This window comes from Peribacillus sp. NPDC097225, assembly GCF_044761955.1.
GTDB lineage: Bacteria > Bacillota > Bacilli > Bacillales > DSM-1321 > Peribacillus.
Genome location: NZ_JBIWDJ010000004.1, coordinates 57,672 through 115,342, shown reverse-complemented (window position 1 = coordinate 115,342; position 57,671 = coordinate 57,672). Strand labels below are relative to the sequence as shown.

The 57,671-nt window shown below is 40.2% G+C and carries 51 protein-coding genes, 1 tRNA gene and 1 other RNA gene (2 of these 53 cut by a window edge); 42 read left to right on the top strand and 11 right to left on the bottom strand.

Annotated features, from left to right (window positions below; translation table 11 throughout):
• The 7 genes from ACIQXH_RS13370 to ACIQXH_RS13340 form a co-directional block, all read left to right on the top strand.
• Positions 1-331, top strand: the end of a protein-coding gene (locus ACIQXH_RS13370; RefSeq protein ID WP_402954514.1) for a tetratricopeptide repeat protein. The gene continues 1,172 nt to the left of window position 1, outside the view; the window shows 331 of its 1,503 coding nt (coding positions 1,173-1,503); its start codon lies off the left edge, out of view; the stop codon is at positions 329-331.
• A 101-nt stretch (positions 332-432) separates the two neighbouring features.
• Entirely contained in the window at positions 433-1,383 is a 951-nt protein-coding gene (trxB, locus tag ACIQXH_RS13365) for a thioredoxin-disulfide reductase (RefSeq protein ID WP_403079749.1), read from the top strand.
• Positions 1,384-1,820: 437 nt separating this feature from the next.
• Positions 1,821-2,279, top strand: coding sequence for an 8-oxo-dGTP diphosphatase (locus ACIQXH_RS13360; RefSeq protein WP_402871330.1), 459 nt, complete (start codon positions 1,821-1,823; stop codon positions 2,277-2,279).
• Between the two features lie 43 nt (positions 2,280-2,322).
• The gene (rapZ, locus tag ACIQXH_RS13355; RefSeq protein ID WP_402954511.1) at positions 2,323-3,222 is read left to right on the top strand and encodes an RNase adapter RapZ; all 900 of its coding nucleotides are present in this window, start codon (positions 2,323-2,325) and stop codon (positions 3,220-3,222) included.
• On the top strand, positions 3,212-4,192 hold the full coding sequence (locus ACIQXH_RS13350) for a gluconeogenesis factor YvcK family protein (RefSeq protein ID WP_403123941.1): 981 nt from the start codon (positions 3,212-3,214) through the stop codon (positions 4,190-4,192). The genes rapZ and ACIQXH_RS13350 overlap by 11 nt, the downstream gene beginning before the upstream one ends.
• Positions 4,193-4,258: 66 nt before the next feature.
• On the top strand, positions 4,259-5,212 hold the full coding sequence (gene whiA / locus ACIQXH_RS13345) for a DNA-binding protein WhiA (RefSeq protein ID WP_402954504.1): 954 nt from the start codon (positions 4,259-4,261) through the stop codon (positions 5,210-5,212).
• 24 nt (positions 5,213-5,236) lie between these two features.
• The gene (locus ACIQXH_RS13340) at positions 5,237-5,494 is read left to right on the top strand and encodes an HPr family phosphocarrier protein (RefSeq protein WP_402870738.1); all 258 of its coding nucleotides are present in this window, start codon (positions 5,237-5,239) and stop codon (positions 5,492-5,494) included.
• Between the two features lie 76 nt (positions 5,495-5,570).
• Here the strand turns inward: ACIQXH_RS13340 and clpP are convergent, their stop codons facing one another.
• Positions 5,571-6,176, bottom strand: coding sequence for an ATP-dependent Clp endopeptidase proteolytic subunit ClpP (clpP, locus tag ACIQXH_RS13335; RefSeq protein WP_402870740.1), 606 nt, complete (start codon positions 6,174-6,176; stop codon positions 5,571-5,573).
• A 289-nt stretch (positions 6,177-6,465) separates the two neighbouring features.
• On the opposite strand from clpP, the gene ACIQXH_RS13330 reads away from it, so the two are divergent.
• The 17 genes from ACIQXH_RS13330 to ACIQXH_RS13250 all read left to right on the top strand — a co-directional run bounded on the left by ACIQXH_RS13330 (position 6,466) and on the right by ACIQXH_RS13250 (position 26,938).
• Positions 6,466-6,537, top strand: a tRNA-Arg gene (locus ACIQXH_RS13330).
• A 258-nt stretch (positions 6,538-6,795) separates the two neighbouring features.
• Positions 6,796-8,133 (top strand): RNA polymerase factor sigma-54, encoded by a 1,338-nt coding sequence (rpoN, locus tag ACIQXH_RS13325; RefSeq protein WP_403123938.1) that lies wholly within the window; start codon positions 6,796-6,798, stop codon positions 8,131-8,133.
• A 15-nt stretch (positions 8,134-8,148) separates the two neighbouring features.
• Entirely contained in the window at positions 8,149-8,391 is a 243-nt protein-coding gene (locus tag ACIQXH_RS13320; protein ID WP_402870745.1) for a glutaredoxin family protein, read from the top strand.
• A gap of 138 nt (positions 8,392-8,529) precedes the next feature.
• A complete protein-coding gene (locus ACIQXH_RS13315) occupies positions 8,530-9,564 on the top strand; it encodes a sugar-binding transcriptional regulator (RefSeq protein WP_402870748.1) in 1,035 nt (344 codons plus the stop codon).
• Between the two features lie 35 nt (positions 9,565-9,599).
• Entirely contained in the window at positions 9,600-10,607 is a 1,008-nt protein-coding gene (gene gap / locus ACIQXH_RS13310; RefSeq protein WP_402870751.1) for a type I glyceraldehyde-3-phosphate dehydrogenase, read from the top strand.
• Positions 10,608-10,807: 200 nt separating this feature from the next.
• Positions 10,808-11,992, top strand: a complete 1,185-nt coding sequence (locus tag ACIQXH_RS13305; RefSeq protein WP_403123936.1) for a phosphoglycerate kinase — start codon at positions 10,808-10,810, stop codon at positions 11,990-11,992.
• 47 nt (positions 11,993-12,039) lie between these two features.
• Positions 12,040-12,801 carry a triose-phosphate isomerase gene (gene tpiA, locus ACIQXH_RS13300; protein WP_402954493.1) on the top strand — a complete coding sequence of 254 codons (762 nt, stop codon included), beginning with the start codon at positions 12,040-12,042 and terminating at the stop codon, positions 12,799-12,801.
• Complete coding sequence (gene gpmI, locus ACIQXH_RS13295; protein WP_402954490.1) at positions 12,794-14,329, top strand: 2,3-bisphosphoglycerate-independent phosphoglycerate mutase; 1,536 nt, start codon at positions 12,794-12,796, stop codon at positions 14,327-14,329. The genes tpiA and gpmI overlap by 8 nt, the downstream gene beginning before the upstream one ends.
• A 27-nt stretch (positions 14,330-14,356) precedes the next feature.
• Positions 14,357-15,652: a phosphopyruvate hydratase gene (gene eno, locus ACIQXH_RS13290; protein WP_402870762.1), complete on the top strand. Its 1,296-nt coding sequence runs from the start codon at positions 14,357-14,359 to the stop codon at positions 15,650-15,652.
• A 157-nt stretch (positions 15,653-15,809) separates the two neighbouring features.
• Positions 15,810-16,712 (top strand): tyrosine-type recombinase/integrase, encoded by a 903-nt coding sequence (locus ACIQXH_RS13285; RefSeq protein WP_403124272.1) that lies wholly within the window; start codon positions 15,810-15,812, stop codon positions 16,710-16,712.
• Positions 16,713-16,899: 187 nt separating this feature from the next.
• The gene (locus ACIQXH_RS13280) at positions 16,900-18,165 is read left to right on the top strand and encodes an AIPR family protein (protein WP_403123933.1); all 1,266 of its coding nucleotides are present in this window, start codon (positions 16,900-16,902) and stop codon (positions 18,163-18,165) included.
• Positions 18,166-19,260: 1,095 nt separating this feature from the next.
• Positions 19,261-20,454: a hypothetical protein gene (locus ACIQXH_RS13275; RefSeq protein ID WP_403123931.1), complete on the top strand. Its 1,194-nt coding sequence runs from the start codon at positions 19,261-19,263 to the stop codon at positions 20,452-20,454.
• 434 nt (positions 20,455-20,888) lie between these two features.
• Entirely contained in the window at positions 20,889-22,031 is a 1,143-nt protein-coding gene (locus ACIQXH_RS13270) for a GmrSD restriction endonuclease domain-containing protein (protein WP_403123929.1), read from the top strand.
• Positions 22,021-22,728, top strand: a complete 708-nt coding sequence (locus tag ACIQXH_RS13265) for an MAE_28990/MAE_18760 family HEPN-like nuclease (RefSeq protein WP_403123926.1) — start codon at positions 22,021-22,023, stop codon at positions 22,726-22,728. Before ACIQXH_RS13270 ends, ACIQXH_RS13265 begins: the two co-directional genes overlap by 11 nt.
• Before the next feature lie 177 nt (positions 22,729-22,905).
• Positions 22,906-25,035, top strand: a complete 2,130-nt coding sequence (locus ACIQXH_RS13260; RefSeq protein WP_403123923.1) for a DNA methyltransferase — start codon at positions 22,906-22,908, stop codon at positions 25,033-25,035.
• Between the two features lie 278 nt (positions 25,036-25,313).
• Positions 25,314-25,889 carry a recombinase family protein gene (locus tag ACIQXH_RS13255; protein WP_403123921.1) on the top strand — a complete coding sequence of 192 codons (576 nt, stop codon included), beginning with the start codon at positions 25,314-25,316 and terminating at the stop codon, positions 25,887-25,889.
• 14 nt (positions 25,890-25,903) lie between these two features.
• Complete coding sequence (locus ACIQXH_RS13250; RefSeq protein ID WP_403123918.1) at positions 25,904-26,938, top strand: GIY-YIG nuclease family protein; 1,035 nt, start codon at positions 25,904-25,906, stop codon at positions 26,936-26,938.
• A gap of 202 nt (positions 26,939-27,140) precedes the next feature.
• Here ACIQXH_RS13250 and ACIQXH_RS20455 read toward each other — a convergent pair whose 3' ends face one another.
• Positions 27,141-27,389, bottom strand: a complete 249-nt coding sequence (locus tag ACIQXH_RS20455) for a hypothetical protein (protein ID WP_483878331.1) — start codon at positions 27,387-27,389, stop codon at positions 27,141-27,143.
• 57 nt (positions 27,390-27,446) lie between these two features.
• On the opposite strand from ACIQXH_RS20455, the gene ACIQXH_RS13240 reads away from it, so the two are divergent.
• Positions 27,447-28,085 (top strand): hypothetical protein, encoded by a 639-nt coding sequence (locus tag ACIQXH_RS13240; RefSeq protein ID WP_403123915.1) that lies wholly within the window; start codon positions 27,447-27,449, stop codon positions 28,083-28,085.
• A gap of 167 nt (positions 28,086-28,252) precedes the next feature.
• Here the strand turns inward: ACIQXH_RS13240 and ACIQXH_RS13235 are convergent, their stop codons facing one another.
• Both ACIQXH_RS13235 and ACIQXH_RS13230 read right to left on the bottom strand, forming a co-directional pair.
• Positions 28,253-29,071 carry a M15 family metallopeptidase gene (locus tag ACIQXH_RS13235; protein WP_403123913.1) on the bottom strand — a complete coding sequence of 273 codons (819 nt, stop codon included), beginning with the start codon at positions 29,069-29,071 and terminating at the stop codon, positions 28,253-28,255.
• A 55-nt stretch (positions 29,072-29,126) separates the two neighbouring features.
• Positions 29,127-29,675, bottom strand: a complete 549-nt coding sequence (locus ACIQXH_RS13230; protein ID WP_402954481.1) for a hypothetical protein — start codon at positions 29,673-29,675, stop codon at positions 29,127-29,129.
• A gap of 177 nt (positions 29,676-29,852) precedes the next feature.
• Between ACIQXH_RS13230 and secG the strand changes: the two genes are divergently transcribed.
• The 5 genes from secG to ssrA all read left to right on the top strand — a co-directional run bounded on the left by secG (position 29,853) and on the right by ssrA (position 34,382).
• A complete protein-coding gene (gene secG / locus ACIQXH_RS13225; RefSeq protein ID WP_402870772.1) occupies positions 29,853-30,086 on the top strand; it encodes a preprotein translocase subunit SecG in 234 nt (77 codons plus the stop codon).
• Between the two features lie 133 nt (positions 30,087-30,219).
• On the top strand, positions 30,220-30,966 hold the full coding sequence (locus tag ACIQXH_RS13220) for an alpha/beta hydrolase (RefSeq protein WP_402954478.1): 747 nt from the start codon (positions 30,220-30,222) through the stop codon (positions 30,964-30,966).
• A gap of 33 nt (positions 30,967-30,999) precedes the next feature.
• Positions 31,000-33,369 carry a ribonuclease R gene (gene rnr / locus ACIQXH_RS13215; protein ID WP_403123910.1) on the top strand — a complete coding sequence of 790 codons (2,370 nt, stop codon included), beginning with the start codon at positions 31,000-31,002 and terminating at the stop codon, positions 33,367-33,369.
• A gap of 59 nt (positions 33,370-33,428) precedes the next feature.
• Complete coding sequence (gene smpB / locus ACIQXH_RS13210) at positions 33,429-33,896, top strand: SsrA-binding protein SmpB (protein WP_402870780.1); 468 nt, start codon at positions 33,429-33,431, stop codon at positions 33,894-33,896.
• 123 nt (positions 33,897-34,019) lie between these two features.
• Positions 34,020-34,382, top strand: a transfer-messenger RNA (tmRNA) gene (ssrA, locus tag ACIQXH_RS13205).
• A gap of 207 nt (positions 34,383-34,589) precedes the next feature.
• On the opposite strand, the gene ACIQXH_RS13200 is transcribed toward ssrA, so the two are convergent.
• Complete coding sequence (locus ACIQXH_RS13200) at positions 34,590-35,387, bottom strand: DUF2935 domain-containing protein (RefSeq protein ID WP_403123907.1); 798 nt, start codon at positions 35,385-35,387, stop codon at positions 34,590-34,592.
• A gap of 271 nt (positions 35,388-35,658) precedes the next feature.
• Here ACIQXH_RS13200 and ACIQXH_RS13195 point away from each other — a divergent pair, with 271 nt between their 5' ends.
• Positions 35,659-37,314, top strand: coding sequence for an FAD-binding dehydrogenase (locus tag ACIQXH_RS13195; RefSeq protein WP_403123905.1), 1,656 nt, complete (start codon positions 35,659-35,661; stop codon positions 37,312-37,314).
• Positions 37,315-37,727: 413 nt separating this feature from the next.
• Complete coding sequence (locus tag ACIQXH_RS13190) at positions 37,728-38,717, top strand: nuclease-related domain-containing protein (RefSeq protein WP_403123903.1); 990 nt, start codon at positions 37,728-37,730, stop codon at positions 38,715-38,717.
• Positions 38,718-38,732: 15 nt separating this feature from the next.
• Here the strand turns inward: ACIQXH_RS13190 and ACIQXH_RS13185 are convergent, their stop codons facing one another.
• The 3 genes from ACIQXH_RS13185 to fdhF form a co-directional block, all read right to left on the bottom strand.
• A complete protein-coding gene (locus ACIQXH_RS13185; RefSeq protein ID WP_403123900.1) occupies positions 38,733-39,782 on the bottom strand; it encodes an Mrp/NBP35 family ATP-binding protein in 1,050 nt (349 codons plus the stop codon).
• 123 nt (positions 39,783-39,905) lie between these two features.
• Positions 39,906-40,379: a helical membrane plugin domain-containing protein gene (locus tag ACIQXH_RS13180; protein ID WP_402870812.1), complete on the bottom strand. Its 474-nt coding sequence runs from the start codon at positions 40,377-40,379 to the stop codon at positions 39,906-39,908.
• A 17-nt stretch (positions 40,380-40,396) separates the two neighbouring features.
• A complete protein-coding gene (gene fdhF / locus ACIQXH_RS13175; RefSeq protein WP_402870815.1) occupies positions 40,397-43,330 on the bottom strand; it encodes a formate dehydrogenase subunit alpha in 2,934 nt (977 codons plus the stop codon).
• Positions 43,331-43,665: 335 nt separating this feature from the next.
• Between fdhF and ACIQXH_RS13170 the strand changes: the two genes are divergently transcribed.
• The 10 genes from ACIQXH_RS13170 (at position 43,666) to ACIQXH_RS13125 (ending at position 53,942) form a co-directional block, all read left to right on the top strand.
• Entirely contained in the window at positions 43,666-44,028 is a 363-nt protein-coding gene (locus ACIQXH_RS13170; protein WP_402870818.1) for a Na-translocating system protein MpsC family protein, read from the top strand.
• 61 nt (positions 44,029-44,089) lie between these two features.
• Positions 44,090-44,887 carry a formate dehydrogenase accessory sulfurtransferase FdhD gene (gene fdhD / locus ACIQXH_RS13165; RefSeq protein WP_403123897.1) on the top strand — a complete coding sequence of 266 codons (798 nt, stop codon included), beginning with the start codon at positions 44,090-44,092 and terminating at the stop codon, positions 44,885-44,887.
• A gap of 312 nt (positions 44,888-45,199) precedes the next feature.
• The gene (locus tag ACIQXH_RS13160; protein WP_403123894.1) at positions 45,200-47,269 is read left to right on the top strand and encodes a Na+/H+ antiporter; all 2,070 of its coding nucleotides are present in this window, start codon (positions 45,200-45,202) and stop codon (positions 47,267-47,269) included.
• Between the two features lie 329 nt (positions 47,270-47,598).
• Positions 47,599-48,651: a Delta(5) desaturase DesA gene (desA, locus tag ACIQXH_RS13155; RefSeq protein ID WP_402870829.1), complete on the top strand. Its 1,053-nt coding sequence runs from the start codon at positions 47,599-47,601 to the stop codon at positions 48,649-48,651.
• Positions 48,652-48,744: 93 nt separating this feature from the next.
• Complete coding sequence (locus ACIQXH_RS13150; protein ID WP_403123891.1) at positions 48,745-49,863, top strand: sensor histidine kinase; 1,119 nt, start codon at positions 48,745-48,747, stop codon at positions 49,861-49,863.
• 11 nt (positions 49,864-49,874) lie between these two features.
• Entirely contained in the window at positions 49,875-50,483 is a 609-nt protein-coding gene (locus ACIQXH_RS13145; protein ID WP_402870835.1) for a response regulator, read from the top strand.
• Positions 50,484-50,601: 118 nt separating this feature from the next.
• Positions 50,602-51,123 carry a peptide-methionine (S)-S-oxide reductase MsrA gene (msrA, locus tag ACIQXH_RS13140; RefSeq protein ID WP_402870838.1) on the top strand — a complete coding sequence of 174 codons (522 nt, stop codon included), beginning with the start codon at positions 50,602-50,604 and terminating at the stop codon, positions 51,121-51,123.
• Positions 51,124-51,278: 155 nt separating this feature from the next.
• Positions 51,279-51,974 (top strand): response regulator transcription factor, encoded by a 696-nt coding sequence (locus ACIQXH_RS13135; protein WP_402954447.1) that lies wholly within the window; start codon positions 51,279-51,281, stop codon positions 51,972-51,974.
• Positions 51,971-53,326: a sensor histidine kinase gene (locus ACIQXH_RS13130; protein ID WP_403123888.1), complete on the top strand. Its 1,356-nt coding sequence runs from the start codon at positions 51,971-51,973 to the stop codon at positions 53,324-53,326. Before ACIQXH_RS13135 ends, ACIQXH_RS13130 begins: the two co-directional genes overlap by 4 nt.
• Before the next feature lie 64 nt (positions 53,327-53,390).
• On the top strand, positions 53,391-53,942 hold the full coding sequence (locus ACIQXH_RS13125; protein ID WP_403123885.1) for a PepSY domain-containing protein: 552 nt from the start codon (positions 53,391-53,393) through the stop codon (positions 53,940-53,942).
• A gap of 91 nt (positions 53,943-54,033) precedes the next feature.
• On the opposite strand, the gene ACIQXH_RS13120 is transcribed toward ACIQXH_RS13125, so the two are convergent.
• The 3 genes from ACIQXH_RS13120 to ACIQXH_RS13110 form a co-directional block, all read right to left on the bottom strand.
• Positions 54,034-55,110 (bottom strand): tetratricopeptide repeat-containing glycosyltransferase family 2 protein, encoded by a 1,077-nt coding sequence (locus tag ACIQXH_RS13120; protein WP_403123882.1) that lies wholly within the window; start codon positions 55,108-55,110, stop codon positions 54,034-54,036.
• Between the two features lie 373 nt (positions 55,111-55,483).
• Entirely contained in the window at positions 55,484-57,379 is a 1,896-nt protein-coding gene (gene shc, locus ACIQXH_RS13115; protein WP_403123879.1) for a squalene--hopene cyclase, read from the bottom strand.
• Positions 57,380-57,501: 122 nt separating this feature from the next.
• Positions 57,502-57,671 carry the end of a M14 family metallopeptidase gene (locus ACIQXH_RS13110; protein WP_403123877.1) on the bottom strand. 1,486 nt of this gene lie beyond the right edge of the window, so the window shows 170 of its 1,656 coding nt (coding positions 1,487-1,656); its start codon lies beyond the right edge, outside the window — the gene reads right to left on this strand; its stop codon occupies positions 57,502-57,504.

Sequence of the window (57,671 nt, the reverse complement as noted above, 5' to 3'; positions counted from 1 at the left end):
TTATGCTGACATGGTGCAGGAACCTAATAAAGACCGCCAACTGACAGCGATTGGTTTTGCCGATCGGACGGCAGAATTGTTATATCAGCATTTTCACCCTATCCAATTAAATGAAGCAGGCCTTTATTTAATGTGGTTTTCTGTCTTCGTCGAGGCTACGCATGCGAATCAGAAGCTGAACAATCCTGCAGGCTGGGCGTCAGCTGTCGAATATGTATGGAATAAGCTGAAAAACGAAAAGATGAGTAAACAGGTCATCGCGGATAAATATTTCATATCGGTGTCCACTTTGTCGAAGTATGTAAAGCTTGTTCAAAACCTGTTAGGTTGAGCAAATATTTGGACGAAAAATTATTTGTTATATAGGATAATAGGTAGGGAACACTAACCGTAGTGAAAGTTCCATTTGTAATGGAATATGAAGGAGTGAGAATTATGTCTGAAAAAATTTATGACGTTGTGATTATCGGAGCGGGCCCTGCTGGGATGACTGCTGCTGTATATACATCACGTGCGAACCTTTCAACATTGATGCTAGAACGCGGAGTGCCAGGAGGCCAGATGGCCAATACGGAAGAAGTCGAAAACTACCCAGGATTCGACACCATTCTTGGACCTGAGCTATCCACAAAAATGTTTGACCATGCTAAAAAATTCGGTGCGGAATACGCTTATGGAGATGTTAAGGAAATCATTGATGGGGAAGAGTACAAAACCATCAAAGCAGGCTCCAAGGAATTCAAAGCACGTTCTATCATCGTTTCTTCAGGTGCGGAATATAAGAAAATCGGCGTCCCCGGTGAAAAAGAGTTGGGTGGTCGCGGTGTTTCTTATTGTGCTGTCTGTGATGGGGCTTTCTTTAAAGAGAAAGAACTGTTCGTCATCGGTGGAGGAGACTCTGCTGTTGAAGAGGGCGTCTACTTAACTCGCTTCGCTTCTAAGGTGACGATCGTTCATAGACGTGACGAACTTCGTGCACAGAAAATCCTTCAAGATCGTGCGTTCGCTAATGAAAAAATCGACTTCATCTGGAATCATACATTGAAGCAAATCAATGAAGAGAGCGGAAAAGTCGGTAGTGTCACACTTGTTTCAACGGCTAACGGAGAAGAAAAAGAGCTAAAGGCAGACGGAGTATTCATCTATATCGGTATGCTTCCTTTAACCAAGCCTTTTGAAAATCTGGGCATCTTGAATGCTACAGGCTATATCGAGACGAACGATGTAATGGAAACACGGGTTCCAGGCATCTTTGCAGCTGGAGACGTTCGTGAAAAAACATTGCGCCAAATCGTAACAGCTACTGGGGACGGTAGTATCGCTGCACAATCGGTTCAGCACTATGTGGAAGAACTAAAAGAAAAGTTGCAAATTAAAGCGTAACCGCTTATACAAAAATTTACACTTCGTCATTGTGTTTTAACGAGGCTGTAACATCCATGCAATAAAGATTGGGTATAGTTAGGGTAGTATTGACCCCCTTTATTATATAACGTGTTGGGCACAGAGGAATCTGTGTCTTTTTTTTTGTATGGGGGACATGGGTTATGGGTACAAAGTGATTGTGTGGCCATGAATAATCAACCAAACCAGGAAGTTTCCTTTATTGTTAGCTTATTTCAAAAATAGTATAATGATAAGATATACTACACATAGTTTAATCATAGAGGTAAGATGTAAAATACAGCTTGTTTGTACTATAAGCATTTGTAAATCGCCAGATGGATGTCTAGCGGTGATTTAAGAATTGAACGGATACTCTAAGGAAGTCAGAGGAGAAGTTTCTATAGTCGAGCATAGGCCAATTTGAGGTGAAGAACGTGCAACGTGTCACAAACTGTGTATTAGTTAAGGACAATAAGATTCTTTTATTAAAGAAACCAAGACGTGGATGGTGGGTAGCCCCAGGCGGCAAGATGGAGCCTGGTGAATCAATCCGGGATGCCTGTATTAGGGAATACCGTGAAGAGACGGGCGTTTACTTGAAAAACCCCACCATTAAAGGAATCTTCACCTTTATTATGAAGGATGGAGACAAAGTATTATCCGAATGGATGATGTTTACTTTCTTTGCTACTGATTCCGATGGCATCAATGTGGATGTGTGTGAAGAAGGCGAGCTATTTTGGCACCCTATTGAAGATGTTAAAAAACTGGACATGGCTGAAGGGGATTATCATATTCTAGATTATATGGTTCAGGGAAGCGGAGTAATCTACGGTACCTTTACCTATACACCCGAGTTTAAGTTACTTTCCTATCGACTTGATCCAGGTTAATGATTATTTATAAAAGCGATTACTACTCCAGGGGGCGAAAAGAATGAGTGATGGGCAGATGAATGATACGCAGTTGGTCGTCATAACAGGAATGTCAGGAGCAGGAAAGACGGTGGCCATTCAAAGTTTTGAAGACCTCGGTTTTTTTTGCGTCGATAATTTGCCGCCCGCTTTATTGCCAAAGTTTTTGGAGTTGATGAAAGACTCTGGAAATAAGATGAATAAAGTAGCCCTTGTCATGGATTTACGGGGGAGGGAGTTTTTCGATTCCTTGTTCCTTGCCTTGGATCAATTGACGGAAACATCATGGGTCTCTCCTAGGATCCTCTTTCTTGAGGCGGATGATGAAGCTTTGGTCCGTCGATATAAAGAAACGAGAAGGACTCATCCATTAGCTCCGATGGACCGGCCGTTAGAGGGCATTAAATTGGAACGGGACCTTTTGGATGAATTAAAAGGTCGGGCGCAGTTAATTTTCAATACGTCCCAGCTGAAGCCACGCGAATTAAGGGAAAAGATTGCATCTGAGTTTTCAAAGGATAAACAGGTTGGATTTTCTGTTAATGTCATGTCTTTCGGTTTCAAACATGGCTTGCCAATTGATGCGGACCTTGTGTTTGACGTGCGTTTTCTGCCTAACCCATACTATATCGATCAAATGAGACCAAAGACTGGCCTTGATAAGGAAGTGTCCAGTTACGTTTTAAAATGGGGCGAGACTCAAAAGTTTCTAGAAAAGCTGACGGATTTGCTTGCGTTCATGCTTCCGTATTATAAACGTGAAGGAAAAGCCCAGCTTGTTATTGCGATTGGATGTACAGGTGGTCAGCACCGTTCTGTAGCTTTGACCGAATACATTTCTAATTTTTTTCAAAAGAGCTATACGGTTCATGTGTCCCATCGTGATATCGAAAAGAGTAAGGGGAAAGTAGATGCCAGATAAAGAGAAACAGCCTAGAGTAGTGATCATTGGAGGGGGAACGGGCCTTCCAGTCCTGCTTAGGGGGTTGAAGAAATACCCAGTAGATATAACGGCAATCGTGACGGTTGCCGACGATGGTGGAAGCTCCGGACGTATCCGCGAAGATATGCACATCCCTGCTCCAGGTGATATCCGTAATGTCTTGGCTGCACTCTCGGATGTAGAGCCACTTGTCGAGCAGATGTTTCAACACCGTTTTCAAAGTAAAAATGAGTTGTCCGGTCATTCATTAGGAAATCTAATCCTTGCTGCCATGACTTCATTGACGGGGGACTTTGTCCATGCAATCCAGGAAATGAGTAAGTTCCTGAATGTCCGTGGCAAAGTCCTTCCTGCTGCTAACCAAAGTGTGGTCCTTCATGCTGAAATGGAAGATGGAACTTTTGTAACGGGAGAGTCGAAAATCCCCTTATCAGGCAAGAAGATAAAAAGAGTATTTCTATCTCCTCAACACATAAAGCCGCTCAGTGAAACGATTCAGGCAATCAAGCAGGCCGACCTGATTGTGATTGGTCCAGGTAGTTTATACACGAGCATCCTTCCTAATTTACTTGTTCCAGGTATCGGAGAAGAAATCGCCCGCTCCAAAGCTAAGAAAGTGTACATCTGCAATCTAATGACCCAAGCAGGGGAGACACTGGATTATAGCGCGAGCGACCATATAAAAGCGATATATGATCACATGGGGAATGCTTACATAGATCGCATTCTTGTCAATGCTGAAGAAATACCATCTGAAATTCAGCAACGGTATCATGCGGAGTATGCAAAACCGGTTGTGTATGATGTCGAGAGTTTAAAAAGAATGGGCCTTGAAATCATACAGGGGCACATTTTCAGCTTTGAGGGGGACGTCATTCGCCATGACACCAAAAAGGTGGCGGATTTACTATATAATATGCTGATACAGGAAAGTCATATAGCTCCTTAAATATAGGTGGAGACTGTCTTTTGACTAAAAAATTAGATGACCTATGTTCAATTGGGGGTGAAATGAATGTCTTTTGCTTCGGAAACAAAAAAAGAACTGACTACATTGGAAAGTAAGGATTGTTGCGTGAAAGCCGAGCTGTGTGCGCTCATCCGGATGAACGGATCCCTTTCCTTTTCGAATCGTAAGCTTGTCGTGGATATACAAACGGAAAATGCGGCGATTGCCAGAAGGATCTATACACTTTTGAAAAAGAGTTATGAGGTCCAGGTCGAACTGCTCGTTCGTAAGAAGATGAAACTCAAAAAGAATAATGTGTATATTGTCAGGATGTCAGCGGGAGGACAGCGGATCTTGACCGATTTAGAAATATTAGGAGAAGGATTTGAAATTCTCCATGACATATCCGATAATATAGTTGGGAAGAAATGCTGTAAGCGTTCGTATATAAGAGGTGCTTTCCTTGCTGGAGGTTCGGTCAATAATCCAGAGACGTCATCTTATCACCTGGAAATTTTCTCTCTTTATAAAGAACATAATGATGCCTTATGTGAATTAATGAATAAGTTTGATTTAAAGGCAAAGACGCTTGAACGAAAAAAGGGATATATCATTTATTTAAAAGAAGCCGAGAAAATTGCCGAGTTCTTAAGCATTGTTGGGGCGCACTCAGCGTTATTAAGATTTGAGGATGTACGAATTGTCCGTGATATGCGTAATTCCGTCAATAGGCTCGTAAATTGTGAAACTGCTAATTTGAATAAGACGATTGGGGCTTCGCTACGGCAAGTTGAAAATATCCATTATATCGAAGACACGGTGGGGCTAAGTATCTTGCCGGATAAGTTACGGGAAATCGCGGAGCTACGGATCGCTTTTCAGGATATTACCCTAAAGGAACTGGGTGAAATGGTTTCTGGTGGGACGATCAGCAAATCCGGCATTAATCACAGACTGCGAAAAATTGATGAAATAGCTGATAGACTCCGTGGGGGAGAAGCTTTTTCTGCGAAAAAATAATAAGGTGTAAATGGAGAGATCAAGATGGTGGAAAAACAAATAGAAGTAAAACTGAAGACAGGTTTACAAGCCCGCCCGGCGGCTCTTTTCGTTCAAGAGGCTAACCGCTTTCATTCAGATGTTTTCCTTGAAAAAGAAGGAAAAAAGGTGAATGCCAAAAGCATCATGGGTTTAATGAGCCTTGCCATTAGTTCTGGTGTATCCATCAAGCTTATTGTAGACGGTCGCGACGAACAGGATGCGATGGAAGCGTTGGTAGAATTCGTACAGCAAGAAGGATAAGAAAAATGGGATGCTCACACGGCATCCCTTTTTTTATAGAAAAAACGGACTCGAATGGAGTCCGTTCAGTTTCGTATTAAGATTCTTTCTTTTCATCAAGGTGGCTACGAGTGATGACTTTGTCAATCAAGCCATATTCAAGAGCTCTCTCAGAAGTCATGAAGTTATCACGTTCTGTATCTCTTTGAAGAACTTCAAGAGGTTGACCAGTACGGTCGGCTAAGATTTGGTTCAATTTATCTTTCAAGTGAAGGATACGGCGGGCAGCAATCTCGATTTCCGTTGCTTGTCCTTGTGCGCCTCCAAGTGGTTGGTGAATCATGACTTCACTGTTAGGAAGGGCAAAACGTTTTCCTTTTTCCCCAGCAGCCAATAGGAATGCACCCATTGAAGCCGCCATACCGATACATACAGTAGAGACATTAGGTTTGATATATTGCATCGTATCATAGATAGCCATACCGGAAGTGATGCTTCCACCTGGGCTGTTGATGTATAATGTGATATCTTTTTCAGGATTTTCAGCTTCTAAGAATAGTAATTGAGCGACAATTGAATTGGATACATTGTCGTCGATAGCACTTCCAAGCATGATGATCCGGTCTTTTAATAAACGGGAATAAATATCGTAGGCACGCTCCCCACGACTTGTTTGTTCGATTACTGTAGGAATTAAATTCATGTTCATTTCCTCCTTCGATTAAGAGAATCATTTAAATTCTTTATGTATGTATGATACACTTTTTGGTCAATTAAGGTCAAACAAAACAAACCCGATATTTGATTATTCGTTCGACAATTTCCTATGAATGCTCCTTTCAAATTATATTTAATTTGAATTATGCCGTTCAGGGATGAATTTCCACTTTATCCATACTACCCATATATTAAGGTTTTAAACCTGAATGCCTCTTGCAAACAAACGGTTTATATCATATAATTAAGTCTGTTGTTAACCAACTTCCCATTCTGCCCTCGTAGTGCAACGGATAGAACGCAAGCCTCCGAAGCTTGAAATGCAGGTTCGATTCCTGCCGAGGGCATTACTAAATCTTCTGCTTATGTATTAAGCAGGGGATTTTTTTATGGAAAAAAGACTCGATTCTTGTTTGAAATCCTCGATTTTTTATCTGTACTAAGGAAACTTTGTCATTTCCAGGAAAGTAGTCGTGATGGGCTTTGCCTCAGCATAAACTATATAAAATACGACTATACCATTCCAGAAAAAAGTAAGCGTTTCCAAATTTTTGTGTAGAATTATCTCCTTATCATGTAAAATGGAATGGGGGAGGGATGAATCGATGAGTATGAACATGAAGGCAGGTCTTTTTCAACAGCAAACATTAAAAATGGCTATGACCCAGGAATTAATGCAATCTATTACATTGTTGCAGTATTCCACACAAGAGCTTACATCCTTTTTAGAAAACAAAGTGGAGGAAAATCCTCTAATATCCCTGGAACAACCAGTTTCCGCTTTATTTCAACCTACCTATGATCGTAAAAAAGGAAAACAACATATAAAAAACACGTATGACTCGAACTATTGGATTGAACAATTGAGTGAGGAAACATTTTCACTTGAACAGCATGTCATGTCACAATTAAATCACCAAAAGCTAACCGGTGAACACCAAAAGGCTATATTGTTCTTGATCCGTAACCTTGATGAAAATGGTTATTTGCGGATTCATTTGGATGATATATGTGAACCCGGTATGTCTTCTGCCGTTTTGGAAGAAAGCTTAGGAATGTTACAAGAGCTTGAGCCACATGGTCTAGGGGCAAGGAACCTGCAGGAGTGCCTCCTTCTTCAGGCAAAAGCAGAAGGGGTGAATCCACTGGCGGAGTCCATCCTTGAAAACTATTTCCTCGAGTTCGTGGAAAAGCGCTGGAAAGACTTGAGTAAGAAGATTTGTGTCTCTTTGAAGGAAATACAACAAGTGCTTGATTATGTCCAGACATTGAACCCAAGGCCCGGGTCACTCTTTTTTCAGGAAAAGCCTTCCTATATCGTACCGGATGTAGTCGTGGAAGCGATCGATGGTATCCTGCTAGTCGGAAATTCAGATGGGAATTCGCCGAATCTACATATAGATAAAGGGTATCTGAACCAAATGAAGAGTTACAAAGATCAAGGTGTACAGCGTTTCATTCAGGACAAGTGGCAGGAGTTTCAATGGATTTCAAAAGGAATCCAACAGCGTAAGGAAACCATACTAAAGGTCATGCAAACGATCGTCGAAAAGCAGCCTGCCTGCTTTCTTCATGGGCTGAATTATTTAAAGCCAATGACGATGAAGGAGATCGCGGACGAAATCGGTATTCATGAGTCCACCGTAAGTCGGGCTGTCAAAGGGAAATATGTTCAAACACCTTTTGGTACATTAGAAATGAGGATATTTTTCACTACGTCCTTGCAGTCGGTCGGCCATGTGGAAGATATGTCAGGCATGCAGGCGAAAAAGTATCTGCAGGCAGCCATTCAAAACGAAAATAAGCAAAAGCCGCTTTCCGATCAAGATTTGGTGACTTGGTTAAAAGAAGAGAAGGGAATCATCCTGGCACGGCGAACCGTAGCGAAGTACCGGGAGCAACTGGGCATTCCCTCTTCGTCTAAACGAAAAAGATATGATTGAAAAGGATGAGTAACGGTGGAAAAGAAGACATTCATTTTGTATAGCAGGGAACAATGCCCGCTATGTGTAAAGGCAAAACGGGTCCTGGATGAATTAAAACGGGAATCCGACCTGCATTATTCAGAAATCGATATTCATTCTGATGATGCGCTACTAGAAAAGTACGGGTTAATGATTCCAGTCATTGAGAAGGATGGAAGAATCATTCAGTACGGAAATGTTGATATATCAACGATTCGCAGCTTTTTGGAAAAATAAACTATCAAATGATTTGAAGAAACATTCCGTTCCTGCTAGAATAAAGTATGTAGCAGGAATATTTTTTTATTTTAAGTGGGACAAAAAATGACTATGTGGGACATAATATGTCCATAAAGATTTATTAGGAGTTTTAACATGCATACATTACTCGAAGTACAAAGAAAATTATTGCCCGATTTCCTTTCGGTTATGCAAAAAAGGTATGATATCCTGCGTTATATCAAAATGTTGCAACCAGTGGGAAGGCGAAGTCTGGCTGTTAGCCTTAATTTGACGGAGCGGACCCTTCGAAGTGAAATTGATTTTCTAAAAGGTCAGAACCTCATAAATATATTTAGTTCTGGCATGTTGCTTTCTGAAGAAGGGATTGAAATCCTGGAAAAATTGGAAGGAATAATGCGAGAAGTAATGGGTATAGACATTATGGAGCGGCAATTGCAGGAAATGCTACAGGTTGACGAGGTCATTATCGTCTCAGGAAACTGTGATGAATCGCCTTGGGTAAAAAAAGATTTAGGTAAAGCCTGTGCAAACCGTATGAAGCGGGAATGGAGCATGAAAAACACCATAGCGGTTACTGGCGGGTCGACAATGGCCGAAGTAGCCAATTCTTTATCACCAGATGAAGCATCGATGCAATTGACATTTGTTCCAGCCCGAGGGGGTCTTGGTGAAGCAACGCAGAACCAAGCAAACACGATTGTAGAAAAAATGGCACATAAAGCTCGCGCATCATACCGGGTATTGTATGTACCTGATCAACTGAGCGATGAGTCGTATGCTTCCTTCATGAAGGAGCCTGCCATGAAAGAGGTCATCACCAAAATTAAATCTGCAGATATGATTATCCATGGTATCGGTGATGCTTTAGCGATGGCTAAGCGAAGAAATACAACACCTGATATGTTAAAAAAGCTACATGATGGAAATGCTGTAGGTGAAGCGTTTGGTTATTATTACGATGAAGATGGAACTGTTGTCCACAAAGTCTTGACCGTCGGCATTCAATTAGAGGATCTTAGCCCAGAAAAGCGAGTGATAACTGTCGCTGGTGGAAAGACTAAAGCGAAGGCAATCCGTTCCTATATGAAAGGTGCTCCTTCATCCACGGTTTTGATTACGGATGAGGCGGCAGCAATGGAGTTAATTCAGGGATATCATACCCTTTAATAAAATATTTTCGAACTTAAGAGGAGGAATTTTTCATGACAGTAAAAGTTGGTATTAATGGTTTTGGACGTATTGGACGTAACGTATTCCGCGCAGCATTAAAAAATCCAGAGGTGGACATCGTCGCTATTAACGACTTAACGGATGCTAATATGTTGGCACACCTTCTACAATATGACTCCATTCATGGTTCTCTACAAGAGAAAGTAACAGTGGACGGGGATTACCTGGTAGTTGATGGACATAAAGTCAAAGTATTGGCTGAACGTGATCCAGCACAATTAGGTTGGGGCGAACTTGGCGTAGAAGTTGTTGTTGAATCAACAGGACGTTTTACAAAACGTGCCGATGCAGCTAAACATTTAGAAGCTGGTGCGAAGAAAGTCATCATCTCTGCTCCTGCCTCTGATGAAGATATTACAATTGTCATGGGTGTAAATGAAGAAAAATATGACGCAGCAAACCATCACGTTATTTCAAATGCATCTTGTACGACAAACTGCTTAGCTCCTTTTGCTAAAGTCCTTCAAGAACAATTTGGTATTAAACGTGGAATGATGACAACTGTTCACTCATATACAAATGACCAACAAATTCTAGATTTACCTCATAAAGATTATCGCCGTGCACGTGCAGCTGCTGAAAATATCATTCCGACAACAACAGGTGCAGCAAAAGCTGTAGCGCTTGTCCTTCCTGAGTTAAAAGGAAAATTAAATGGTATGGCAATGCGTGTACCTACACCAAACGTGTCTGTAGTGGACTTAGTGGCTGAGCTTGAAAAAGACGTGACAGCTGAAGAAGTAAATGCAGCGTTCAAAAAAGCGTCTGAAGGCGAACTTAAAGGTATTCTTGAATACAGTGAACTTCCACTAGTATCTGGTGACTATAACGGAAACCCATCTTCTTCTACAATTGATGCGCTTTCTACAATGGTCATGGAAGGTAACATGGTAAAAGTATTATCTTGGTATGATAATGAAACAGGATACTCTAACCGTGTTGTAGACTTAATTGGATATCTTGCTAAAAAAGGTCTGTAATTCGCTTAAATTATAAATAGTAAAAAACCTCACGAAGGTGAGGTTTTTTTTATAACAGCATAAAAAACGCTTGTTTTTGGATAATTATCCGTTTACAGATTATAATGGAAAAGAGAAAAAGGGAGTTGGAAAGTCGTTGACTCCCTTTTTACTAATAGAGTGGAAAATATAGTAACCATATCTAAGGAGGTTCTTGGATTATGAATAAAAAGTCGATTAAAGATATTGAATTAAAAGGAAAACGCGTATTTTGTCGAGTGGACTTCAACGTTCCGATGCAGGATGGTAAGATTTCGGATGATACGAGAATCAAGGCTGCATTACCGACTATCACGTACTTAATCGAACAAGGGGCAAAAGTTATATTAGCCAGTCACCTTGGTCGTCCTAAGGGACAAGTTGTAGAAGAATTACGCTTAGCTCCTGTTGCAGAAAGATTGAGCCAGCTGATCGGCAAAGACGTACAGAGAGCTGATGAAGCATATGGAGAGGCCGTACAATCAATCATCGAAGGGTTAAAGGATGGCGAGCTTCTATTGCTGGAAAACGTACGCTTTTATCCTGGGGAAGAGAAGAATGATCCTGAATTGGCGAAGGAATTTGCGAAACTTGCGGATGTCTATGTCAATGATGCTTTCGGGGCAGCTCACCGTGCCCATGCGTCAACAGAAGGAATTGCCCACCATCTTCCAGCCGTTGCCGGATTGTTGATGGAAAAGGAACTTTCCGTTTTAGGAAAAGCATTATCCGAACCTGATCGTCCATTTACCGCAATCATCGGTGGAGCTAAAGTGAAAGATAAAATCGGCGTCATCGAAAATCTTTTAGAAAAAGTGGATCACTTGATAATTGGCGGTGGATTGGGTTATACCTTTATTAAAGCCCAAGGCCATGAAGTTGGCACGTCGTTATTGGAAGAAGATAAAATCAAACTGGCCAAGTCATTCATTGAAAGTGCGAAGGAAAAAGGCGTCAAAATGCACTTGCCGATCGATGCGGTCGTTACAGCGGAATTTTCTCCTGATGCGGAAACGGAAGTTGTCGATATCGATTCAATCCCAAGTGATAAAATGAGTCTTGATATTGGACCTAAAACAAGCGAACTATTTGCAGATGTCATTAAAGGATCTAAGTTGGTCATTTGGAATGGACCGATGGGAGTCTTTGAATTTGATAAGTTTGCAAATGGTACGAGAGCGGTTGCTGAAGCCTTAGCGGATGCAAAAGATACATACAGCATCGTGGGCGGCGGCGATTCAGCGGCAGCAGCGGAGAAGTTCGGTCTTGCCGAGAAGATGTCCCATATTTCAACGGGTGGCGGTGCCTCTCTTGAGTTCATGGAAGGTAAGGAATTACCAGGCGTCGTGGCTTTGAACGATAAGTAAGAATGACAATCCGAGAAAATAACAACTCTAGAAGGGATGGAGAACGAATGAGAAAACCGATTATTGCAGGTAACTGGAAAATGAATAAAACATTATCAGAAGCGACCGGGTTTTTAGAAGAAGTCAATACACTAATTCCAAAAGCGGATAAGATTGATTCGGTAGTCTGTGCTCCGGCATTATTTTTGAATCAACTTGTTCAATCAGCACAAGGAACAGATGTGAAGATTGGTGCACAAAATATGCACTATGAAGAAAATGGCGCATTCACTGGAGAAATCAGCCCGATTTCCCTTGCTGATATCGGCGTTTCCTATGTCATCCTTGGTCATTCTGAACGCCGTGAAATGTTTAATGAAACGGATGAAGCCGTGAATAAGAAAGTGCATGCCGCTTTTAAACATAACCTGACACCTATCGTTTGCTGTGGGGAAACACTTGAGCAAAGGGAAGCTGGGGAAACCAATGATTTCGTTGGAGGGCAGATTGAAAAAGGCCTTGCCGGTCTAACTGAAGATCAATTGAAACAAACGGTTATTGCCTATGAACCAATTTGGGCCATCGGAACTGGCAAGTCATCATCTGCTGAGGATGCCAATGAAGTGTGTGCCCATATCCGTTCAGTTGTGGCTGACAAGTTTTCTAAAGAAGCGGCAGAAGCGGTCCGCATTCAATATGGTGGTAGTGTGAAACCTGAAAACATCAAGGAATATATGGCTCAACCAGATATCGATGGTGCTTTGGTTGGTGGCGCAAGCTTGAAACCCGATTCATTTTTACAATTGTTGGAGGCTGGTCAATATGAGTAAATCGCCTGTCGCTCTTATCATCTTAGACGGCTTTGGATGCCGGAAAGAAGAAGAGGGAAATGCAGTTTATCATGCAAAAAAGCCTAATTTCGATCGATTTTGGGAACAATATCCTCACTCGCATTTAACTGCAAGTGGGGAAGCGGTTGGTCTACCTGCGGGCCAAATGGGGAATTCTGAAGTAGGACACTTGAATATCGGCGCAGGGCGGATCGTCTATCAAAGCTTGACGCGTGTCAATCTTGCCATTCGTGAAGGTGAATTCGCGGAAAACCCAACATTACTTGATGCCATGACCCATGCCAAGGAAAAGGGTACGGCCCTTCACTTGTTCGGTTTACTTTCAGATGGTGGCGTACACAGTCATATTGAGCATTTATATGCCCTTCTGAAGCTGGCAGCGAAAGAAGGCGTCAAAGATGTATTTGTTCATGCATTTTTGGATGGCCGAGATGTCGGACCGAAAACGGCAAAAGGGTATATTAAAGATGCCGAAGCCAAAATGAAGGAAATTGGTGTAGGACAATTCGCTACCATTTCCGGACGTTATTACTCGATGGACCGAGATAAACGATGGGAGCGCGTGGAGAAATCATACCGTTCCATGGTATACGGAGATGGACCAGCATACGGTTCGGCAATGGAGTGTGTGGACGATTCGTATGAACATGGTATTTTCGATGAGTTCGTGATTCCTTCTGTCATTACCGCTGAAGATGGTAAGCCTGTAGCGACAATACAGGACGAAGACGCCGTTATTTTCTATAACTTCCGTCCAGACCGTGCCATTCAAATATCCAATACGTTCACGAACAAGGACTTCCGTTCATTCGATCGTGGTCCGGGACATCCTGAGCACCTTCATTTTGTCTGTTTGACACATTTCTCGGAAACTGTTGACGGATATGTTGCTTTTAAGCCGACAAATCTTGATAATACAATAGGAGAAGTACTTTCTCAAAACAATCTTACACAGCTTCGTATCGCTGAAACGGAAAAATATCCACATGTGACATTTTTCATGAGCGGTGGCCGTGAAGAGAAGTTTCCTGGCGAAGAGAGAATCCTAATTAATTCTCCAAAGGTTGCTACATACGATCTACAACCTGAAATGAGTGCCTATGAAGTGACGGATGCTTTGCTGGAGCAAATTGAGGCGGACCGCTTTGATGCGATTCTCTTGAATTTTGCCAATCCGGATATGGTTGGTCATTCAGGGATGCTAGAGCCTACTATTAAAGCGATTGAAACCGTCGATGAATGCCTTGGTAAGATTGTCGACCTAATCGTTGCAAAGGGCGGTACAGCCATCATCACGGCCGATCACGGAAATGCCGATGAAGTCGTGACGCTTGAAGGGAACCCAATGACAGCACATACAACAAATCCTGTACCTGTCATTGTCACAAAAAATCAGGTAACATTAAGAACAGGTGGAATTCTAGGTGATTTGGCTCCAACGATGCTTGATTTGCTTGGAGTTGAAAAACCTGTCGAAATGACGGGTAAATCCCTATTATCTAAATAAAACAGCAATAAAAAAGGAGAGATTTAAATGCCGTATATCGAACATGTATATGCACGCGAAGTACTAGATTCACGTGGTAATCCAACAGTAGAAGTAGAAATTCAAACAGAGTCAGGATACTTTGGCCGTGCGATCGTGCCATCTGGTGCATCAACAGGAGAACACGAAGCGGTTGAACTTCGTGACGGAGATAAATCTCGTTACCTTGGCAAAGGGGTACAAAAAGCAGTTGATAACGTAAATAATATCATTGCTGAAGCAGTCATCGGCTTGGATGTAACCAATCAAGCTGGTCTTGATTTAACGATGATTGAATTAGATGGAACAGAAAACAAAGGGAACCTGGGCGCTAATGCGATTCTTGGTGTTTCCATGGCCGCTGCCCATGCTGCAGCAGAATTCTCAGGACTACCATTGTATCGCTACCTTGGAGGATTCAATGCTAAACAACTTCCGACTCCAATGATGAACATCATTAACGGTGGATCACATGCGGACAACAATGTGGACTTCCAGGAATTCATGATTCTTCCTGTCGGTGCTCCTAGCTTTAAAGAAGCCGTCCGTATGGGTGCAGAAGTATTCCATGCATTGAAATCGGTTCTTTCATCTAAAGGCTTAAATACAGCTGTTGGTGATGAAGGTGGATTTGCGCCAAACCTTGGTTCAAACCGTGAAGCCCTTCAAGTCATCATCGAAGCAATCGATAAAGCTGGTTACAAAGCTGGCGAAGACATCTATCTTGGTATGGACGTTGCTTCTTCTGAGTTCTATAACAAAGAAACAGGCAAATACGACCTTGCTGGCGAGGGACGCAATGGCGTGACTTCTGAAGAAATGGTCGCTTTCTATGAAGAGCTAGTGAATGAGTTCCCAATCCTTTCTATTGAAGATGGCTTGGACGAAAATGACTGGGATGGTCACAAGCTTCTAACGGAGCGCCTTGGAACAAAGGTTCAATTGGTTGGTGACGATTTATTCGTTACGAACACGAAAAAATTGGCTGAAGGTATCGAAAAAGGTATCGGCAACTCCATTTTAATCAAAGTAAACCAAATCGGTACATTGACTGAAACGTTCGATGCCATCGAAATGGCTAAACGTGCTGGTTATACAGCAGTCGTTTCTCACCGTTCAGGTGAAACAGAGGATGCAACGATCGCTGACATCGCTGTTGCGACAAATGCAGGGCAAATCAAAACAGGTTCCATGTCCCGTACGGATCGTATTGCTAAGTACAACCAACTTCTTCGCATCGAAGACCAACTTGGTGACTTGGCTGTCTATGGCGGCTTGAAATCTTTCTATAACTTGAAGAAATAATAATTTTAAGTTATTAGGGTTGAATTTAGTCATACAAGACTAATTCATAGGGCTTGAATTGTGTCATACAAAAACATGAACTTAGTCGTACAGTTTATTGCTTTTAACCTCCTATTTATATGTGGTACTCTCACATTAATTAGGAGGTTTTTTTATGTTGGTAAAGGATTTATTGAAAGAGTTTTCATTTGATTTACAGATTAAGAACTATTCTAAGCGGACAATAGAGACGTACAAATACAATATCGATCAATTAATTATTTTCTTGGAAAAGCAATATGAAATTTCTGATATTGGGGATGTTTCCTCTTTACAGATTAAGCGGTTTGTTCAATATCAATTAGAAATAGGAAACAAATCTAACTACATCAACACGATAATTAAATCTATGAGAGCATTCTATGGTTATTTAGTTAGTGAGGAATACGTCAGTCATAATGTGCTTGCTAAGATAAAACTGTTAAAAGAAGATAAAGTGGTTATAAAAACTTTCACGGATAAAGAAGTAGCTAAGATGATCGAGGTTTATAATTTTAAAAGTTACCTAAACGCACGTAACAAAGTCATTATTGCTATGTTTGTCGATACCGGGATAAGGATGACAGAGTTAATCAATGTACAGTCAGGGTGGATGAATGAGACAAATATTAGGGTGTTTGGTAAAGGAGCTAAGTGGCGTTTTGTCCCAATTAGTCTGATGCTCAAGAAGTACATGATTAGATATGAGAGGATAAAAGAAGGCTACTTTAAAAATAAGAAATTAGAACATGACAATTACTTCTTATCAAGAAGCGGAAGACCTTTGACAGGGGTCCAAATACAAAATGTTGTAAGAAATGCAGGTGTGAAAGCTAATGTACGAGAAGATATTAGATGTAGCCCGCATACGTTAAGGCATTATTCTCTTCAATCAAATTTGAGGAATGGATTAGACCTATACAGTTGTTCAAGGATCGCAGGTCATGAAAGTATTCAGGTTACTAAGCGTTATTTAGAGGGGCTTGAAACAGAGAATATATTGGAATTGGCATCAAAATCAAGTCCGTTAATGAATTTATAAACAATTACGGTTGTACCTCTGTTGCCCTGCTCGTACCTTGGGAATATAAATCATATTAAATCACTTTTCTTGCAGAAGAGTTAAAATTTGATAAAAAAAGAAGGTTTGGATATAATTACAAAGTGCTTACAAGTAGATATTCTCTTGTATAGCTAAACCTTATTTTCATGAATAGGAGATGAATAGTATGTTAATTAAAGTACCTGCACTAAGTTTTAGAAAGCTCGAAAACCCTTATTTTCAAGAGACTCATCCATATTGGGCGTCACTTCCTGCTCATTACAAAAGTATGGTTGCAAATCTTGGGTTAGACAAAATTGAAACTTTTGAGTGCTTTATCCCTGCTTCCGAGTTACCGAAAGATATACCTTTAGAAGAGACAAATCCTCGTGATCAACATATGGGAAGTAAAAGTCAAAAACAGATTGAATTGTCATTGACAAATGATGAAGATTTTAACTTTCACATTCTCAATAAGGGAATGGCAATCTCGGTTGAATCTGCCAACTACAACAATAAAACTGGTCTGGTTGAGATCTCATTAGATGATCTAACTATACACGGTGACATAGATGGTGGGCACACATACCGTACAATCATTAACCACCAAGCTAATCCACTAATGAAAATAAAGTTTGTAAAAGTTGAATTTATTACAAACTTAAATGAAACCACATTACCTTTAGTAGCTAAAGCGAGAAACACGAATATTGCTGTTCAGGATTTTACGATTGCTGAACTTGAAAATAAATTTGATATAGTTAAAGAGGCTTTAGATGGTGCAAAGTTTCTAGAACGTGTATCATTCAAACAATTTGAAGATAAGTGGGATAAAGCAAAAGATATTTCTATTGGACAGATTTTAGCGGTTTTAAATCTGTTTAACTTATCTCGTTACGGTGATGATAATCATCCAACAGTATCATATTCTTCAAAGCAAACCCCATTGAAGTATTACCTTGATGAATATGATAACACTTCTAATAGAGAAGAAAATTCATATTTTAAGATGGATGAAGTTGCAAAACAAATTTTTCAATTGCACGCAGAAATAGAATCTGATTTCATATCAGTATACAACAAAGTTGGAGGAAGTTACGGAAATCTAACTTTTGCTAAGAGTAAAGAAGGTTATAAACAACGTGTAAGATACTCTGATGAACCAAAGTACCTTCCTTATAAGGTGCCAGAAGCATTAATTTTACCCATTTTAGCGTCATTTAGAGCACTCTTAGAAGAAGATTCTGCTACAAAAAAATACAAGTGGATAGCTAATCCAACTACTTATAAAAACCTGTTAATTGAACAATTAGTAAAGCTTACAGCTGAAAAACTTAAAACAAATGGTTCTAATCCGAATACACTTGGAAAAGATGGATCTCACTACTTGACACTGTACATGGTAGTACAACGAGAACTGATGAAAGAACTATTGGCATCCCGTAAAAATTAACATTCAAAGGGAGGCATCGCACATAAGCGGTGTCTTTTTCTTTTCTATAAACTTAAGCAGGGTTAAACGTTTGCATCAATTAATAATGATTGCGTAATCTCATACTTTTGAGGCTCTATTAGAGTCGGAAGTGAACCTTTTGTTTTTATTGGATTAGTTTGTAACGGTATCCTTATTAAAGGGATCATAGTAATACGTAGAGAATAGGTGTGTTTTTTTGATAATGGGGGGTGCTTATCACCAAAATAAAGGTATTGTTTTCAGACTAAGTGAGTTGCACTCCCACTCCCACAGTCGACCAGTTATTTGGAATGATGTGCGTTAGAATTTTCGCTTGCAGTTGAAACTTCGTTTCCCCACTTTTTCTAATAGTTAAATTGATTTTAATTAATCGACAAAATAAAGTTGAACTTTAGTTAGTGGTGGTGTTATAGAAGTTGTTGATGAAATAGGAATGGCGAAAAACCAACTTGGTTAGGTAATAAAATTGTGATTTTATCCTAAAACAAACAAAAAACGGGCTCTAAAAACATAATTTCGATTGGGCCTACTCAAAAATGCCTAATGGAAAAAATATCCTCAAACTAGCGGATTTTATATCACAATTTTTATCAAAAGTCAAGGGTATCATAAGAGGAAAACTGGACGAAAATAAAAAATGTGTTATGATATAAGAATAAATGGTTGACAAATTGATGTTTTTGGTACCTATGTCAACCTGATTTGGAGGTAAGGGGGAAATGTCCTAAAGCAATTGGAAATTAACTAATTAAGTCATACATAAAAGAAAAGGTAAATCAACTCATTTCGTTATTTCGCTACGCTCATAACTCCATGAGATTGATTTTGAAAAGCAAGCTTAACAGCTCGCTTTTTCGCTTACACGCAATCATAAAGGTAAAAGGAAAAGGTATTAATCACACAGACATAACGTAGTTGTGGATGTGAAGACGGTGAATCGGAGTGGAGCGAAGATTTAACGGCTGGGGTTTGGGTTCAAAGAAAATAGATACAATATCACTTGTAATATAAATATTAATATATTGTGAGTAATTATGTATCTTTTCAATAATTAAATAAAGGAGATATTTTAGTATGAGCAAAACAACGGAATTTACACAAGCACAAATTGTAGCAATTGAGGGTGATGAAACAGTTAAGGAGCATTTAAAAAAATTTAACAAGTTAATGACCAATATGTTTAACCGCTTTGTAAAGGATTTAAAGGAAAGATATGAAACTGTAGAAACAATTGGTAAAGGTGGGATGAAAACTAAATATATATTAGGTACAAAAAGGGAGGTGCTTGCTGAACGTGAAGACAATCGTATGAATAATGGCGCTTGGAGCATTTCATATACAAAAAACATGGATATTATGGTTGTATCTGCTTTAGAACAGGATTTAGTAACTGAAACTGCTCAGGTATTGAGTAAATGGTGCTTAGACTTTGGTTTAATTACACAAAAAATGTTTGAATTATTACCCTCTAAATTTAATGAACATTATAGAGAACAATGCTTACAAGAGTTGAAGGTGAATAATATCATTTGTGAAGGTGAAGATAGAATCCTCAATGACTTCATATATGAGATAAAAAACTTACAAAATCAATTAGCAGGCACTTTGAATAGGATGCAAAAAGCAAACATTATCGAATACTTTCCTGTGTACAAAGGTTTTATTGAAGAAGATGACAAAACAATCAACTTACACGAAAATACAGTAAAGAAAATTTCATCACTTCAAAGAAACTTGATGGAACAATTTGATGTAAATGAATGGTACTTGAAAACCTATTATAACTCAAGAAAATCTCGTGAATATTGTAAAGAATGGAAGGAGAATTTAGCAAAGATAACAGATGAAAATGGAGAGGTTATAGGGTTAAGCTATTGGTATACAACGTATGCAATCATTTTAAAAGCTACAAAAAAGAAAATCATCAGATACTTAGAAAAATACAACAAGGAAGCAATCGAACAGTTTAAGAAAGGTGAGGATTTATTCTTAAATAAGAATGAAGAAACTTTCCACAAAGCGAGATATGATTATGTGGTGAAGGAAGCTAGAAAAAGAGAAGCTAACTTTCTAAGTGAAAAGACAAAAATAGTTGAATTAAATGAATCTGTTAATGAAATATATGGAGAAACAACCAAAGAAGTGAGATACTTCAATAAGAGACATGAATTTACGTATGATGAAAATTATTATGCTTTGTATTTTAACAGGTTGTATGCACAACGGATCCAAGAATTGCAAGAATACTATGGTCACACTCTTAAATAAAACCGCTTAAATAAGCAATGCTAATAAGAATGAGTTATAATTATCAAAGGTAAGTGAGAGTTGGGTATTGGATTAACCTTAAGAGAGAACTTATAACCCCAAATATCCTTAAATCTTAACGCTAATCGAAAATCCAAACGCGAAGGAAAAAGGAGAACCCTCTAATCGTTAGATAGAGGGTTTGGTTCTATAATTTTTATGTGTTTCGTCTTCCCACTTAGTTAAATATTATGGTACGTGTGAAAACTCGAAGAATTAAGTCTATAGACGTATTTTTGCCGTGTTTTGTCCGTGTGCTTTTATTGGATGTTCGAATACTTGCAATCAAGTGTGGAACGAATCGATAAGTATGTAAAATTTGCTTGTAAATGGATTTTTATGTTAAAACAAAATAAAAATAAACAGCAATTACTTTAGGGAAGAGGGTTGACTTGATGAGTGAAGAAGGTAAGGTATCTCCTGCTGAACTTATAGAAAAGGTAGATTCCAAAATTGAATTAGTAAGAACAAGAAGTCTAGACCTATCATTTAATGAGTTATTAGACATGTATAATAATAATGAATTTGAGATTGATCCTGATTATCAAAGGCTATTTCGTTGGTCTGAAGAAAAAGAATCACGATTTATTGAATCTTTGATTTTAGAAATGCCAATTCCGCCAATTTATGTTGTTGAAAAACAAGAAGGTATATACGAACTAATGGATGGGTTACAAAGAATTTCTTCATATCTACATTTTAGAGGTGCGTTAGAAGTTAAAGAAGATCGGGATAAATATTTAAGGTTAAGTGGCTGCGACATTGTAAAAGAATTAAATGGATATACCTTCGAAGAGTTACCTAAAGTTCTACAAATAAAGTTGAAGCGTAACTTTATTCGTGTAGAGATAATTCGAAAAGGTAGTGACCAAAGACTTCGGTATTATATGTTTAAAAGGTTGAATACTGGTGGGGAATTATTAAGTGAACAGGAGATTAGAAACTGTACAATACGTTTGCTAGATAATAAATTCAATGATTTTATTATTAATTTAAGCCAAGATACACATTTTCAAAACTGTATTAGTCATTTATCTGAAGAGAAAAAAGAACAAAAGGTAGATCAAGAATACGTATTGAAATACTTTGCTTTTAAAAATAGTCGTGATCAATACAAGAAAAATATTACCCCATTTCTTACTGAGTATATGGAAAAAGTCTCGGATCCTACTCAAGAAGGTGGTATAAAGTTTAACTTTGAGGAAGAGGAAATAGTTTTTAGAAGTACCTTTGCAGTTTTAGATAAAGCATTGGGTGAGAATGCTTTCGATAGGGTGAATCAAAATGGTAATTTTGTCTCCTCACTATCACCTACACATTATGATTCTATCACGATTGGGATTCAAACGCTCATTCCAAAGCTTCATCCTGAAGATACTGAACAAATGAACAACCTTGGTGAACTATTAAAGGATCTCAAAAAGGATAAAGATTTTATTGGTGTCACAGCAGGCGGAGGAAAAAACACAGTAAATTATCTTAATAATCGAATTTCACTTGTCAGGGAAAAGGTCGGTGGAATGCTGAATGGACAGTGAAAAGATTCTTGATATTAGAACACAATTAGAAGAAGATCTTACATGGCGGCAAGATGAAATAAGGTTACTTCGTAATCAACTTTCATATATTAATTCCGATGATGATAAAAAGCGTTATCGAAAAGCATTACTTGTTATGCTATATTCCCATTATGAAGGATTTTGTTACACTGCGTTTCAAATTTATATTAAATCAATAAATGATGAAGAATTAGTAAGAAAACAAGTGAATTTTCACCTTGCTACTTGCTCATTTACTAAAGAGTTTGAAGCATACGATAACGTTGACCTAAAACCAGAACATTACCGTACAATCTTTAAAAATAACCTTCCTGAAGAGTATAAGTTGCATCGATTTGCACGTCAAATAGGATTAGTTGAGAAGATAAATGACTTTTGGGAGCAATCAGTGATAATTCCCGATGAAGTGGTGAACACAGAATCTAATTTATGGCCTGTTGTTCTAAAAAAACTACTATATCGGTTGGGATTGCCACATGATTATTTTAAGGAATACGAAGGTAAAATAAATATGCTTGTTAATCGAAGAAATGGGATATCACATGGTAGAGATAAAGAAGGATTTGAAGAAAATGTTTATACTGGAATTGAACAATCTGTATTTTCGATACTTGAATCCATAATAAAGTTAATAATGAGTGCATTAAAAGAAAAGAAATATCTTATTACCTCATGACTTCTGATTTGACAGCTAAGGAGCAGGGCGAAAGTTTACTTGAACAGAATATAATTTAGACTGTCGATAATTTCGACAGTTATTTTTTATTCAAATTAATTACTAGAATAAATTGTATTTCAGAATAACTAATAACTTAGGTATAATATATATGATGACAAACATGGTAGGTGCATTATGTTAGAGAATGATATTGATGTTAGAACTGCAAAGCGAGGAAAGAATGAGCGCCAAGGCGTACACAATTGGCATCCTTACTATGCAGGGTATTCTGAAAATTTTGTTGAAGATATATTAGATTTTATGGGTGCTGATGGGGATACTATAGTTCTTGACCCATGGATGGGAAGTGGAACAACTGCGTTAGTTTGTCAGAAAAGAGGAATCAAATCCATTGGTATAGAAATTAACCCTGTAATGGTAATTTTCTCTAAGGCTAAATCTGTGCGTATACTTGATTTTGATATTAATGAAATCTGTATTAGTATACTTGATTATACTTCTGACGTATCACTTTCTGAAGATGAATATCTTAATAATGAGGACACCTTACAATATTTAAATAAAAAATCTCTTAACTCCCTCAATAAACTTCAATTAGCAATAGATGAAATTTCCAAAAGATTAAGTGGTATTTTATCTGATCCTGTTTTAATAGATTCGATAAAGTCGTTTTTTTACTCTGTCTTGTTTAGATGCTTAAGAACTGTTGGAAACTTTAAAAAGGGCAGAAACCCAACGTGGTTGGTAAATGAAGTGCCAGAATTACTATCGGAAGAAGTGGATATAAACCAGCTTTTCCATCAATTTGTAGAATCCATGATTAATGATTTACAAAAATCATTTGATAATATTTCTGAAGAATGTCCATTGCCAACTATTTATGAAGGCAATTGTAAGAGAATGGATCTGAATGATGGGTCTGTAAATTATATTATAACCTCTCCGCCATATTTAACTCGAATTGATTATGCAGTATCAACAAAACCTGAGTTATTATTCTTGGGATATAAAAGCGACTTTGAATTTGATACCATTAGAAGAGCAACTATGGGCGCTCCTGTTATTTCAGATAAAAATATAGAAATAAATGAAACTTGGGGTAATCTTGTCTTTTCCTTTCTTAATAAAGTGAAGAATCATGAGACAAAGGCTGCTAAATCTTACTACTTACCTATATATTTACAATATTTTAGAGATGCTTATGAAGCTTTAGCAGAAATATATAGAGTTTTAAAACCTAATGGGCAAGCATGTCTTGTAGTTCAATCTTCTTACTTTAAGGAAGTAGAAGCTAAACTCGGGGATATGTATGTTGAAATGGCATCTTCTTTAGGGCTTGAAGCACAAATTATAAAAAGAGAAGAAATTAAACAACATATTGCACATGTGAATACAAAGTCCTCTAAATATGTAAAAAATAAAATTTATTATGAGGATGCTGTTTTACTTAGGAAGCGAGTGAATGAAATGAGTGATTATAGTAGTCATAGAGATCAGGTATTAAGAGTTGAAGGAGCTGATACCAGAGCAGTAGGTGTAGAACAAGCATTAATGAAAGCTTTCGAACGTTTTTTATTTACTAAAGAAGTACCATTTATCAGTTTTGGTATTATGACAGCTGAAGAGTTGGCAAAAGCTTTTTATGAATTTCCAATAATAGTGAAGTCGATTCTTGCATCAGTAAATGTAGCCGCTAGGGCAATAAAGCGTGACCTTGATATATCCGTTGATACTTATGGACTAAAACTAACAAAGGAAAAAGCTGCGCTATTAGCAGGTTACATAAAGCCTATGCTACCTAATGAACTAGCAATACCTGCAATCTGTGAACTTGACCGATGGTTTTATGTTGATAAAGAAATAAGGAAATTTAAAGGGAGTTGGGAAAAAGCTGTTCTAAAAGCATTAATTGATAATGCTACAACAAATGATTTTAAAAAAGTTAAGTTTAAATGTGATGAGCAGGACTACGAGTTAGATGCAGCCCATCCTTCTAAAGGCTCTATAAAAATAGGAATAGATGTTAAAAGAATTGAAGCGCGACAAGATATTCATAAAAGAGCGGATGAGATAATAAACAAAGCTAGGAAATTTAAGAAAACTTTCCCTGAAGGTAGTTTTTATGCAATTGTTTACTATCCATTTGCTACCGATCATCTAAGTTTGCAAACAAGGTTAGAGGATAGCCATATTGATGGAATATTTTTTGCAGCAGAAGTTTATTCAAGTATTGAGCAACAGGCGAAATTTTTGTTGAGTAAAGAGAACTTGTTACAAGATGAAATTCTAAAAGATGAGGACTAATGAAACAAATACCATTTTAAATAGAATAATTTTAAAACGAAATATTCAACTAATATATCCTAAGTTCCCTATTCAATAGGGAACTTTTTTAATGCCCTATATTGGGCTTGTTAATTACAATATATTGCGTATAAATAATGAGTGCATGTAATGCTCCTGATATTTACCATAATTAATTGTATCATTGAGTACACCCTATAGATACATTTTTGGGTTGTTGATATACTTGGATTGTGAATGTCTCATAAACATGTATCAAAATAGAGGGTGGGATGGATATGAAATATGGGTATGCTCGTGTGTCTTCAGCGGGTCAAAATCTATCTGCACAAATTAAAAAACTGGAAGAAAATGAATGTGATACCATCTATAAAGAGAAGGTCAGTGGGAGGAAGAAGGAAAACAGAGAACAATTTAACTTACTCCTTGAGACAGTCAAAGATGGTGATACCATTGTTGTCACGAAGTTAGACAGATTTGCCAGAAGTACAAAGGATGCTTTGTACACTATTGAATACTTAAATAGTAAAGGTGTCTCTCTCATTGTTATGAACATGGGTGGAGATAAGATCGATACAGGAACCGCAATTGGTAAGTTAATGATTACTGTTCTATCTGGTATAGCTGAATTTGAAGCTGACATGATTAAGGAAAGACAATTGGAGGGTATTGAAGAGGCTAAGCAGAGAGGTGTATATAAAGGAAGACCTAAAAAGTACACAGAGAACAACAAAGCTTTACAATATGCTCTTAAGTTATTCCATGATAGAGCAAGGAATAAGATGACAGTTAAAGAGATTGAGGAGATAACTAAAATAAGCAGGGCAACTCTTTATAGAGCAGGCAAGGAGTAGAGAAGTGTAATGATTTGGTGAAAGGTGATAATAAATTATATTCGGGAGTTAGGGCAAATATGGAAGAAAACAATTACTACGTCTATGAGTACTATACTTTAAACGGTGGGGCAACTCAGTTTAATGAGGAAAGTTTTGATGTTAAAATTGGGGATGTTTATTACGTCGGTAAAGGTACAGGCAAAAGGGTTACATCAGGAATACGAAATATGAAATGTGAACACTTTAAAAAAGTATTTGGATTTGGACATCGTATTGTTAGGAGTGGTCTTTCAGAGGAGGAAGCATTACAATTTGAAAAAGACCTTATTAGTAAATACAGAGAAGGCGGTATGGCTTTAACTAATAAGCTAAGTGGCAAAATTGCAGGAATTGATATTGAAGCCATTTCACAAATTAAATATCTTATTCTGTTAGTAAAAGCAGGATTAATTAAAATGTCTCAAGAAGTCATAGCACTTGAGACGGAAACCTATCAGGTTTTGGTAAATACTTTATTCAATTTGAATGAATTGGATACTGGGAATAAATATAATAAAATAATACCTAAATGTCCAGATAATATCGAATTTATTTTAGATGAATATAGTGCTGAAAAATTATCTGATAGGGATATTAAGTTTGGTAACATTAAGTATGTACTAAATTTATTAGAAAATAATTTAATTAAAACAAATCAACGTGAAATTGCAGATTTCTTTGAAGAGTCTACAGCAGTTGTTTCAGGAATAAAAAAGGATAAATATCAAAATATAAATCCAATAAAGCCTATGAATTTAGCTGAGATACTAAAAAAATTTGATATAGGAAAACTAACTGATAACGAAATAAGAGAGGGTTCAATTAAATATATAATTGATAAATTAATTGAGCCTAACATTTTAAATATGACCCTAATGGATTTAGCAAAAGAACTAGGAGAATCACATGGAATAACATACAATTGGTTGCAGGATTTAAAAAGGAGAAGAATAAACGTTCGTTATGTTAAGCCCTCTCCAGATATATTAGCTAATTTATTCGATAAATACCATGATATTGAGTTGTAATAAGAGGAGAGGTATTTGCTTTTTAGTTCAAAGGAGTGGATCGGCAATTCCTATAATATAAGTGAAACGTTGGATGAATTAAGAATATGGTATAATTAAATTAGACCATCCATAGCTAGAAAAAATTAAATTCACAATGCCTGAACTAAGCAATACAATCACATATATAATAGGAAGAAAAAGATAATAAACGTTGATATAATCATGTTTTTAATAGAACTCCATGTCCCGTACAGACCGTATTGCTAAGTACAACCAACTTCTTCGCATCGAAGACCAACTTGGTGACTTGGCTGTCTATGGCGGCTTGAAATCTTTCTATAACTTGAAGAAATAATGGAAAAAAGGCGCCGCTTCTGACGAGAAGCGGTGCCTTATTTTTTTTGCTGTCACAATCATCATCAAACCCACTCCTCATATTTTCGATAATGATTTTAGTATAAATTTCCAATATACTACAATTTAGAGAACGGTAAATATAACCGTGGGAATAGGAAGGACTGGGGCGATGAAAAAGCTAATTAGGAAACTCTTATTTTATGGGGCTTCATTGTTGTTATCAGGAATGCTTGTAGGATGTGCTGGCAAAGAATCCGCAGTTGATTCTTCAGGAAAAGATGTAATGTCAGATTCAGAAGAAGTATCCGGCATAGATGAGAGTAGAGCAACAGATGAGCTAGGGGGGGCAGATGACGAAGCGGCGAATGACATCGCTCCCTCACCGGAAAGTGATGGGAAACAAACAGGTGATAAGAAAGGGAAAGAAACACTATCCATGTACTCTACTGAACAGATTGAGTATGCTAGAATTTGGTTGCAGCTTGGCGCGATTCAGGATGTTGATGAATTGAATGTGAGGCATTTTCCGGCAGGCACTCCGCTCAATCCTAATGATGACACAAGTGCTGCCTATCCAAAAGATGTTGTTCAGTTAGCAGGTTCTCGCTTGGTGGATGGATCCGTTACGTATTCTAGCAATGGGGACGGTACGATTCATGTATATAATGTCCCTTTACGCTGGGATGGCAGGTATCCCGCTGGTGAAAAGTTCTATACAGACCTGATTACCCAAACAAAGCGCGTGTACGTTGACCCGAGTGAGGATGAAAGAATCATAGAATTAATCCAATTGTTACGGGTTCATTAATATCCCCGTGTTGATCAAGGGAGAGCAGTGAATTACCATTGAAACTAGAGGCACTTTCTTTTGTTCCATAAATGTCTAAAGCTAGAGATGCCAGCAAGTAATGGGTTTAATCAAACGTTTGATTAAACTCAAAAAAAGGGGCGTCCACCCTCGGACACCCCCATTTGTTATTTCTTAGTACTGGCTTCTACCGGTACAGCGTTATAATATTCTTCCAATGTGCTGTTGGCCTCAAATATCTCTGTAGCGACATCGACACCGACGTAGCGGATGTGCCATGGTTCATACTTGTAGCCCGTGATATCCTCTTTCCCCTCAGGATACCGGATGATGAATCCATACTCGTGGGCGTTCTTTGCAAGCCATGCAGATTCTTCTGAGTCACCAAAGCAGTCTTGGGCAGCACAGGCCCCGTCATGTGTTGTGACATCAATGGATAACCCTGTCTCATGCTCGCTTGTTCCAGGCAGGGCACTGTATGTTTTAGCCTTTTCTTCGCCGTCCTGTGCGACATAGTTGCTGAAGATGGCGATCTGAGTTTGGTGCGAGCGGTAAGCGGAAACGCCGGCTAGATGCATATTGTCTTTTTCAGCCGCTTGGAACATTTTCTCTAGCGCTTTACCCGCTTCTTTTCTCATCATCCGTTTCTCGATTTTATCCTCGAAGATGAAATCGACTTTTGGATAGATCAGGTCAGTCGGTTTGTAACTTTCGGGAAGGCTGTATTGTTTATTGACCAAGACTGGTATACTTTCAGGTTCGGCTAATGTCTGAAGGCCTTCCTGGGCAGGTTTTGCCGTTGTATCGATGGCAACTTGATGTTTGACTTGCCCTGCAGAATCATCCTTCTGCGTTTCTTCTGAGGCCTTCTGGGATGATTGTTCTTCTTTTTGTTCTTTCTTCTCATCCGTTGAAAAATCGAACGAACATCCAGCTAGTAAGATGAAGGAAGAAAGAGCGGTTGCGGTGAATATAGGTTTTAACATACGAAAAGCTCCTTGGTATAAATAAGATTTCCAAAAAAATAAGGTTCTAAGAATATTATCGGGATAAATAGTCCCTTGTTAACTCCCGCTGGTATTTATCTAGAAACAAGCCAATCCAGATGATCATCAATAAAAAAGGAAAATCATTACGGATGGCGGCTTCGACCACGGGGGTTGTCCAAAAGTGGGAAAGGAACCCGGAAGCACTGTTCATCGTAACTGTTTCAAAGCTGACAAGCGCATGTAAGGCGAGCCAGAGAATGGTAAGCGTATTCGTACCAAACCCTATGACGGCGGCTATGATACTCAATAAAAAGGCGGCTAATCCTAGTAATAAGACGCTGATGCCCGATTGGAAAAAGTCGATGCTGCTATCTGAAAGTCCATTATAAATAATAGCAGTAAAATAAATGGTTGTCGTGATATATGCAGTAAATAATAAATATCGGTTTCCATGATACTTGGCTAGAAGCAGTAGAAGTGGTGAGAGAATGATTAACAGGACACTTATTAAATTACTGCCGTTTGCCCAAAGGGAGTAACCGGCTACCGCGGAGAATAGGATGGTCAGTATATCAAGAATCCGGAGTATGGGCTTAAACATAGGAACACCTCTTTCTTCTCTTTTAAGTGAATTATCTCAAATTTTGATTCAAAAAGAAAACAATGACGATGAAGTCTAGGAATTCTTTCCATTATTCCATAACAATGATTGTGGATACCTTATGGGTGTGGTAAAGTTAAGGTAATTGTTTATTGGTTCTTCAGGAGGTGTAATTGCATGCATGCATTACTCATAACGCTTTTGGTGATTGTCAGTATCGCGCTTATCGTGACGGTATTGCTTCAATCAGGAAAAAGTGCAGGTTTATCAGGTGCGATTGCTGGCGGTGCTGAGCAGTTATTCGGAAAGCAAAAAGCACGCGGCTTAGACCTTGTTCTTCATCGGGCAACTATCGTATTAGCTGTTTTATTCTTTGCTTTAACTTTACTTGTTGCGTACTTTGATGTGTAATGGATCAAAAAATGAGTCTAGCTAAATAGCTAGGCTTTTTTCTTTGCACAATAGTTGCAGGAATAGCTATAGTTAATTTAGAAATTATAAAACAAGTAGATATGACAGTTACAGTTAAAGGAGCCTATTACATATGAAAATGAAGCTGCAAAAGCCCTTTACCTTTGAAGGTGGAAAAAGGGCGGTCTTACTTTTACATGGATTTACGGGTAATTCCGCCGATGTACGAATGCTTGGACGATATCTCGAAAAGAGAGGATATACCTGCCATGCGCCGCACTATAAAGGACATGGTGTCCCACCTGAAGAATTGGTGGAAACGGGTCCTTCTGACTGGTGGAAAGATGTGATGATGGCCTATGATTTTCTAAAAGAAAAAGGCCATACGGAAATTGCTGTTGCCGGACTGTCATTAGGAGGCGTATTTTCTCTCAAATTAGGTTACACTGTACCTATAAAGGGTATCGTATCAATGTGTGCGCCTATGTATATCAAAAGTGAAGAAGCGATGTATAAAGGAGTATTGGACTACGCTAGAGAATTTAAAAAGTACGAGGGAAAAGAACAAGATCAAATCGAAGAGGAAATGGGCCGCTTTGCTGATAAACCCATGCGTACATTAAAAGCTCTTCAAGAATTGATAACGGATGTACGTGAGCACGTAGATCATATCTACGCACCGACTTTTGTCGTGCAGGGTCGACATGATGATGTTATCAATTCAAAAAGTGCCGATATTATTTATGAAGCTGTCGAGTCGCCCGTTAAGCAAATCAAATGGTATGAAGAGTCCGGCCATGTCATCACCCTTGATAAAGAGCGTGAACAGCTGCATGAAGATGTATTAGAATTTTTAGAAAGCCTGGATTGGTCCGAATAATAAATTAATCATACCCTGAATAGGAGGGTTTTTATGGAAGATAATATTCAAGAACATATAAATAAGCTTCTGACATATATGAAAGATGAAGCATATAAGCCACTTACGGTACAAGAATTGGAAGAGGCCCTTAAAATCGAAGACTCGGCGGACTTCAAGAATTTCGTGAAGGCACTAGTTAAGATGGAAGAAAAGGGATTGGTGGTCAGGACGAGAAGCAATCGTTATGGCCTGCCTCAAAAAATGAATCTATTCCGAGGTAAGTTAACCGGACATGCAAAGGGATTTGCCTTTGTGACGCCGGAGGATAATCCGGGAATGGATGATATTTTCATCCCGCCGAATGAAACAGGAACAGCGATGCATGGAGATATTGTCATGGTCCGGGTTTCTTCGGAAACATCTGGTTCAAGACAGGAAGGTACAGTCATCAGGATCCTTGAACGTGGGATCAAACAAGTGGTCGGTACATATTCTGAAAGCAAAAGTTTCGGATTTGTCATCCCAGATGATAAGAAAATCGCCAATGATATTTTCATCCCCCAGCATGCTTCCCATGGAGCGGTGGAAGGGCATAAAGTTGTCGTCAAGCTTACCTCTTATCCGGAAGGACGCGTCAGCGCAGAGGGGGAAGTCATTGAAATCCTCGGTCATAAAAATGATCCAGGTGTAGACATTCTATCCGTCATCCATAAATATGGTCTTCCGATGGAATTCCCTGAAGATGTGATGGAGCAGGCTAATGCTGTTTCAGATACCATCAAAGAATCCGAAATTGGAAACCGTCGGGATTTACGCAATGATGTATTGGTTACGATTGATGGAGCGGACGCGAAGGACTTGGATGATGCTGTTGGGGTTACTAAACTCGAAAACGGCAACTATAAGCTTGGCGTACATATTGCCGATGTCAGCCATTATGTGACAGAAGGTTCACCGATTGATAAGGAAGCTCTTGAAAGAGGGACGAGCGTGTATTTGGTTGACCGGGTCATTCCTATGATCCCGCACCGTCTATCGAATGGGATTTGTTCATTGAATCCGCAGGTCGATCGCTTCACGTTATCGTGTGAAATGGAAATCACACCGGATGGGGAAGTCGTTTCACATGATATTTTCGATAGTGTCATTAAAACGACGGAACGGATGACATATGGAAATGTGAACAAGATTCTTGTCGAAAAAGACGAAGAACAAATGGAACGCTATGAATCCCTTGTTCCAATGTTTCAGAATATGGAGCAATTGGCTGCCATCCTTCGTAAGAAACGGATGAATCGCGGGGCAATCGACTTTGATTTCAATGAGGCCAGAGTGATTGTTGATGAAGAAGGCCACCCAACTGATGTAGTTTTACGTGAAAGATCAGTCGCAGAGAAGCTGATTGAAGAATTCATGCTTGCTGCTAATGAAACTGTTGCAGAACACTTCAACCGTCTTGATGTGCCATTCATTTACCGTATTCATGAGGATCCGAAACCGGAGAAATTACAACGTTTCTTTGAATTCATCACGAACTTCGGATATATCGTCCGTGGATCTGCCAATGATGTACATCCAAAGGCCTTGCAGGACATCATCGAAGCCGTTGCTGGTAAGCCGGAAGAAACGGTCATCTCGACCGTCATGCTCCGTTCCATGCAACAAGCAAAATATGATCCGGAAAGCCTGGGTCACTTTGGTCTATCGGCCGAGTTTTACACTCATTTCACATCACCGATCCGCCGTTACCCAGATTTAATCGTCCACCGCTTAATTCGGACGTATTTGATCGAAGGGAAACTCGATGAAGCGACTAAAGAGAAGTGGAATGCCATTTTACCGGATATCGCGGACCATACATCGAAACGCGAACGTCGCTCCGTTGACGCGGAACGGGAAACGGATGATTTAAAGAAAGCAGAATATATGCTTGATAAAATCGGAGAAGAATATACAGGGATCATCGGCTCCGTTACGAATTTCGGAATGTTTGTCGAGTTGCCGAATACCATCGAAGGGCTTGTCCATGTCAGCTTCATGACAGACGATTACTACCGCTTTGATGAGCGTCAGCTTGCAATGATCGGGGAACGGACAGGAAAGGTGTTCCGGATTGGCGACGAAATCGACATTCGGGTTTCCAACGTTAATAAAGAAGAACGGGCGATTGATTTTGAAATCATCGGCATGAAAGTAAGCCGTCCGCGTCCTTCAGGCGAGAAGAAAATCTTCAAGGCCAATTCAGGTCCAGGCGGCCGAAAGCGCAAAGGCGGAGATTCAAGAGGATCGGAACGCAAAGGCGGCCGTAGTGGTGACACCCGAAACGGTGGAGCGTCTTCTGACAAAAAGCCGAAAAAGAAGAAAAAGTTCTTTGAAAATGCGCCGGCAGCGAAGCGTAAAAGAAAACCTAAAAAGAGATAAAACGGAAGAGAGGATGATTCAGTCATCCTCTCTCCGATTGGATAAAAGGGGAGAGTTAGATGCCAAAAGGCTCAGGAAAGCAATTAGCGCAAAATAAAAAAGCGTACCATGATTTTTTTATCGAACAAACATTTGAAGCGGGTATCGTATTAAAAGGGACCGAAATCAAGGCCATCCGTGCAGCACGGCTGAATTTGAAGGATGCCTTTGCCAAGATAGAAAACGGCGAAATCTACCTTTACAATATGCATATCAGCCCTTATGAGCAGGGGAACCAGTTTAACCATGATCCTTTGCGGACAAGGAAGCTTCTTTTACACAAGAAGGAAATCAATAAACTGATCGGTGAGACGAAGGAAACGGGTTACACCATCGTTCCATTGAAAATGTATTTGAAAAATGGCTTCGCCAAGGTTTTAATCGGGTTGGGTAAAGGGAAGAAACAATATGATAAGCGTGATGACCTGAAGAAGAAAGAAGCAAAACGTGATATCGAACGTGCTTTCCGCGATCGTCAAAAGATGTAGGGTTACCAAGACCTTACAATTGATTTTTTGATTCAATCTGTTATAATTAAACCTGTACCGATGACAACTGAATATCAGCCAACTTGCTGACTATTCTTTTCTCGTACGCTCCATTCTTATCATGGGGACGTTACGGATTCGACAGGGATAGTTCGAGCTTAAGTTGCGAGTCGAGGGGATCGGCCTCGTTAAAACGTCAACGCCTATAACTGGCAAACAAAACAACAACCTAGCTTTCGCTGCGTAACAACAGACGTTAAGCTGTTCCTCCCTCCATGGCCCACGTGGTAGGGTAAGGGACTCACTCTAAGTGGGATACGCCGGAATCCACCGTCTGAGGATGAAGGAAGAGACCAATCAGACTAGCTGCTCTGCCGCCTGTCGATAGGCTAATGAGTTCGCGAAACGCGAATATATCGACTACACTCGTAGAAGCTTAAGTGCCGTTATGTCTGGACGTGGGTTCGACTCCCACCGTCTCCACCAATACATATATTGGTGGTTTTTTATTTTGTCCTTAATATTATCCCTAAAATAAATTTGTTAGTAAAAAACCCAAGCGCCATAGAGTGCTTGGGTTAGTTTGTCGAATGAAGCATGCAAACCATGGATATTCAACTGAAAGCAAAAAAGCCATTAAAAAAAGTGCTGGGATATAATCTTCCTCAGCACTTATCATTAAAATGTAATGTTTCACTCTTTAATCCGAGGTTTAGTAGGATCACAGTTTGGTGTATCAAGATTTGCCGATTCACTTAACTTCATTAGATAGTAACATTCTTCACGTAACATATGGTCCGCCATTAACGGGGCAAATGTTCCTAATGCTTGATTACTTAGCTCCAGCTCTTCGATTTCTTGTAAAAATCCCTGAAATAATTTAATTTCTAACTGGGCGTCTGAATTGAATTTTGCCAAAGCGGGAAACTCAGTTACATTCGTTCTTAAATAGCCTGCCATTTCAACGGCTTTTAAGTAAAATTCCTCAAAATGCTTCGTGAATGAATCACTTTTCTCTCTTAATCTCTTTTCAACACTGTCTAAATTGGATGAAATCGTATCTGAATGACCAGCAGCATCTAATAACCATACAAGATGATGATGTAGTTCATGGTAAATAGGGGGAACTTGCCCTTCTTTTAAGTATTTTAAAATCCGTAGATATTCTTCTAATTCATTTATCATATGATTAATAAAGGTGGGGGCAAGGTGAATCTTGATTTTCCCGATAAGATGTTTTCTTAATAAATCTAATTTAAATTCCCGAAGTTTGATTGCCTCTACTTCAGCTTTTTCCGTTAATTGCATGAGATCATTTGATTTGGCATCATCCAGAAGTGTATCAAATCTCCGAATGAATTTTGAAGCTTTCTCAATTTCCTCCTTTTGAACAGGTGCTAAAGCTTCATAAATAAATCTAGAATGATCACCTAAGATTTGAAGCCAAAAAGAATGTTCAAATCGCGCTGGCTTTTCAAAACCATCATTCATACTGATGTCCCCCCCTTATTAAAAAATACCCATTCAATTTTGATATATATTCATTTATGAGGGGAAGATTCTTAAATCATGTATTTCCAGTATAGGAATGTGAAGGAATCTAATTGCCGTAAAGTCACAATGGGAAGCTTAGTTGTCATAGACAGTTAGGTGCTTCTTTGTGTGTAAGAAGGAAATCGAGACTTTAGCAGGGAATATAGGGACTTAAGTAATAATATTGTAAACGGATACATAGTCTTTGATTTAAATCGGGGGAATATAAATGGAAATGGACGTGATCGTTGTCGGAGCTGGTCTTGCAGGGTTAGTGGCCACGGCGGAGCTAGCTGATGCCGGGAAGCGGGTTCTACTTTTGGATCAAGAACCTGAAGCGTCTATGGGTGGGCAGGCATGGTGGTCCTTTGGTGGTTTATTCCTTGTGGATTCACCTGAGCAGCGTAGGCTTGGAATCAGGGACTCTAAGGAACTTGCTTGGCAGGACTGGCTGGGGACCGCTGGTTTTGATAGGGAAGAGGACGAAGATTATTGGGGCAAGAAATGGGCGGAGGCGTATGTCGAGTTCGCTGCCGGGGAAAAAAGGGAATGGCTATCCTCCCAAGGTATACGCTTTTTTCCGGTAGTCGGCTGGGCTGAGCGTGGTGGCTATCTGGCTGAAGGCCATGGCAATTCGGTTCCGCGGTTTCATATCGTATGGGGGACAGGGCCTGGCATCGTTAAACCGTTTGAAGAGAGAGTTCGCAGGGCAATGGAAAAGGGGCTTGTCGACTATCGCCCCCGCCATCGGGTCAATGAATTGATGACGGAAAATGACGCGGTAATCGGGGTGGGAGGATCGATACTCGTTCCAAGCTCGGCAGGCCGAGGTGAGGCGAGTTCCCGGGAAGTGGTCGGGGATTTTACCTTTCATTCGAAGGCTGTTCTTGTCACAAGCGGTGGAATTGGTGCCAATCATGATTTGATTAGAAGAAACTGGCCTGCCCGACTTGGGAAAGCGCCGAAGACGATGATTTCCGGTGTACCGGAGCATGTGGACGGAAGGATGCTGGCCATCACGGAAAAAGCGGGTGGGAGGATCGTCAACCGCGACCGGATGTGGCACTATACGGAAGGAATCAAAAACTGGGACCCGGTTTGGGATAAGCATGGGATTCGCATTCTCCCAGGTCCGTCGTCGCTTTGGTTGGATGCAAAGGGACAACGATTTCTAGCACCGAATTTTCCTGGGTTCGATACGTTGGGGACCCTTGAGGCGATCCAGAAGACCGGATACGATTATTCCTGGTTCATCTTGACGCAGAAAATCATTGAAAAAGAGTTTGCATTGTCAGGTTCTGAACAAAACCCTGATCTGACGGGGAAGAGCATTCGGAAGGTTCTATCTCGTGTACTGCCTGGAGCCCCAGCTCCCGTACAAGCTTTTATGGATAAGGGGGAGGACTTTGTCATTGCAAGTACAGTATCGGAACTGGTAGACGGGATGAATAAGATTGCAGGTGATAATTTACTGAGTGCTGAAGAGATTGAAAGGCAAATTTTAGCGAGGGACCGGGAGATGGACAACACATTTACGAAAGACCTGCAGATCACGGCCATGCGTGGGGCGCGAAGTTATATCGGTGATCGATTTGTGAGGGTGGCTTCTCCCCATAAAATTCTGGACCCCAAAAAGGGCCCGCTGATTGCTGTACGGTTACATATAGTCAGTAGAAAGACGCTGGGAGGATTGCAGACGGATTTATCTGGTCGAGTCCTTAACGCAATAGGAAAGCCAGTGCCAGGACTTTATGCAGCAGGCGAAGTATCCGGATTCGGAGGTGGCGGTGTCCACGGTTATCGCTCCATGGAAGGGACATTTCTGGGTGGGTGCCTATTCTCGGGGCGACAGGCTGGACGTGCGATTGCAGATAACATAGATTGATGGACTTGCCTGGGCGCAGGTCCTTTTTTTGTCGAAAAATCGATATAATATGCAATTGCGAAGATAAAATCCTGTTTGTGAAGATAAAAACTCGGAAAGTGAAGATAAAGTACTTACTTTGGTAGATATAATATTTCACAATTAGAATCCAAAGTTTGAAGATAAAACGTCAAAGGACGGAATGTAATATCAGCAAGTCTTTAATGAAATTGGTCTGTTATTGTCGAAAAATCGATATATCAGATAAATGGGAAGATAAAAGAGCAATTACCGAAGATAAAATCCCGTTTGCGAAGATAAATATTCGAAAAGCGAAGATAAAACTCATTCGGAGGATATAAATCGAGAGTTTAAAGGAATATCACGTTCTGCTATAGAATTTATGGAGAGAATAACAAGATTGGAGTGATCATATGATTATAAAGGAACGTAAAATCCCGCTTTCTATCCTGAAATTACAGGCTTTGTTGCGCAGGCTTCCACCAGCCCCTCCGAAAATCCCCTTTATTATGAGTGAACTTAGTAAAAAGGAAGCTGGCTATAGGGGAGAGTGCGCTATCGATTTTCCTTTGAGTTTTCTTGAAACGAAGGAGTATTTCATATTCCATGATATCAGGTTACAGGATCAAACTCGTTTTTTCCAAATTGATACGTTATTACTATCCAGAAAATTCATCCTCATCATCGAAGTGAAGAATATAGCAGGTTCCCTCTATTTCGATTCCACTTTTAATCAGCTCATACGGACGAAAGACGGAAAAGAGATGGGGTTTCCAGATCCCCTGAATCAAATTGAGCGACATGAATCACAATTGAAGAGTTGGCTTATGAAACATGGGCTGACAGAACCCCCAATTTACTCTCTGGTCGTAATTAGTAATCCTCAAACAATTATCCGCGCGAATCCTGAAAACCGAAATCTTCATTACAAAGTCATCCATCGTGATACCTTACCTTTTAAAATCCACCAAATCGAAAAATCCATCAACCAACCAAGTCTCAGTGATAAAGAATTGAAAAAAATCATCAAGATCATCAATAAGCATCATACTGAAGCGGATGCTTCCGTTCTCGAACGGTTCAATCTTTCCATGGAGGACTTTATAAAAGGAGTCATCTGTGAGAAGTGTTTGATGTCTCCATTATTGAGGCAGCGTAGGGAATGGAGATGCTCCAGGTGTGAGCACGAGAGTAAAGATGGACATATTCGAGCATTAAAAGATTATTATTTCCTACTTGGTCCCACGATAACGAATCGCCAATTAAGGGAGTTTTTAAGTATATCATCTTCTGCTAGTGCGACAAGGATTTTGCGTTCCATGAATCTTGTCAGTGAGGGGATGAATAAGGGGAAAGTGTATAGGGTGCCTTTCGAATATGAAAAAGAGGCTGACTCCAATTGAGCCAGCCTCTACCTATTAGGATTGATTAACTAAGTCTTCCGCTAATGATGCGAAAGTTTCACCAATGTAGGATTCTTCATCAAAAACGTTGGCGTCGTTGTTTTCTTTACGGTTCGAGAATGGGATGGTTGCGATCACTTCTGTTCCAAGACGTTTCGCAAGCATTTCTCCGCCGCCTTTTCCGAACAGGTAGTTCTTCGATCCATCTTGTTCTTCAAAGTAAGCCATGTTTTCGATTATACCGACGATTTCGTGTTTCGTATGCTTGGCCATTGCACCTGCTCTTGACGCAACAAAAGAGGCGACATTATGTGGTGTAGTTACGATGATTTCTTTACCTTGTGGAATCATGGCAGCAACATCGATCGCTACGTCACCTGTACCAGGAGGTAAGTCAAGCAACATGTAATCTAATTCTCCCCAGTGCGTGTTCACAAGGAAGTTTTTGATCCACTTGTTCAGCATTGGTCCGCGCCACATTACAGGGTTATCATCGGCTGCAAAGAAGCCCATCGACATGACTTTCACACCATGGCTCTCAACCGGGATGACAGTTTGGTCAATCATCGTCGGCTTTTGGGTGATGCCCATCATTGCAGGAACGCTGAATCCGTAAATGTCAGCATCCAGAATACCGACGCGCTTGCCTAGACGTGCTAGTGCAACCGCAAGATTGATTGTCACGGTAGATTTACCGACGCCGCCTTTACCACTTGTGATGGCAATGAACTTCACGCCTGAATCAGGAGCAAGCATCTTTGGCATACCGGTTTCGGTCGTCGCATTGCCTTTTAATACTTTCGTCAATGTTTCCCGTTCTTCTTTGGTCATTGAACCAAATTTCAAGGATACACTTAAAGCACCGATTTTTCTTAAAGAGCTCTCGATATCTTCTTGAATCTTAGCTTTTAGTGGGCATCCTTGAATGGTTAGGACTACTTCTAGTGAAACATGTCCCTCCATGATGTTAATGTTTCGAACCATATTCAGTTCAACGATACTTCTATTCAATTCCGGATCTTGAACGTGTTCTAAGGCATCTATGACGTTTTCTTTTGTTAGCATTTCATCCGTCCTTTATAGTTATTATTTTAAAAAAGACTCAAAAGAGGCTGATGCCTCTTCTAAGCCTTCATTCTATTTATTGTTTACATTCGACTTGGGGATAGTCTGTTTAAATTATTGTTACTATTTTAGTTCTTTACCCATTCCTTTTAAGAAATGGACGCCGAAACCAATTGCTCGATTAATGTCGGGGTCGTTCAATACTTTTACTAAACTCATCACACCGATTTTTTTATCGGTCTCAATGAATTTGCTACCTTCATCGATGCCGGCAAGTGCGCTGCTAAGAAGCTTTGTCACTTGGTCGGTATCAGCCTTCATCAAGGCTCCAGTTGCACCCATAAGCGTATTGATTAAGTTGGTTACGGGTTCTCTGGTTACTTGTCCAAGAGCGACTTTTGCTATTTGTTCTTTTCCTCTAAGCATAGAAGTGGCGGCATCAAGCACGCCAGAGTCGTTCAGCTCACCGAGGATGTTAAACAGACTGTTTAACACCTCTTCATTATCGGTGACTAGCATTTTTAGTTCTTCGATTTTCTGTAACTTGATATCTTCCTCTGTTATAGGATTATGGATTTCCGTGATAGGAGCTGCCATGATCTTTACCCTCCTTATTATTTATCAGTTAAGTGTACATAACCCGGACGTGCCCACTTACGTTGAACCTCAACACCATTTTGAGGATGACGTTTTTTATTACGTGGGTTAGATCCCGGCAATGGAATTTCTCCGCTTTCTTTAAGCACTTCCATACGTACCTTTGTTTGTTTATAAGCAGGTGTACTTGTACGTTGATCATATATAGGACCAGTCAGGAAGTTGATGGCTGAATCCTTGTCGACTGAATTCATCGGAAGGAATAGTTCATTTTTCTTCACTCGGTCTGTAATAAGCACTCTTAATTTGACGGCACCATATGGTGATACCAATCGAACTAATCCGCCATCACTCACTTGACGTTCCTTGGCTAACTCCGGAGAAACTTCAACGAAAATGTCAGGAACTTTAGATTGAATTCCGTTTGATTTATTCGTCATGTTTCCTTCATGGAAATGTTCAAGCATACGTCCATTATTGATATGAAGATCGAATTCTTCAGGGAATTTATGTGGTTCTACCCAGTCAGCTATAGCAAAGCGAGCTTTTTTATCAGGGAAGTTGAAGCCATCCGTATAAAGAAGCGGTGTGCTTGATCCATCATGACTTCCCCATAGGAAGCTGTTCCAGCCTTCAAGTACTTCGTAATTGGCTTGGCTGAAAATAGGTGACAGGCTTGCCATTTCATCATAGATGTCACTAGGATGAGTGTAATTCCAATTTGCACCTAAGCGGTTAGCGATTTCTTGGGTGATTTCCCAGTCCGCTCTAGAATCTCCCAAAGTAGGAAGTGCTTTATATAGACGTTGGACACGGCGCTCTGTATTCGTGAATGTTCCATCCTTTTCAAGAGAAGGAGCTCCCGGTAATACTACGTCTGCATATTGGGCTGTTCTAGAAAGGAAGATATCTTGAACAACAAAGAAGTCTAGGCTTGATAATACTTTATCCACATGGTTTGCATCAGAATCAACAAGTGCCATATCTTCACCGACAAGGTACATCGCTTTCATGTCGCCTTTTTCAATGGCTTCCAGCATTTCAATATTGTGCATACCTGGTTTGTTGTCAATTTTGACACCATATGCTTCTTCGAATTTAGCACGGGCAACATCATCCGTAACACGTTGGTATCCTGGTAGGAAGTTCGGTAGAGTTCCCATATCACAAGCACCTTGAACGTTATTATGGCCACGAAGCGGATAAGCTCCAGCCCCTGGACGACGGTAGTTACCTGTAGCCAATAGAAGGTTAGAGATAGCAGCCGACGTATCGGAAGCACCAGTGTTTTGTGTAACACCCATTCCCCAAAGAATACAAGTACCATCTGCATCGCGAATCGCTTCTGCAATTTGGATCAATGTTTCTTTTGAAATTCCTGTGTTTAACTCTGCATAATCAAGGGTATATTTTTCTAGTATCTCTTTATAATCGTCAAAGAAGTGAACATTTTCATCGATGAATTCTTGATCATGCCAGCCTTGGTCGATCATATATTTAGTAACGGCCATCAACCAAACTTGGTCAGTACCTTGTTTTGGACTGATATGGATGTCAGAACGCTCAGCCATTTCGTTTTTACGTACATCGGCAACGATCAGTTTTTGTCCGTGTAGCTTATGCGCACGTTTTACGCGTGTGGCTAGAACAGGATGTCCTTCGGCTGGATTTGCACCGACGATGATGACAAGTCCTGCTGCAGCGATATCTTTAATCGTACCAGCATCTCCACCCATACCGACTGTGCGGAATAATCCGTCTGTCGCAGGAGATTGACAATAACGAGAACAGTTGTCGACGTTATTCGTTTCGAACATTTGACGTGCTAATTTCTGAATCACATAGTTTTCTTCATTCGTGATTTTAGATGAAGAAATGAATCCTACGGAATTGCCACCGTATTGTTGTTTGATTGAACCAAGTCTTGATGCAACCAAGTCAAGGGCTTCATCCCAGCTTGATTCAACGAATCTACCATTTTTACGGATCAATGGTTTAGTGATACGTTTTTCAGAGTTTACGAAATCCCAACCAAATTTCCCTTTAACGCAAGTGGAAATCGCATTAACTGGTCCTTCATGCGTAGGTTGAACTTTAAGGATTTTGCGCCCTTTTGTCCAAACTTCGAATGAACAGCCGACACCACAGAACGTACAAACCGTTTTCGTTTTCTTCGTACGTGTATCACGCATAGCTGCTTCTATATCAGAAACAGGGAAAATTACGCTGAAATCAGGCTCGACATCTTTAACTAGGTCGATCATTGGTTCCATAATATCTTCTTTCATGGCTGTCATGAAGCCAGCCTCTCCAAGCATGGATTTCTCCATTAACGCATTACATGGACAGATAGTTACACATTGTCCGCAACCCACACATGATGAATTATTGATTTCAGTTCCTTCATCCCAAATAACACGTGGACGTTCTGCTTCCCAATCGATGGATAGCGTTTCATTAACCTGTAGATTTTGACAAACCTCTACGCATTGTCCGCAAGCGATACATTGGTTCGCATCATAGCGGTAGAATGGATGGGACATGTCCACAGCCAAATCCGGTGTAGTTTTAGGCGTAAAGTCTTGGTGCGGGATTTCCATTAATTCTACAGTGTTGTGCAGTTTACAGTTGCCGTTATTATTGTCACAAACTGTGCAATATAATAGGTGATTCTCAAGAAGACGATCCATCGCTTCATTTTGTGCTGCTTTTGCACTTGTTGAATCCAATGAGATATCCATGCTGCTATCGACTTTTGTCGAGCATGATCTAACAAGTTTCCCATTCACTTCCACGATACACGTATCGCATGTTTGAATCGGGTCCACTTCAGGAACATAACAAACCTGTGGATGGGCTATCTTATTTTCATTGATAACTTCCAAGATTGTCGATCCAGTTTTTGCTTTATAATCCAAGCCATTGATTTTAATAGTAATTGAATCGCTCATAATTTTTCCCCCTCTTATTACCAAAAAACACGAAAAAAACCACCATGATTACACCTCTGTCTCTGAACAGTGATGTAAGTCATGGTGGAAAAGTTTAAAAGCAAATCTTGCCAATATACCAATCCAAACCATTATATAAATGATGGATAAAAGATAGAAACATAACAAATCTTATTATGTGACCAACTTTCACAAAGGTATTATACCTTTAATTATAAAAAGAAACAATCAGTATGAGAAAAGTAGTTATTTTCAATAAACTTTTTTTTTTAATCTTATTGCTTTATGATAAGGAAATACTAGATGAAATATCATATGTTAGGAGCGAAATCAAGATGTCAAAAGTAATCCATGAATTCAATGATATGATTCGAAAGCTCCGAAAAGAACTATTCGGAAAAGGGCCAGAGCGTATTCATACGGTTTTTGTAGATAATATGGCTGTTTCCACGCTATATGGGAATTTGACTCCGACGGAAATATTCATTTCGAGTACGGAAGAGGGCAAAGACATGGTTCATTCAGCTAGGACAAAAATGATTCAGGATCTTTATTCGGTTGCTCCTCCAGAGGGAATGGAAGAGTTGGTCGGTGCGAACCTGGTTCATTTGTTTTCTGATATTAAAGTGAAGGAAAATATAGCCATCTCTGTGTTTGTATTTGACCAGGACATAGCAGGAAAACTAAAATCGAACTGATATCATTTTACTGTTTTATATAAGGGGCATGAAGTTCGTGTAGATAATGAGGAGTGAAGGCATGAAGGAGATAGAGAAAAAACGGGAGATCATCCGCATTAGCAAAGGGGAAGTCCAGCAGACGGAAGACACGGTTGTGACGGAATTTCCCGTCACGGTGAAGATCAATGGGCAAGAATTCGTGACGATGGTGTGTACACCCGAGTACATCGAAGATATGGTCATCGGTTATTTAGCCTCGGAAGGGATTATCCGGAAATATGGGGAAATCAAAGAAATTTGGTTTCAGGAAAAAGAAGGATATGTTCACGTCAAAACGGATAAGCTAAATCCTTATTACCAAGAGTTTCAAAATAAACGCTATATTACTTCATGCTGTGGAGGAAGTAGACAAGGTTTCGTCTTTGTAAACGATGCCCTGACTGCCAAGAAGATGGAGAATATGACAGTAAGGCTAACGCCGGAAGATTGCTTCCGCTTAATGAAAGACCTGCAACAGTCCGCGGTGACGTTCCAGCAAACCGGCGGTGTCCATAATGCGGCATTGTGTGATGTGAATGGGCTTGTATTAAGCCGAATGGATATCGGGCGTCATAATGCATTGGATAAGATCTATGGGTATTGCTTGAAGAATGGGATATCTTTAGAAGGAAAAGCGATTGTATTCAGTGGACGCATCTCATCGGAGATACTGTTGAAGGTGGCGAAGATTGGTTGCGAATTGATTCTTTCAAAATCCGCGCCAACTGAATTGGCATTGGAGCTGGCAGAGGGATTGGGCATTACAACAGTCGGGTTTATCCGTAATGATTCCATGAATATTTATACCTGCCCTGATCGGATTCAACTAAATGAATAGAAGTTATTAGACCCGAGTGGATGGCTGATCCCTCGGGTTTTATTTTGACGTCTTTTAGCTGCAAATGAAAAATCAGTTGATAATAAAATGAAACTTGAAAGTTGTCATACCTGTTTGTAATGAATAACTAAGGGGTATATCAATTATCGTTAATACAACAAAATATGCATGATTAATGCGAGAGTTTCATTTAAAAAATACACATTATAAGTAGGGACTATTATTAAAGTGGTGATAATCGCTTTAAAATATCTCTGCTTTTTCACCTTTTTAGAGGAAATCGTACAAAATATTAGAAGATAGGAGGATTCTATGTCATTTTTAATCACTTTGCTCGGCTTATTAGTTTCCACAATAGTCGCTACAATCTTAAATGCTAAATGGCCTCGTATTCCGCTCCCGATATATCAGATAGCCATGGGGGCAGTCATTTCATTTTTACCGCTCCACTTATCATTAGACTTTCATTCTGAATTATTTATGATTTGTATTATTGCTCCCCTCCTATTTACAGAAGGAAAAAACACATCTCGGAAAGAAATGCTTGAGTTGCGTAAGCCGATTCTGTTATTGGCATTTGGGTTAGTATTCGTGACTGTTTTTGCCGGTGGCTTTTTTATCCACTGGTTAATTCCAGATATGCCTTTGGCTGTGGCTTTTGCCTTAGCAGCGACCATTACCCCAACGGATGCGGTAGCGGTACAATCCATTACAAAAGGCTTGAAATTGCCCGGAAACATGATGCCCATCCTTGAAGGAGAATCGCTTTTCAATGATGCAGCCGGAATCGTTGCTTTTAAAGTGGCTTTGGCAGCTGCATTGACGGGCGTCTTTTCTATAAAAGATGCTTCGCTTAATTTTTTATTTGTGTCTTTAGGTGGGATTATTATAGGTCTCCTTCTGGGCTATTTAATCGTTAAATTACGATTGTTCCTACGGGTTCATGGACTAGAGGAAATTCCTATGTCCATTGTTATTGAGCTGATTACACCATTTGTGATTTATATGGTTGCTGAAGAGTTCCATGTTTCTGGAATCTTAGCAGTGGTTACCGCAGGAGTCATACATGGCATTGAGCGGGATCGCCTTCAGAGTTCCACAACCAAGTTGCAAATTATATCTACGAATACATGGTCTGTATTAGGTTATCTTTTGAATGGTCTTGTATTTACTTTATTAGGATTCATGATACCGAGTGTTTATCACGAAATTGAGTCCAACTTAAATAGGGGAACTCTTTTTGGAATCAGCGTCTTGATTGTACTTTTATTATTGGTGATCCGTTTTATTTGGGTATACATTCTTCATGATACTTTCACGAAAAACAGAGTGAATCCATTGGAACAATTTATTATGTCCAGGGTTCATCCTGAAGATAATAACGTTGTGGATGATAAGAATGTGTCAAAATCGCGATATGCCCTTTTGGCATCAGTTTGTGGCATACATGGTACCATAACTTTAGCTACCGCTTTATCCATACCAACTTTAATGCCGGATGACACGACGTTCCCGATGCGTAATACAGTCTTATTTATCGCGGCCTGTGTAATTTTGCTAAGCGTCTTTTTGGCTACATTTCTTTTACCGATATTAATAAGGAAACCGACTGAATCTGAGGATGAACGTCTTACTACTGAAGAAGCTTATAAAATAGTGTTAAATAAGACAATCCAACTGCTGAGTAAAGAGGCAACCATGGATAATCAGAAAGCGATTCATCAAGTAATGGAAGATTTAAATGAACAATTGATAGATTTGGAGCGTGGAATAACGAAAAGGCCGGATAATAAGACCATACAGGATTTGATGAAGCTAGGGACCAGCAAGGAAATGGAAGTCGTTTCTAGGTTAGTTCAAAAAGGGGCTATCTCTGAAACAACTTTTGAGCTTTATAAGGTGTATGTTTCAAGAACGTTAAACTATATGCAAAAATCACCTCTGAAAAGAGCGTGGATTAATTGGAAGACCCTCTTTATCAAAAACAAGATCAATGTCAAATGGGATAAAAAGTGGGAAAACAAAATAGAGAACTCTATTAATAAAAATGCGGACCTGATCCGGGAGTTCCGTAAAGCACAAAAAGAGGCACAGAAAGAAGCGATGATGGTAATCAAACAACAAACTACTCCAGAAAACCGTCATGAAGTCATGCTGGTCATTCAAAGATATAATCATTATTTGAATCCATTCGGAACACTAAGTGAAAAAGAAGTAAATCGTTTCGAAGAGATGGTCAGTCGTTTTCAATTGAATGCGATGCAGATCGAACGTGATATCATTCAGCAAATGGTTGAAGAGGATCAAATATCCACTAAAACAGCAACGGAGCTTAGACAAAACTTGGTTTATGATGAAATGCTCATGATCCAAAGTCAGTAAAATGATGATTCCCAGTATGTGTTTCGGCCGTTCGAGGTGAATCTGCTTTTTTTCTGGATTATCAGGTAGGTTCTTGGCATTTCCACCATTTCATGCGTAAAACAAGAAAAAAAGGAAATAATAGGGTGGTTAAATGCGACTGTAAGACGGGTATATGACAGATGTCATATGAGTTCATTGACGTTTATGACTACAGTAGGTTGAAGAATGTAACTATAATTGAAATATAGAAAAGAAAACATTCATCACTACTATATAGAAGTTGATTCATGCCATTGAATAGACGTTATTGAAACACTCCATATTTTTTACATTTTAAGGAGGAAACTATGAGTAAACACGATCAAAAGCAGTTAAGAAAAGAAGTTGCGCCTTTTGAAAAGTCGAATACGAAATCAAGCGTGAAGCAGATCATCAATACATTTCCACCATTTTTTCTACTCTGGTTCTTGGCTTACCAGAGTTTGAGCATTTCCTATTGGCTGACACTGGCATTCGCCATTCTTTCTTCAGGGTTCGTCATCAGGATTTTCATCATTTTCCATGATTGCTGTCATTCCTCTTTTTTCAAAAGCAAGAAAGCGAATAATATCCTAGGTACGATTAGTGGGATTGTCACTTTATTTCCTTATGAACAATGGAAGCACAGTCACTCGATTCACCATGCAACAAGTAGTAATCTGAACAAACGTGGCACAGGCGACATTTGGGTCATGACGGTTGATGAGTATGTTGCGGCTTCATTCTGGGGACGTCTTGCTTACCGTTTATACCGGAATCCGATTGTCATGTTTGGATTAGGACCTTTTTATCTATTCCTCGTGACCAATCGTTTGAATGTTAAGGGCGCAAGAAAAAAAGAACGGATGAATACGTATCTTACAAACGCGGCTATCGTGTTGATATACGGCCTATTATGTTTGGCAATCGGTTGGCAGGCATTCCTTATGATTCAATTACCGATCCTTTTTGTATCGGGTTCACTGGGCATCTGGTTGTTCTATGTTCAACATCAGTTCGAAGATTCTTATTTTGAAGAAGAATCTGATTGGGATTATGTGAAGGCAGCTATAGATGGAAGCTCTTATTATAAGCTTCCAAAGGTTTTACAATGGGTAACGGGTAACATCGGTTTCCACCATGTGCATCATTTAAGCCCTAGAGTGCCGAACTATAATCTGGAGAAAGTCCATGATTCGACGCTGCCCTTACAACAGGCTACGACGATCACGCTCGGCTCAAGTTTGAAATCTCTCCGTTTCCGCTTATATGATGGAGAAAATAAAACGTTTGTAAGCTTTAAAGAAATTAAGGAACGTTTGAATGCAACGAAAACTAAAGTTGAAATGACTTCTAAACGACCAAGTTTACAAGAAAAATAAATATCCCGTCAAAAAACCATTCAGTTTCGATTGAATGGTTTTTTGACAAAACTTCGTAGTATATACTAGAAGGAAAAGGAACAGAGGGACGCTATGCAAAGTTGGTATCATATTTTTCCGAAGAATACTGGATTAAGCCCGTATGTCTGGATTATTTTCTGTATTCTTCCTTTTTACTTCATTTTTAGATCATCCTCGATGTCCGAAATCATTTTCGGTATAATTATGATCATTTTATTTTTCATCTCCTACGGATTTTCGTTCGCCTCCAAGGGATGGGCCGTATATGTTTGGACAGGGATACAAATTGCCATTTCCATATCGATGACCATCTTTTTCGGTTTTATTTACTTTTCTCTTTTTCTAGCGTTCTTCGTAGGCAATGTTCAAAATAAGGTAGGCTTTTTTGTCTTATATTCGGTTCAACTATTGGCTACCATCGTGTCCGTCAATATTGGGTTCATCATGAAAGACCCCATTTTCTTTTCACAGTTTCCCTTTATGCTTATTTGTATAGTGGGCGTGATTCTACTCCCGTTCAATACGTATAATCGAAATAAGCGGGATAAGCTAGAAGAACAGCTCGAAGATGCCCACAAGCAAATTTCGGAACTTGGGAAGATGGAGGAACGTCAGCGTATCGCGCGTGATTTGCATGATACATTGGGGCAGAAGCTTTCACTGATTGGGTTGAAAAGTGACCTTGCTGGAAAGTTGATTGATTTGAATCCTGAGTCGGCTAAGAAAGAGATCAAGGATATACGTCAAACGGCGAGGACAGCGTTAAAAGAAGTGAGGGAAATGGTGTCGGAAATGCGTGGGGCTAAGCTTAGCGACGAAGTCATTCGGGTCAAGCAGATTTTGAAAGCTGCCCAAATAGGCTTTGAGTTGGATGGCTCTACGGATTTACGAGCAACACCCTTGTTTGTCGAAACGGTTTTGAGCATGTGCATGAAAGAAGCCGTGACCAATATCGTTAAGCATAGTAAGGCCACGCTATGTAAAATTTCCATTGAAGAATTGAAGACGGGCGTAATGATTAAAGTCGAAGATAATGGGGTGGGTCTTACTCAAACTTCGGATTTCTATAAAGGAAATGGACTTCAAGGTATGAAAGAAAGGCTGGAGTTTGTGAATGGAAGCCTGGACATAGAATCAAACAACGGGACCATCGTTTATATAAAGGTTCCGAATGCAATTAAAAATGAATAGGTGGGATTAACTTGATTCGAATCGTGATCGCTGAAGACCAGCGGATGTTACTCGGAGCGCTTGGGTCCATCCTCGACTTGGAAGAGGATATGGAGGTTGTCGGGAAGGCCAGCGATGGAGAAGAAGCCATGAATCTCATAAATCGATTGCAACCAGATATCTGTGTCACGGATATAGAGATGCCAGTGAAAACCGGACTGGATGTTGCGGAAGAGATTAAGAATAAAGGAATCCAATGTAAGGTCATCATTTTGACGACATTTGCCCGTCCCGGTTATTTTGAAAGAGCCAGAAAAGCTGAAGTGGGCGGCTATTTACTTAAAGATAGTCCAAGTGAAGAACTGGCCAATTCCATCCGTGTCATCATGGATGGAAGGCGCATCTACGCCCCAGAGCTTGTGGATATGGCCTTTGAAGAAGAGAACCCATTGACTGAACGAGAAACGCAAGTGCTTGGGCTGATAGCGGACGGAAAGAATACAAAGGAAATTGCCAACCAGCTTTTTCTTACCAATGGGACGGTCCGGAACTATATTTCGGTCATTCTCGATAAACTCGATGTCAGTAATCGTGTGGAAGCGATTGTTCGGTTCAAGGAAAAAGGCTGGTCTAAAGATTAAATAGGATGGGCCATATGGCTTATCCTATTTCTTATGAAATCAGCAACCACTACATAAAACAAATGGTTATGGTATATTGGTTTTTATTACATTAGATGAGTAAAGGGGGACGATTGGTATGGAAAAGGCAATATTTGCTGGTGGTTGTTTTTGGTGCATGGTTACACCATTCGATGAACTGCCAGGCATAGAAGGCATCATCTCTGGTTATTCAGGTGGACAGGTTGAAAACCCTACCTATGAGGAGTTGAAAACGGGGACGACGGGGCATTATGAAGTTGTTGAAATTACGTTCGACCCTCAAGTTTTTGCTTATGAGAGATTGCTTGAATTATATTGGCAGCAAATTGACCCAACCGATGATGGAGGACAATTCCATGACAGAGGAAGCCAATATCGGACGGCCATTTTCTATCATAATGAGACACAGCACCAATTAGCCCTTGAATCCAAAGAGCGACTAAGTGCAAGCGGAAAATTCAAGAAACCGATCGTTACGGAAATCCTTCCGGCCCAAACTTTTTATCCTGCTGAGGAATATCATCAGGATTATCACAAGAAAAACGAAAAACATTATAAAGAGGACCGTGAGAAATCTGGCCGTGACGAATTCATCAGTCAGAATTGGACGGGTAAATAATTCATCACGATTCCCAAACCTCTTGTTTCAATGTGAAAGCAGCCCTCTTCTAGAAAGATGGCTGTTTTCTTTTTAATCTTTTCAATGGGAATCGTCCATTTCTCATGATATTTTCATATTTCTTCAGTACACTAAGATTTAGGTGGTGTTGAATGATGGATAAACGAATTTTGATCATAGAAGATGAAGAGAAAATCGCAAGGGTGCTGACGTTGGAGCTCAACCATGAAGGGTATCAAACCGAATCGGCTTTTACCGGAAAAACAGGACTCGAGAGGGCGGAAGCGCAAGACTGGGATTTGATTTTACTGGATGTGATGCTCCCTGAGTTAAATGGGATCGAAGTATTAAGACGATTCAGGAAAAAGAATGTTCATACGCCGGTCATCCTTCTGACGGCAAGGGATGCGGTACCGGATAAGGTGAATGGGCTTGATCATGGAGCGAATGATTATGTAACCAAGCCTTTTGAGATAGAGGAATTGCTGGCCAGGATCCGTGCGTGCTTTAGGAGCCAAACTGGCGGCGGCATTAAAGATGTAAAAGAGGATAGTCTAACGATTCACGATTTACAATTGGAACTGGGCACAAGAGATATCCTGCGTGCCGGTAAGCGGATTGAGCTGACTTCCCGCGAATTCGATTTGCTGGTCTATCTTTTACAAAATAAAAATCAGGTTCTGTCACGAGATCAGATCATCTCCCATGTATGGGGATATGATTTTTCTGGAGATACGAATGTGGTGGATGTGTATATCCGGTATTTGCGTAAAAAAATCGACTATCCTTATGATGTGCCTCTCATTCATACTTATCGTGGTGTGGGGTATAGCTTGAAGGAGCCGCTATGAAGATCCGGACAAAAATCCAATGGTACTCGAGTTTGTTTTTGACCATCATGCTGGTCTTGTTAAGTGTCTTCGTCCTCGTTGCTTTTCTTTGGATTTCTATCGAGCGGGAACAGGATATACTCGAAAATCAGGCAAAGCTACTAGAAGAAAACGTAAAGGTGGGAGCTCTCTTTTCCGGAGATTCAAAGGCGATTGAGCCCTATACGCCGGACGATGGGATGGTGCGGATTTTCAATTCGAACGGTTCCTTGGTAAATCGCTTTGTTGATGAAGATGGACTTGAGGAGCTAGCGGTGAAATCATTTGACGATAAGGGGTATAACTTCGCAAAAGTGGATGGTGAATACGTATTGACTTACCGATCGCCCTATCCGGAGGAAGGCGCTCCGTCGGGGATGATAGAGGTCACCCAAATACAGGATGCCCTCCTTGAACAGTTATCCATGCTGGCGCTTGTGCTCGTTGGTTCATCCTTATTTGTCATTCTCTTATCGGTTATCGCCGGGAAGTGGTTGGCAAACCTTATCCTAAAACCGATTTCCATCATGAGCCGGACCATGTCGGATATTGAGGAAAGCGGAGAATTCAAAGAGATCCCATTGCCGGAGAAATCAAAGGATGAACTTCAGGTAATGGGGGTTGCATTTAACAGGATGATCGGAAGACTTGAACGGAACTTTAATCAGCAACAGCAATTTCTTTCGGATGCCTCGCATGAACTGAAAACGCCGATAACCGTGATAGAAAGCTACGCTTCCTTATTAAAACGTTGGGGCATGAAGGATGAGGCGATTCTAGAAGAGGGAGTTGAGGCGATTCATCATGAAGCGCTCAGGATGAAGCAGCTGACGGGACATCTACTGAAGGCGGCTTCCCAAACGGAACCGTCTTCCGATATGAAGGAAGAGATCGAACTGATTTCATTTTGTGAGCAAATTGCCCAAACGTTCAGACGGACTACGGAACGGGAAGTGACTGTCAGTTCAGAGCTTTCTTCCATCCATACGGAGACGGTTTCAAGTAAGCTCGAACAGATTCTTATAATCTTATTGGACAATGCGATGAAATATAGTGATTCAGCGATTCACATTTCCATTCATGTGAAGGACGGAAGACTGTTGATAGAGGTACAGGATCAGGGTGTAGGCATTTCTGAAGAGCATCTGCCGCACGTGTTCGAGCGTTTTTACCGGGTAGATTCCTCACGGGCAAGGAAAACGGGGGGTAATGGGCTCGGTCTATCAATTGCTCGCTCCCTGGTTGAGTCTCTTGGCGGAAGATTGGCGATTCAAAGTGAAAAGGGAACAGGTACAACCGTCACGATTAGTCTTTCTCATCAAATTCTAATCTAGCATTCATGGTGGCCTCATAGAGAATGGTTATCCTTAAGGTACAACTTAAAGGAGGAATTCATTCATGAAAAAGACATGGGGCAAAATGAAAGAAAACATCAACAAAAGGAAAAAAGCGATCATAACGATATCAGGGGCAGCGGTTTTACTATTCGGTGGTGTTGCCGGAACGGCAGTGTATGCGGTCAACCAGGGAACGTTATCTGAAAAGGATGCTATCAACATGATATCTGGAGAACTTGGTGGCGAGGTTGTCCAAGTCGAAAAAGAGTGGGACGAATATCCGATCACGTATGACATGACCGTTAAAACGGAAGAAGGTTATCAGGACGTGGAAGTCGATGCGAAAGAGGGAACGGTCCTTTCTCAAGAGATGGATGATGATCAGGATGAGGACGCATTGATCCAGGAAGCTTTGAAAACGGCAAAAATCAGCATGGAAGAAGCTGAAAAGATCGCCCTGAAGCAGGTGGAGGGTCAAATAACGGATCTAGAAGCGGATATGGAAAATGGCATCCTTGTTTATGAATTGGAAATCAAGCAAGACCAGAAGGAATACGATCTAGAAGTTGACGCGAATACAGGCAAAGTGTTAAAAGTGGATTTGGACGATTAAAAAGACCGGGCTGCCTTTCAACAAGAAGAAGCACCTATTAGCTTAATGACTGATATAGGTTCACCCCCGTTTAAGATAAACGGGGGTGTTTTCATGTCTCGTTCATGTCTTGGAAGTATTTCCGATTATAGAGCACGGCAGGGTGATTAGGCACGAATTCAGATGCTAACTCATTATGCTTGTTAGCTTCACCATACTTTCCAAGACGGTCATAGCACAAGCAGAGCTGGATATGAGGCAGCCATGTATAGCAACTTCGGTCAATGAAGGGGCTTTTATTTTCTGGAATGGCAACTTGTGTCGCTAAATTGTACCAGAATATGGCGCGTTCATAATCATTTTGCTGCAGATAAATAGAGCCGAGCCGGCAGCAGTTTTCTCCTCTTGGGGTATCGTATTCAAACGATTTTAAGCAACTTTGGATGGCTGGAAGCCAATCTTTGGTCTGGAGAAGGCAATCGGAAATCTTTCCACATGCTTGAATATTATCCTCGCTCCAGCCCTTGCCCTCATCCAGGAACTTTTGATACCATTCTATGGCTCTTTCGTAGTGGCCGTGGTCCTTGCACTCATTTGCAAAATAATATTTGTCACGTGGTGTGAAAGGGTGGCCTGCTTCGAGTGCTTTTTCATAGATCTTCAAATTCCGGTCGCTATGGACCTTTTCCTTTTTATGAACAATCGCAATATCCGATTGAAAAATATTCCCCTTCACATCGAGGTATTCATGAACGAATCCAATCCACCGGAAGTTCTTTTCTCGTTTTACGAGCCGGTTCCGACGCGAGCTGAAGCTAGGATTGCCATGCTCATCAAATGAGAGATGATAGAACATCATGACGGAGTCAACATAACTAGGAAGCGTTTCTTTGAGCGTTAATAACTTTTGCTTATTTTCCATTGTTAAAATGTCATCTGCGTCGAGCCATAGAATATAGTCCTTTGTCGCTTTCGAAAAAGCAAAATTCCTCGCTGCGGCAAAATCATCAATCCATTCAAAATCATACACATGATCTGTGAAAGTGGTAGCGATTTGTTTCGTCTGGTCTGCAGACCCTGTATCGATGATGATTATTTCATCTGCCACTTCACCTACGGAAGTAAGACAGGCAGCAAGCGTGTCTTCTTCATTCTTTACTATCATGCAAAGACTAATCGAGATAGCCATTTTTTCACCTCCGCTACCAGCATATTAATGACTACTCGTATGGGTGTTGCGCGGTAAGGTAAAAGGGCATGGGTTTCTCCATTTTTAACCTTTGAAAGGTATCCAATGAAAGAGTCATCCCCAATCTATCCACAAAACGTACAGGGTGGGCTAATATTAGATGGGGATGTGCACAATTTTTATCCTATAAATTCTTGAAATGTGATACAAATATTGAAAATTGTGGATAAGTGTACTGTTTTGAAAAACTTCCGACATCATTTGGTGTGGATAACCAAGGATTGTGGATAACTGAACCGGTATCCAGGATTGTTTTCCACAATTCATCCACATCCTAACACCATCCCTTAATTGAATGGTGGATAACCGGTCTTTAATCATTCATGAACTTATTTTTGTAGTGACTTAATGTTAATAAGGGATAAATATAACGATAACTGTGATAATGAATATACAAAAAGTTGGCCATTGCTTGGCCTGCTGGATACTCATTAGTCCAGCACTCTTTTGACCCTTCGCGAATGAGATAGGTTATTCCCTTCTTGATTTCAGGTGTTGGCTCTTCTGAAGTGGATATCAGGGCGTCCACTGCCCAGGCCGTATGGGTCAGAGTACTGGTACCGAGTGGAACATATTTTTCTTTTATATCGCTATAGCAAGATTCCCCCCAACCGCCATCTTTATTTTGGATTTTCTTTAACCAGCCCACAGATTGCTTTATGGCAGGATGGTCTGAAGAATGTCCGGCTGCTTTTAATCCTGTCAAGGCAGACCAAGTCCCATAAAGATAGCAAATTCCCCAGCGTCCATACCATGATCCATCCGGTTCTTGATTATCCAAGAGCCAATTGACGGCTTTTTTGCTGACTTTTTCAGGTTTCTTCATATTTGTATAGTTACCTAAGAATTCGAGTGCCCTCCCTGTTAGATCGGGGGTGGAGGGGTCCGTTAACAGGTATTTCGATCCTTCGAAAGGAACAAGGTGGAGCCATTGGTGATCATTATTCCGTTCGAATGAAGGGAATCCCCCATCATCATTTTGCATGGAAATCATGAACGCGACTCCGCGTTGCCAGCTGTCCTGATTCGTTGGATTGTGCTTTAATTCATATGCCAATGCGCGCAAGGAGGCACTCGTATCATCGACATCGGGGTTCATGGTATTCAAATCGGAAAATCCCCAACCGCCAGGAACAGCTTTTGGGTTATGGATCCGCCAATCGCCAAAGATATGATGCTGACGGCTAAGCAAATATTGATTAGCAGTCTTCACCGTTTGGTCTTTTGAAGGCACGCCAGCTTCCTGTAAAGCATAGCTAATCAATGAGGTATTCCATACATGAGGCGTAGTGAACTGGATATGGGTATGGCCATCGATTGAACAGGCCATGCCCTTCAAGCCTTCAACAGCTTTCAGGATGACGGGGTCATCTTTTGAATAGCCGACTGATAGCAAGGCAAAAATCATGAAGAAGGTGGAGCCAAAATAATTATAGAGCGTTCCATCGGGCTCAAGGCGGTCAATCATAAAGCGCTTTGTTGTTTCAAGGGCTAGCGAATGAAGGTAATCGGGAAATCCAATCAAGGACTTAACGGCATTCTGTACGGTAGAGAAGAAGGACCGGTACTCATCAGTTCGATATTCTTCCCATACGTGTTCCTTTGATCGTTCCTCCCGGGTGTGATATAAATCTTTTAGATTAGGAGTGATGGGAGATTTGATCTGGAATTTTTTATGACCTAGAAGAAGTAGCGGAATCATGTTGACCCGTCCGAATACGGAGAGGTCATACATATTAACGGGAGAGACGGGCGGCAATAATATAACTTCTAGAGGCAACGGGAAGATGAGTGGCCATTTGTATTGGCCGGTGACGGTAAGCATCATTTTCGTTAACATTTTGGCTTTTTTGATTCCGCCATGGGCAAGGATGAATTGCTTCGCCTTTTTGATATGGGGATCTTGTTTTTTCCGGAGGCCACTATAGAGAAGCCCATAGTAAGCCTCGATGGTAACGGATAGGTTTCCGTCTTTTTCATCATGGAAGAGTTTCCACGAACCATTTTCCGTCTGTCTGCTTTCAATCCTGTTCACCAATGCCTCTATAAGCGGTTCGTCCTCTATTTGCAGTATTTTCAGTAAGATAATCATATAGGCATCCGCCGTAATCCCGGTGTCAAACGGATAATTCCACGATCCATCCGAAGACTGATCGTGCTTTAACCGGTTAACAAGGCGGTTGATTTCCGTATATACATGCTCGCTCAAAGACTTTCCCCCTTTCTAGTCATCCTTTTAAATATATTCACCCACCCCTGTTCCATTCCAAAAGAAACGAAAACACGCCTGAGCACTAATGCTCAGGCGTGTTTTCGTTTCGGGTTCACAGTCTATTTTACCGCTAAGGGTGGTTGTTTCATGTAGCGGTAAATCGGAAGTTCATCGCCTTTGGCCGCAGGGATGAAATTGAAGGTCACGTAACTGTCGATGCCTTCGGGCTCAAGGGTTAGGGCAATGAAGTTGGCATCAGGCTGGGACATATTGAATACATAGCTACCTT

What these genes read in the sequence shown, in the direction of transcription:
- ACIQXH_RS13130 (WP_403123888.1), top strand. Translation starts at nt 51,971, where the DNA reads ATGAAGATCCGGACAAAAATCCAATGGTACTCGAGTTTGTTTTTGACC.
- rapZ (WP_402954511.1), top strand. Translation starts at nt 2,323, where the DNA reads ATGAGTGATGGGCAGATGAATGATACGCAGTTGGTCGTCATAACAGGA.
- ACIQXH_RS13350 (WP_403123941.1), top strand. Translation starts at nt 3,212, where the DNA reads ATGCCAGATAAAGAGAAACAGCCTAGAGTAGTGATCATTGGAGGGGGA.
- ACIQXH_RS13220 (WP_402954478.1), top strand. Translation starts at nt 30,220, where the DNA reads ATGAAAATGAAGCTGCAAAAGCCCTTTACCTTTGAAGGTGGAAAAAGG.
- ACIQXH_RS13135 (WP_402954447.1), top strand. Translation starts at nt 51,279, where the DNA reads ATGGATAAACGAATTTTGATCATAGAAGATGAAGAGAAAATCGCAAGG.
- gpmI (WP_402954490.1), top strand. Translation starts at nt 12,794, where the DNA reads ATGAGTAAATCGCCTGTCGCTCTTATCATCTTAGACGGCTTTGGATGC.
- ACIQXH_RS13235 (WP_403123913.1), bottom strand. Translation starts at nt 29,071, where the DNA reads ATGTTAAAACCTATATTCACCGCAACCGCTCTTTCTTCCTTCATCTTA.
- ACIQXH_RS13265 (WP_403123926.1), top strand. Translation starts at nt 22,021, where the DNA reads ATGGACAGTGAAAAGATTCTTGATATTAGAACACAATTAGAAGAAGAT.
- ACIQXH_RS13240 (WP_403123915.1), top strand. Translation starts at nt 27,447, where the DNA reads ATGAAAAAGCTAATTAGGAAACTCTTATTTTATGGGGCTTCATTGTTG.
- ACIQXH_RS13150 (WP_403123891.1), top strand. Translation starts at nt 48,745, where the DNA reads ATGCAAAGTTGGTATCATATTTTTCCGAAGAATACTGGATTAAGCCCG.
- ACIQXH_RS13120 (WP_403123882.1), bottom strand. Translation starts at nt 55,110, where the DNA reads ATGGCTATCTCGATTAGTCTTTGCATGATAGTAAAGAATGAAGAAGAC.
- eno (WP_402870762.1), top strand. Translation starts at nt 14,357, where the DNA reads ATGCCGTATATCGAACATGTATATGCACGCGAAGTACTAGATTCACGT.
- ACIQXH_RS13315 (WP_402870748.1), top strand. Translation starts at nt 8,530, where the DNA reads ATGCATACATTACTCGAAGTACAAAGAAAATTATTGCCCGATTTCCTT.
- msrA (WP_402870838.1), top strand. Translation starts at nt 50,602, where the DNA reads ATGGAAAAGGCAATATTTGCTGGTGGTTGTTTTTGGTGCATGGTTACA.
- secG (WP_402870772.1), top strand. Translation starts at nt 29,853, where the DNA reads ATGCATGCATTACTCATAACGCTTTTGGTGATTGTCAGTATCGCGCTT.
- ACIQXH_RS13125 (WP_403123885.1), top strand. Translation starts at nt 53,391, where the DNA reads ATGAAAAAGACATGGGGCAAAATGAAAGAAAACATCAACAAAAGGAAA.
- ACIQXH_RS13280 (WP_403123933.1), top strand. Translation starts at nt 16,900, where the DNA reads ATGTTAATTAAAGTACCTGCACTAAGTTTTAGAAAGCTCGAAAACCCT.
- ACIQXH_RS13195 (WP_403123905.1), top strand. Translation starts at nt 35,659, where the DNA reads ATGGAAATGGACGTGATCGTTGTCGGAGCTGGTCTTGCAGGGTTAGTG.
- ACIQXH_RS13180 (WP_402870812.1), bottom strand. Translation starts at nt 40,379, where the DNA reads ATGGCAGCTCCTATCACGGAAATCCATAATCCTATAACAGAGGAAGAT.
- gap (WP_402870751.1), top strand. Translation starts at nt 9,600, where the DNA reads ATGACAGTAAAAGTTGGTATTAATGGTTTTGGACGTATTGGACGTAAC.
- ACIQXH_RS13200 (WP_403123907.1), bottom strand. Translation starts at nt 35,387, where the DNA reads ATGAATGATGGTTTTGAAAAGCCAGCGCGATTTGAACATTCTTTTTGG.
- ACIQXH_RS13230 (WP_402954481.1), bottom strand. Translation starts at nt 29,675, where the DNA reads ATGTTTAAGCCCATACTCCGGATTCTTGATATACTGACCATCCTATTC.
- ACIQXH_RS13305 (WP_403123936.1), top strand. Translation starts at nt 10,808, where the DNA reads ATGAATAAAAAGTCGATTAAAGATATTGAATTAAAAGGAAAACGCGTA.
- ACIQXH_RS13275 (WP_403123931.1), top strand. Translation starts at nt 19,261, where the DNA reads ATGAGCAAAACAACGGAATTTACACAAGCACAAATTGTAGCAATTGAG.
- ACIQXH_RS13260 (WP_403123923.1), top strand. Translation starts at nt 22,906, where the DNA reads ATGTTAGAGAATGATATTGATGTTAGAACTGCAAAGCGAGGAAAGAAT.
- ACIQXH_RS13185 (WP_403123900.1), bottom strand. Translation starts at nt 39,782, where the DNA reads ATGCTAACAAAAGAAAACGTCATAGATGCCTTAGAACACGTTCAAGAT.
- ACIQXH_RS13160 (WP_403123894.1), top strand. Translation starts at nt 45,200, where the DNA reads ATGTCATTTTTAATCACTTTGCTCGGCTTATTAGTTTCCACAATAGTC.
- rnr (WP_403123910.1), top strand. Translation starts at nt 31,000, where the DNA reads ATGGAAGATAATATTCAAGAACATATAAATAAGCTTCTGACATATATG.
- ACIQXH_RS13255 (WP_403123921.1), top strand. Translation starts at nt 25,314, where the DNA reads ATGAAATATGGGTATGCTCGTGTGTCTTCAGCGGGTCAAAATCTATCT.
- ACIQXH_RS13270 (WP_403123929.1), top strand. Translation starts at nt 20,889, where the DNA reads ATGAGTGAAGAAGGTAAGGTATCTCCTGCTGAACTTATAGAAAAGGTA.
- fdhD (WP_403123897.1), top strand. Translation starts at nt 44,090, where the DNA reads ATGAAGGAGATAGAGAAAAAACGGGAGATCATCCGCATTAGCAAAGGG.
- fdhF (WP_402870815.1), bottom strand. Translation starts at nt 43,330, where the DNA reads ATGAGCGATTCAATTACTATTAAAATCAATGGCTTGGATTATAAAGCA.
- tpiA (WP_402954493.1), top strand. Translation starts at nt 12,040, where the DNA reads ATGAGAAAACCGATTATTGCAGGTAACTGGAAAATGAATAAAACATTA.
- ACIQXH_RS13340 (WP_402870738.1), top strand. Translation starts at nt 5,237, where the DNA reads ATGGTGGAAAAACAAATAGAAGTAAAACTGAAGACAGGTTTACAAGCC.
- ACIQXH_RS13170 (WP_402870818.1), top strand. Translation starts at nt 43,666, where the DNA reads ATGTCAAAAGTAATCCATGAATTCAATGATATGATTCGAAAGCTCCGA.
- whiA (WP_402954504.1), top strand. Translation starts at nt 4,259, where the DNA reads ATGTCTTTTGCTTCGGAAACAAAAAAAGAACTGACTACATTGGAAAGT.
- clpP (WP_402870740.1), bottom strand. Translation starts at nt 6,176, where the DNA reads ATGAATTTAATTCCTACAGTAATCGAACAAACAAGTCGTGGGGAGCGT.
- desA (WP_402870829.1), top strand. Translation starts at nt 47,599, where the DNA reads ATGAGTAAACACGATCAAAAGCAGTTAAGAAAAGAAGTTGCGCCTTTT.
- smpB (WP_402870780.1), top strand. Translation starts at nt 33,429, where the DNA reads ATGCCAAAAGGCTCAGGAAAGCAATTAGCGCAAAATAAAAAAGCGTAC.
- rpoN (WP_403123938.1), top strand. Translation starts at nt 6,796, where the DNA reads ATGAGTATGAACATGAAGGCAGGTCTTTTTCAACAGCAAACATTAAAA.
- ACIQXH_RS13190 (WP_403123903.1), top strand. Translation starts at nt 37,728, where the DNA reads ATGATTATAAAGGAACGTAAAATCCCGCTTTCTATCCTGAAATTACAG.